The following is a 57,315-nucleotide window of genomic DNA, read 5'->3' as shown; positions in this document are numbered from 1 at the left end:
GAACATAGATAGAAGTTAGAATAAAAGTTATCAAAGAATTATCCTGGCGGCGATAGTGCGGTGGAACCACCTGACACCATACCGAACTCAGAAGTGAAACGCTGTAATGCCGATGGTAGTGTGGGGCATCCCCATGTGAGAGTAGGGCACCGCCAGGTTACTAAATACAAAGCTAAATTAAATAAAATAAAATAAAATAAAAACAGAAGAACCCCAGTTGAACTACTGGGGTTTTTGTTTATGGATTTTAACTAACAACTATTTATTTGAAGTAGATAAGATAGAATAAAGCAAAGCAGAATAGAGAATAAAATAAAAGATAAAAAAACCAGTCTAAAGGCTGGTTTTTCTATTTTTATAGCCATATTTTCGTTTGGCTATAAAAAACATACGCTATGCATATGGAGTCAAATAGCTTAAGCGATTAACAGGAAAAATCCTTGCTATATAATGAACAATTCTGACAACCAAAATTCAACATATAGGACGATTATAATAGTAAGTAAAGTTAATGACGACTGGAGTCTATAACTTACAAAATGGAATGATAAGTATCATATTGTTTTTATTCCGAAGTACATAAGAAAAGTAAGCAGGAGAAAACCAATTTATAGAAGGTGAAGATTAGATATAGGGCAAATATTCGAACGGTTATATGTCTATAAGAATATGAGATAATTGGAGCGTGTATAATGCCAGACATATATTCATATGTTTTTGCTCTCTTTAAGGGAAGGTAAGAAAATAATTAGATAGATTGTCAATTCTCACAAGCCCTTTTAAGGGCTTGTGAAGTATAGAGCTTTATAAGAGAGCCTAAAAATTGACGTTTTGTGCGAATTGTTATTGGCTACTGGAAAAGTATTATGATATATAGAAATAAAGAAAAGAGTAGATTAATACTTAATTTCTCAGCTATCTAACGCAAACTACTACTTTTTATTTTCCTCATTTTCTGGCTCTAAATCTAATTTTGCCATCAATAACTGATCACCATCTTCTTCTGGATTGCCCGTGACAAGTAATTTATCACCATAGAAAATCGAATTTGCACCAGCCATAAAACACATTGCTTGCATTTCTTCACTCATACCACTACGGCCTGCAGAAAGGCGAACATAACTTTTTGGCATGGTAATACGTGCAACAGCAATCGTTCGCACAAATTCTGTCCAATCTAATTCTTCCGCATCGGCTAACGGTGTACCTTCAACCTTAACGAGTTGATTAATCGGCACTGACTCAGGTTGCGGGTCAAGATTTGCAAGGCTCGCGATTAACCCTGCCCGTTCTTTGCGAGTTTCATTCATCCCCACAATGCCACCACAACACACTTTTAATCCAGCTTTGCGTACTTTTCCTAACGTGCTAAGGCGATCATCGAAACGACGAGTACCAATCACTTCTGCATAATGTTCTGGCGCTGTATCAAGATTATGATTGTAATAATCTAAACCAGCTTCTTTTAAATCTTCTGCCATACCGTCTTGCAATAAACCAAAAGTACCGCAAGTTTCTAAACCAAGCGATTTCACTGCTTTAATAATTTCTGTGACTTTCTCAATATCTTTTGGCTTAGGGCCTCGCCAAGCTGCGCCCATACAGAAACGCCCCGCTCCACGCGCTTTCGCAATTTTTGCTTTAGCAACAATCTCATCAACATCTAATAATTGCTGATTTTGTACGCCAGTATGATAACGGGCTGATTGAGGGCAATAACCACAATCTTCTGGACATCCCCCCGTTTTGATAGACATTAACGTGGATAACTGAATCGCTCGAGGATTAAAATGCTTGCGATGAACTTGCGCAGCACGGTAAACCAATTCCAAAAATGGCGTTTCAAATAACGCCTCAACTTTGCAAACAGACCAATATTCAACGCTTGGATGTGGTGTAATGGAGTTAATTTGTAGTTTTTCAGTTAACATATTTTTCCTTTGAAAGTGCGGTGAATAATCACCGCATTTTTGTATCTTATATTCATTCAGTGTATAGGCTAGTATCGATAGCTATTGAATAAATTCATCGGTTATAAAATCTATATAATTTTACGTCTCTTTTTGCAATTGACTTATCTGACCATTTTCCACCAACAATACTCGATCTATCGTATCAACTAATTCCGATGGTTGATGAGTAACAAGTAACAACGTCAGATGTTTCTCATCACAAAGTTTGGCAATTAAAGCAAGCATTTCTACACGAAGTTTCTGATCTAATGCGGAAAAAGGCTCATCTAATAACAAGATGGGTTTATCTCGCAACAAACAACGAGCCAATGCCACTCGCTGTTTTTGCCCCCCAGAAAGAGAATTCGGTAAACGTTGTAAATAATCGCCCAATCCTACAGAACAAGCGACCTGTTCAATTTTTTCCTGTTCAAGTGCTGTTAATTTTAAAGAGGGCTTTAAACCCAACGCAAGATTTTGCTGTACGGTTAAATGGGGAAATAAATTATTTTCTTGAAATAACATGGAAACCGGACGCTCGTAAGGTGCACTACGAGTATGATTTTTATCGCTTAACCAAATTTCTCCTTGATGAGGAAATTCAAATCCAGCGATTAAATTCAATAACGTACTTTTCCCTGCCCCACTTTCACCAATAATTGCGACACGTTCGCCAGCATTTACGCTCAAATTAAAGCACATCGGTAAGGTTTTATCGTTCAAAATCACATTATTTAGATAAATCATTGGCATCCCTATGTGTGTGAATAAAGGCAAACAATACTCCACAAAGCAATAATAAAATCCCTGCCGTTACAGCTGCATCTTGATTACGATAATTACCTAGCTGCTGATATAACAAGTGCGGTAGAGAAGTAAACTCTTGATTGCCGAACAACGCAATAGCCGTAAAATCCCCTAACGATAGCGCCAAGGCTAAAGCAAAAGCATAGCGCAATGGTGCACGTAAAGTTTGCCACTCAATCAGATAAAAACGTTGCCAGCCCAAAATTCCCAGACTATTACACAGATTTTCGTAATAACGCATATTGTTATGAAAAGGTGCGCTCAAAATATGTATAACAAAAGGCATTGCACTTAATGCATTGCAAAATACAACTATGGCAAACAAATCAACATTTGAAAAATCCCGCTCTTGTAATAATAAAAATAGCCCCATTGCGAGTACTAAAATCGGGATTGCCAAAATCACCATTCCAGCATTAATAATAAATTGAGCAATTTTCTGATAATGTAACCATTCTAAACGGCGTGATAAAAGCAGTAAGGCAATCGCCATCATTAATGCAATCAATGCAGATAATGGTGCAATAGAAAGAGAATAACCTAACGCACGCCAAAGTTGAGAATTATGCCAAACAGTGAGCAAACTTGGTGAACTCAATGCGCTGATAAGAATATTCAATACTGGCGAAAAAAGGAAAAATACAAAAAGAAGTAAGACAAAAACATGGAAAATTTTGACCGCACTTTTAGGTTTCTCAAACCAAGGATGGCTATTACTCAAGCCATTTTGATTAGAAGGTGAAAAACGCGATGTCAAGCTGAATAAAATTAAGCAAAATACAAATTGCAACATGGCAAAAAGTGCTGCTTTTGGCAGATCAAATTCAAATAAAATCGCTTGGTAGATTGCTGTTTCTAATGTTGTATATTGAGGCCCACCGCCTAGCGTAAGAACAACTGTAAAACTGGTGAAGCAAAGCATAAAAATCAAGCTAAATGTGGGCAAACATTGTTGACGAAAAACAGGCCATTCCACTAATTTAACAAATTGCCAACCTTGTAAATTGAGTTGCGCAGCAAGCTGACGTTGCTGATAAGGAATACTTTGCAAACTTTGTAAGAAAAGCTGCGCTGCGAGCGGGATATTGAAAAAAAGATGGGCAATTAAAATTCCCGAAAGTCCGTAAATATGTCCCTGCCACTGCATTCCAAAAAGGTTAGCAAACCAAGCTAACCAACCGCTTGAACCATAAATGCCGATCAAACCAAAAATTGCCACTAAAACAGGTAAGACGAAAGTTAGCGACATTAATTTTAATAGCCACTTTTTTCCTGAGAAGGTTTGATAAAACAATGCTCGAGCGAGAAGCAGACCAAAAAAAATAGATAAAACGGTAGAAAGTAAGGCTTGTCCAAAACTGAAAAGAATTAGATGCTGTAGGTAATCATCCGTGAACCAAGTTTTCCATTGTAACTCATCGCCCAATGCAAAGATCGAACTTAATGCGCTACCATAAAAAAGAGTAATAAAGCTAATAACAACAACGCCGCCCACATAATGACGAGGGCGGAGTTGTGGATAATGAAATAACGACAACATCAAACTATTTTGTTAATGTAGTTTGCCAAGTGCTAATCCAATTTTTTAAGTGTTCCGCATTCACCATTGGATTAATTGGAGTTTGAGTTTTTTGTTGAGCTTTAAGTGCATCAAAGTGCGGTTCAATTTCACCTTGAATGACTGGCAACATAATATTGGCTGTCACAATATGTTTTTGTGCCGTAGGTGAGATTAAAAATGCCATAAAATCATCCGCACATTGATTTGGATGGTTGGCGACTCGAGCCGCTAATTCCACTTGAGTGATATGCCCTTCCGAAAAATCTGTCGCTGCATAATTATCTTTTTTCTCAAAAAGTTGGTGATAAAGTGGTGATGTGCTGTAACTTAACACTAAATCCGCTTCGCCTTTTAAGAATGCACCGTAAGTATCTGACCAGCCTTTACCCACTGTTACCGTATGCTTATCCAACGATTTCCAAGCAGATTGAATTTTATCGGCAGGGTAAATGGCATTCATCCAAACCAATAAACCACGACCCACACTGCTGGTGCGAGGATCTTGATAAATTACACGGATATCTTGACGTTCAACCAATTCTTTCAAACTTTTCGGCGGGTTTTGTAATTTAGTTTTATCGTACACAAAAGCATAGTTACCGAAATCAAAAGGCAAAAATGTTTCATTCGTCCATTTTGTTGGTAAATCCAGTTGAGTTAAATCCACTTTATTTGGCGCGAAAATACCTGTTTTTTCAGCTTGTTCTAAAACAAAGTTATCTAAACCTAGCACAATATCTGCTTTGGTTTTCTTTCCTTCCAAACGAACTCGATTGAGTAACACACCACCACTTTCAAAAGGCGTAAAATTAATAGCGCATTGTGGGTGCGCTTTTTCAAAATCTTGTTTTACTTTTGGACCGGCTCCCCACTCAGAAGTGAAAGAATCATAGCTATATACGCTAACACTTTGCTGTGATTGGGCTAATGCCTCGGTAGAAAAAAGTGCGGTAGAAATTAAGGTTAATTTAAGAAGTTTCATTATTACATCCTTATTTATATCAAAAGGCAGCAATAATGACGGGAAGGAGATAAGGTTGTATTCCTAGTTTCCTACGTCAGTATTAACTGTTTCAGGTTCACGGGTATGATCTCAGCATATTGCACCCCGACTAGGCTTTTTAGTGTATTAAAATTTACTAAGATTGCCAACGGATTTTTAAAAAGAAATAAACTTTCTACATTTTCTGAAAAAATAAAAAAGCCCTGTAAAACAGGGCATTCATAAGCGGTTTTAAAATTAAAAGGTGATTCGATTGGGCTTTCAATGCCTAAATCTGTCTGAGCAATGACTTCAAAACCAAAATCAGCTAATACATCTACAATTTCTTTTACTTTGCCTTTATTGCCCGTGGCAAGTACAAATCTTTGCTTCGTAATTCTGTCCCTCATATCAAATATTGTCTTATTTTAATATCTCACCAAAAATTTTCGGAATAAATATTGACTTTAACCTTAGGTCAAGGTTTACGATTCGCGCTCATTCAGTTATCACATAGGAGAAAAACATGAAAAAACTTATGACTTTTATCACACTTAGCGCTGCTGCAGTTTCAATTTGTGCCCAAGCTAATGAACAACCGCATCAAGCACACATGAATATGCCAATGCCGACAGGTTCTGCAATGCAACAAGAATTAATGCAAGGTATGACTCAAATGCATCAGGACATGATGGCTGCTATGCAATATCAAGATCCTGATGTTGCTTTTGCAGCAGGTATGTTGCCACACCATATTGGCGCAGTAAAAATGGCGGAAGTTGAATTAAAATACGGAAAAGATCCAGAGATGCGTAAGCTTGCTGAGAATATTATTCACGCACAACAAGCGGAAATTGAACAAATGCAAAAATGGCTTAAAGTGCACAATAAAAAAGCCCTGTAAAACAGGGCATCTATAAGCGGTTTTAAAATTAAAAGGTGATTCGATCACGGTTTCTTTCAAGTGTTGCTTTACCAATCCCTTGCACTTCTAATAGTTGTTCAGCACTCGTGAAATTACCGTGTTTTTCACGATATTGCACTATCGCTTCTGCTTTTTTAGCACCGATTCCTGTTAAGGCTTTTTGAATTTCACTAACGGTTGCCGTATTGATATTCAATTTATCGCTCACAGTAGCCGGTGCAACTTGAGCCTCAGTTTGAGTTGCTACAACAGGTTGAACAGCCTGCTCCGCAGCTTTTTCCTCAGCAAAAGCTGAAGACGCACCCAAAGCCCCGCACAATACCACCGAAGTAAATAATGTTTTCATTAATTTCATAGAGGTTTCCTTTTATAATATGAACATGTTGATGAGCATATCAACACAGCCATTTTTTATGCTTTCAAGAAAACGCTCAAGATTCTTACCGCACTTTTGCGATTCAGATCGCAAAAATTCTTAATTTGAATGAAAAAACAAAGGGCTTATCATTTACGACAAGCCCTTAAGATTAGTTAACTTCTTTTATTCTCAGCTCTTTTGGAACCTCAAAGAACATATTTTCTTCTAAACCTTGTAGTTCTTCTATGGTATTCGCACCAAACTCTTTTAAGCGGGAAATAATCGATTGAACTAATTCTTCGGGTGCAGACGCGCCGGCTGTAATCCCAATGGTTTTCACATCATTAAACCAATCAGCTTGAATATCGGAAGGATCATCAAGAAGCTGTGATTTAACCCCCATACGAGAAGCCAATTCAGCTAAGCGATTTGAATTTGATGAATTTTTAGAACCAACTACCAATACCAAATCAGATAATTTTGCCAATTCTCGCACCGCTTCTTGACGATTGGTTGTCGCATAACAAATATCGTTTTTATGTGGACCTTGAATAGCGGGATATTTTTCCTTTAATGCAGCAATAGTTTCTGCTGTATCATCTAGCGATAAAGTTGTTTGCGTCATAAAGGTTAAATCATCATTTTCTTGCATCGGCAAACGTGCAATATCTTCTACTTTTTCAATCAGGAAAATCCCGCCATCTTCGTTGCTATACTGCCCCATTGTGCCTTCAACTTCAGGATGCCCTTTATGCCCAATCAGAATCGCTTTTGTTCCCTTTCGACTTGCACGAGCAACTTGCATATGCACTTTTGTTACCAAAGGACAGGTTGCATCAAATACTTTGAGATTACGATCTTTCGCTTCTTGTCGAACAGCTTGAGATACACCATGCGCAGAAAAAATCACGATCGCGCCATCAGGTACTTCGCCTAATTCTTCCACAAAGATCGCACCACGATCACGCAATCCGTTCACAACAAATCGGTTATGCACCACTTCGTGACGAACATAAATCGGAGCGCCATGAATTTCTAAGGCTAGTTCAACAATGCTAATGGCACGATCTACACCGGCACAAAATCCTCGTGGATTCGCTAAAATTATCTTCATTTCTGACCGCACTTTTCTGCTTGTTTATCTTGTACTTTTTTCTTTTCGCTCTTAAAAGCATCCAATGCCAACAAACCTGCGCCAATACAAATGGCGATATCGGCGATATTAAACACTGGATAATGGTAAATATCCCAATAGAAATCAAAGAAATCCACGACGAAACCATTGTAAGCGCGATCCACCATATTCGCTAACGCCCCTCCAATAATGAGTGCATAAGCAGAATTTTGGATTTTTTGTTGAGCATTATTTTTTGCTAAAAAATAAACCAACATGCCAGAAATAGCCAACGCTAACAAAATAAAGAAATATTGTTGCCAGCCACTATGATCCGCTAAGAAACTAAATGCCGCGCCATAATTGCGAACATAGGTAAGATTGAAAACAGGCAACACATTAACACTTTCATACAAATCAAATTTTTGCACCACAATATATTTAGTGAGCAAATCAATCACGAAAGCGACCGCACTTAACCATAAAAATGAAAGCCCTGATTTTTTGGACATAATATTTCCCTTTTAAAAAAATTTCGTCAATTCTAGCATAAGCCGATAAATGATAAAGCACGATCTCATTTACTGAACGGCTTCTGGTAATTTTGCTGGATCATCAGCTAACTCTTTAACATTCACCACTTTCTTCCAATCAAATACCTTAATTTCCTGTTTTTCAGGACGGAAAAAATCCACGTCTTGTAAATGTTTTTCCTTAATTCCCATCCAATCAGCAAAACCATAAACAAAATTAAATGCAGATTGTGGCGTTTTTATTTTTTCTACCTTTTGGCTATCACTCGAAAACATAACGAAAGGAATTTCATAATCTTGTTTATAAAGATTATTTGGATGCAATGATAAACCTTTAGAATCCTCATAATGAGCAAGCCCATGATCAGAAAAGTAAATCACCGAATAGGGCTCATTTTGTGCTACCAATTGTGAATTTAATTTTTCTAAAAACTGATCGGTATATTTAATCGATTCTAAATAACAAGACATAGATTGATTAATAAAATAATTTTTAACCTCGTATGGAAGACGCTCACAAAAGGCGGGATGTGAGCCCATTAAATGAATCACAATTAATTTTGGATTCGTAATATTTTCTTTTAAGGCTTTATCTAATACAGGTAACATTTCATCGTCATAAACTTTTTTAGAGTTATAACCTAACGGTTTCATAAAAATCGTTTCATCTGCACTTTGACCAATACGAGAGGCCATCGTATCAAATTCCCCAATTTTGCCTTGATTAGAAATCCAATAGGTTTTCACGCCCGCTTTTTTGGCTAAAGAAATAATATTATCTGTATAAACCGTTTCCCCTTTTTCTGCTCGATACAAGGTGCGTTGTAAAGACGGTTGCGTATTTGGTGCCGCAGAATAATAGTTTTCAAAAACTGTGCCTTTCACACTTTCTAAAAATGGCGTGGTTTTCAATGGAAAGCCATATAACGACATATAATCTTTTCGCATGCTTTCACCGATAATCAAAATATAATTTTTATACTTTGGCGTGAAAGATTGAATATCCCATTGAGAAGGCGCATTAACGGATTGATTTAGAAAATCTCGTTGTTCTAAATACAGATCATTCATACGATCAAATTCTGAGTAAAACAGAACAGGATAAAAACGGAATTTATACGCATAGTTCCAATCAGAAAATTGATTGTAAGAAAAAACTAATAATAGGCTGATAACAGCCGTATTTAGCCATTTAAATGCTTGTTGTTTAGCATGAAAACTTAATTTCATTAAAGCAACAAACAGAATGAGATAAGTAGCTTGAAATAAAAATATCCAAAAAGGAATGGTTGTATAGTATTCCAAAGTTTCATTAATATTCGTTTCATAAACAGAAGCGATAATACCCAAAGATGGAATACCATAGAAAAAACCTGCAGAGCAATAAAATAGCGCACTGAGGAATAATACGGTGATTAATATTCGCCCAATCCAAGGGGTGAAATAAAAAGAAATCGCCGTGATAATAAATAAAATTGCGTAATCTGAAACGGGAATATTCTCACTTAATACATTACCCAACCCCATATTGGTAAAAATGGAGAAAACAAGCAATAAGAGATAAAACCATATTGTTTTTGAGCGAATCATTTCTTTTCCTAACATCATCTCTACTTCCTTTTGTACAAAAGTAAAAAAGTGCGGTTAAAATCAACCGCACTTTTATGTTTTACAACGAATTTAATTATGCAAAATGGCGCACTTCACCATTACCCGCCACATTTTCTACACAACGTGGACAAAGTGTAGGATGTTCGGGATTTCCCCCAATTTTGTCAGAATAATGCCAGCAACGTGGACATTTTTCACCATTTGAACGGGCTACGCTTACCGCAATACCTTCTAACTCATCCGCAGCCACATCCACTGGTTTGTCTGCTAATGCTTTCACTTCAGCTTTTGAGGTGATTAACACGAAACGTAATTCATTGCCTAATTGTTCTAACAATGCACGATATTCGTCATTAGCATAAACGGTTACTTCTGCTTCTAAACCGCCGCCAATCACTTTATCGTTACGCGCAACTTCTAATACGCGGTTCACTTCAGAACGAACTTTAATCAGTTGTTGCCAGTAAGCATCATCTAATTTTTCATTCTCGCCTAAACCAAACAAGCCTTGATAGAATTCTTCAGTAAATACGAATTCTGCACGAGTACTTTCGGTTTGTGGCAAGTGTTGCCAAATTTCATCGGCAGTGAAAGATAAAATCGGTGCCATCCAACGAACTAATGCTTCCGCAATATGCCATAACGCAGTTTGACAACTACGACGAGCAAGGCTGTCTGCTTTGGTTGTATATTGACGGTCTTTGATAATATCTAAATAGAATGACCCCATTTCTACCGAACAGAAACGCATTAAACGTTGTACCACAGTGTGGAATTGATAGTTATCGTAGGCATCTTTGATTTCTTTTTGCGCATCTAATGCACAAGCTACCGCCCAACGATCTAGGCTAATCATGTCTTCTGGTTTGACTAAATCACGTTTTGGATCAAAACCATTTAAGTTCGCTAATAAGAAACGTGCGGTGTTACGAATACGACGATAGCTGTCCGCTGCACGTTTTAAGATTTCATCAGAAACCGTCATTTCACCCGTATAGTCGGTAGAAGCGACCCATAAACGTAAAATATCACCACCGAATTTATCCATTACTTCTTGTGGTGTCACGATGTTACCGATAGATTTTGACATCTTACGGCCTTGACCATCCACAGTGAAACCATGGGTTAATACTTGTTTGTATGGTGCTTTGCTGTCTGTTGCCGTAGAAAGCATTAAAGAAGACATAAACCAGCCACGGTGTTGGTCAGAACCTTCTAAATACATATCGATATCTTGACCGTTAAATTCCGGACGATTCGCCACAACAGAAGAATAGGTTGATCCTGAGTCAAACCATACATCAAGGGTATCAGGCACTTTGCGATAGGTTTCTGCGTCCGCACCTAATAATTCTTTTTCGTCTAAATCCCACCATGCTTGAATACCAGCTTTCTCTACACGTTTAGCCACTTCTTCAAGTAACTCTAAAGTACGCGGATGAAGTTCTTCAGTTTCTTTGTGCACGAATAAGGTCATCGGCACGCCCCAAGTACGTTGACGGGAAATACACCAGTCTGGACGGTTTTCAACCATTTTCTCGATACGTGCTTGACCCCAATCAGGAATCCAGCGAACTTGTTTGATTTCGCCTAATGCTTGTTGGCGTAAACCCTGTGTTTCCATACCGATAAACCATTGAGGAGTCGCACGGAAAATAATCGGGGTTTTGTGACGCCAGCAGTGTGGGTAGCTGTGTTTGATTTTCTCAACTTTTAATAAGTTGCCCACTTCTTGCAATTTTTCAACAACCAATGGATTGGCTTCAAATACACCTTTGCCTGCAAAGAATTCAGCCGTTGAAATAAATTTACCGTCATTCGATACAAGACCCGCCATTGGTAAATTATATTTTTGCCCTACAATAAAGTCGTCCAAACCATGATCTGGCGCGGTATGTACTAAACCCGTACCACCATCAGTGGTCACGTGATCACCTAAAATTACTGGTACAGTGAAATTATAGAACGGATGGTTAAAGCGTACTAACTCAAGCGCCTGACCTTTTACTGAACCTAAAATTTCAACTTGTTCTACGCCCACCGCTTTCGCTACGGACTCCACTAATTCAGCAGCTAAAATCACACGCTCATCGCCAAGTTGGACTAGGTTGTATTCTAATTCTGCATTTACCGCGATTGCACGGTTAGATGGCATTGTCCAAGGTGTGGTTGTCCAAATCACCGCAGATAATTTGCCATGGCCTTTACCTACTGCGTTAAATTTCTCTTCAATTTCAACCGCACTTACTGTTGGGAAACGAACATAGATAGACGGAGAAACTTTGTCTTCATATTCCACTTCTGCTTCTGCTAAAGAAGAGCCACAATCCAAACACCAGTGCACTGGTTTTGAACCTTTGTATAAATGGCCATTCGCAATCACTTTACCGAGTGTACGGATGATGTTTGCTTCGGTGTCGAAGTTCATCGTTAAATAAGGATTATTCCAATCGCCCAACACACCTAAACGGATAAAATCTTTTTTCTGACCTTCTACTTGTTCCGTGGCATATTCACGACATTTTTGACGGAATTCAGCCGCCGTAATTTTCTCGTTTGGTTTGCCTACTAAACCTTCTACTTTTAATTCAATTGGCAAACCATGACAGTCCCAGCCCGGGATATAAGGAGAATCAAAACCTAATGCTGTTTTGGATTTAATAATAATATCTTTTAGAATTTTGTTTACTGCGTGACCAATATGAATGTTACCATTCGCATAAGGAGGACCATCATGCAGAATAAAAGATTTTTTGCCTTTGCTCGCTTCACGAATTTTTTGGTAAAGATTTTTCTCGTACCAATTTTTCAACATATCAGGTTCGCGCTTAGCTAAATCACCGCGCATTGGAAAGCTGGTTTCCGGTAGGTTAAGAGTGTTTTTGTAATCGACTGTCATTTTATTTTCCAATTTTTACATTTTAAAATTAACTGTTAAAAAACGCTTTCGCTGTTTCTACGTCTTTCTCAATTTGCACTTTCAAATCGTCAAAAGACGGGAATTTAATCTCGTTTCTAATCTTGTGGCAGAATTCGACTTCCACCATTTGGCCATAAATATTCTGAGAAAAATCAAATAAATGAACTTCTAATAATTGCATTAATCCATTTATAGTTGGGCGTTTTCCAATGTTTGCTACGCCGTTAAAAATTTCACCAGATTTTAACCGCACTTTTACAGCATAAACACCTTTGATTGGATTTACTTGTCTATGCAAACGAATATTTGCCGTTGGAAATCCTATTGTTCTGCCTAACTTATTACCATGGATCACACGCCCGAAAATACGATAAGGTTTACCGAGTAAATTTTCTGCAAGTTGTAAGTTATCATTCGCTAACGCTTCGCGAATTGCCGTACTACTAATTCGCTGTTCATCTAGACAAAAGCTACGGTTATCTTCAACAATAAAACCGAAACGCTTACCCGCTGCTTGCAACATTGCAAAATTGCCTTGGCGTTTTGAACCGAACTTGAAATCATCGCCAATGCTTAAAAATTTCACATGTAAATGATTAACAAGCGTTTGTTCAATAAAAACATCAGCTGGTTGTTCGGCAAAAGTGCGGTCAAATTTCGCCACAATTACAACATCAACCTTAGCCTTTTCTAGATAATAAATTTTGTCACGCAAACGCATTAAACGCGCGGGCGCATTTTCTCTCATAAAATATTCGCGTGGCTGTGATTCAAATAACAATACCGCCATGGGTAAATTTAATTCGTCAGCTTTTTGACGCAAATGGCGAAGGACTGCTTGATGCCCTAAATGCACGCCATCAAAGTTGCCGATCGTTAGCGCACAACCTTGTAAAACACGATTTGCATTATGAAGCCCACGAATTAATTGCATGTGCTTATCCATAAAAATAAGAGAATTTCGGCATTATAGCGAGAAGTTAGTTTTTTGTCAGCAAATGGTGCTTTCGAACGCCTAATAAAATCAACGTTGCGCCATAAACTATTGCGGCTAATACAATCAACCAAACAAGCCAATAAACACGCATGAAGAAATCCATTTTCGCCCATTGGTTAATTTCAGGCACGTAATACCAAACTGCTGCCCCCATGGCGATGGCAGCCAATAAAACTTTGACAAAAAAGACCGCACTTTTACGTGAAAAATGATAGACATCGGCTTTGGCTAAGCCGCGATAGAGCAAATAGGCATTAAGGGTTGCCGACATTGCTGAAGCAATGGCTAATCCTACATAGCTGAAAGGAATCGCCAATAAGTTAAAGCCCATATTACTCACCATGGCAATAATGCCGATTCTTACTGGTGTTTTGGTATCTTGTCGGGCGTAATAGCCATTAGCGAGGATTTTAATCAACATAAAGCTAAGTAAACCCGCATTAAATGCCCATAAAGAATAAGAGGCGGCATGAACATCATTTAGCATGAAATTTCCACGCATAAAGAGCGTAAGTAACATCGGTTGAGCCAATACAGCAATACCAATGGCTGCGGGAACGCCAAGTAATAAAATCATTCGCACGCCCCAATCCATTGTATTACGAAAATCAACCGCACTTTTAGCTGAATCGCCTTCACGATTAACATGGTGGCGAGCAAGCGTTGGCAAAATTACGGTAGAAATCGCAATGCCAAATAAACCAAGAGGAAATTCCAGTAAGCGGTCGGAATAATACAACCAGCTAATAGAGCCAGTCATTAAGAAACTAGCGATAACCGTATCAAGTAGCAAGTTAATTTGACTTACAGAAACCCCGAACAAAGCTGGAATCATTAATTTACGAATTTTGGTTACGCCTTCATCCCGCCAAGCCCACTTGGGTTTCACTAGTAAACCGGCTTGTTTCATAAATGGAATTTGGAATAAAAACTGTAATAATCCGCCAAGAAAAATCCCGATAGCGAGTGCAAGATCTGGGTTATCCATTTGTGGTGCAAGGAAAAGTGCGGTGGCAATCATCGCTATATTTAATAACACTGGTGAAAAGGACATCACGCCGAATTTCCCAATCGTGTTAAGCACCGCACCAGAAAGTGCCACAAAAGTAACAAACCATAAATAAGGAAAAGTTATTTTAAGTAAAAGGGAAGCTTGTTCAAATTTATGCGCATCAGGGCCATCATTCATCCAATCGGTGAACCAGCCCATCCCAAATAAAGCGGCAACGACAGGTGAACCAATCATCGCGAGGATCGTAACAATACTAACCAATCCCCCAAGGGTACCAGAAACTTTTCCAATAAATTCTCGGGTTTTATTAATATCACCAGATTTTTGATATTCTGCGAGAACAGGGACAAAAGCCTGTGAAAAAGCCCCTTCAGCGAATAAACGACGAAGAAAATTTGGAATACGATTAGCAAATAAAAAAACGTCCGCCGCAGCACCTGCACCAATGAGATGCGCGATAACTACATCGCGCACAAGACCTAACACTCTTGATAATAAAGTCATAGAACTAACAACAATGCTAGATTTTAAAAGTCGTTTACTCAAAATATTCTTCTCTACCCTAAAATTTTTGCCTAATTGTATAGAAATTTTGTTTTTACGCTATATTCCGTGAAAAAAAACTGATAAAATCCGCCACACATCGTTTGTGTGAGCCCATATTGAAAGAGCTTGTAAAAATAACGATACTTACTTTCGGTTGTGTCTCACCGAAATCAACACAAATTTTTCATTGACAAAAGTATAAAAAATCGGCATATTGACGCCCTTTATTTTGTCTATCAATCAACAGAAATTTTAGGAGTTTGACCTTGGCTAATATCAAGTCAGCAAAAAAACGCGCGGTTCAATCTGAAAAACGCCGCCAACACAACGCAAGCCAACGCTCTATGATGCGTACTTACATCAAAAAAGTATATGCTCAAGTAGCAGCAGGTGAAAAAGCAGCAGCTGAAGCAGCATTCGTTGAAATGCAAAAAGTTGTTGACCGTATGGCTTCTAAAGGCTTAATCCACGCTAACAAAGCAGCAAACCACAAATCTAAATTAGCTGCACAAATCAAAAAATTAGCGTAATTTTTAGCTAGAAAAAAATGAAAAATAAAACCGCACTTTAAAGTGCGGTTTTTCTTTATCTTGATATCATATTACTTATCGCCTGATAGATCTTTCTTGCATCATTTCCTGAAAGTGAATGCCCTTTTTCATCAGAGATAACCATTGAACTTTGTTTGCCATGATCCGAGATTTGCATATTGTAAATACCGTTATCTATTTTGGGGGATTCGATACCTAAGCGTAGCCAGTCTTCTTTATTTAAAGAGGAATATTTCAATTCGCGATATCCTCTGCCAGAGGTTTCAGATTTAATCGCAAAACCCACTTTAGGTAAGGCATAGCCTAATTTTTCCCATGCTTGGTTAAATGTCGTATTCATTGCTAAAGCGATTTGACCATTTAGATCTTGAATAATGTGTGATGAAATAGCCCCGACAGAAGCGTTAGACAAATCTTGCTGTTGTTTTGTATAAGCTGATGTTAATGCATATATGAGACGATTCAGACGATCAGAGGTATAACGCTGTTTTTCAGACACACTTGGTGTGAAGATGATACCATCACGACGTGTTTGTAACACCGATACGGCAAGTGCACTAGAACGGCGATCGGTAACATGCTCTATTTGATATTTAATTTCGACATTTTTATCTCCAATACGATCAGTTGGTGACCAATCCGTCGTTAAAACACTATCCTGAACAGTGGATGAAATATTTTCTTCTTTCAGTAGACGTTCAACTTGCTTTAAATTATAGATGCTTGTTTGTTCTTCTGGATATACTATAAGGGCTCGTTCACCGTCAAATTGTGTTAATGAATTTTGAATAATTGCTAATGGTGTTGATGGTGGACGGATATCGATATTTTCCCCTTTTTTGAAGGCAATATTAGGTAATGCATAAGTGTTGTCTGCAACAGGTAAGTTAACGCCTCCTGTTGCTAATGGAGAGAAACCTGGAATACTGGCTTCTGATTTTTGGAATGTATCATTAGCGGTTTTTAGCTTTTCTGGATCAGATGAACAACCACTTAGCACAACAATTGCAGCCAAACCTAATATTATTTTTTTCATGTTTAGAATCCTATAAAATAAACGAAAAATCAATAATACTTTTGCGATAATAAAAATATGGGGACAATGTTCTGCCCCTTATTTTATTTATAATAATCCCGCAAATTTTAATGCTTCTTCTACTTTGGGTTGAACGTTTTCGCTTAATATGGTTAGCGGTAAACGTAAGTGAGGAGATTTAATTAAACCTAAACGATAAGCTGCCCATTTAACTGGTATTGGATTGGATTCAATAAATAAATCATTGTGTAAGCGTATCAGGCGAGCATTAATTTCTTCGGCTTTAGTAAAATCACCTGAAAGTGCATAACGACACATATCAGCCATATCTTTTGAGGCAAGATTATTAGTAACGGAAATAACCCCTTCAGCACCTAATTTCATTGCTTCTAAACTAGTTGCATCGTCGCCACTTAAAACAATGAAATCTTGACCAGCAAGTGCTTTAATTTTTGTTACACGACTTACATCGCCTGTTGCTTCTTTAATACCTACAATATTTTTAATCTGGGCTAAACGAGCAACTGTTTCAGGTTTCATGTCACTACCAGTACGTCCTGGTACATTGTAAAGAATTTGTGGCAGATCGGTACATTCAGCAATGGCTTTAAAATGTTGGTACATACCTTCTTGAGTCGGCTTATTATAGTAAGGAACGACAGATAAACAACCAGCGACACCACTATCGCGTAATAATTTTGTCATCGTTATTGCTTCACTAGTAGCGTTTGCGCCAGCCCCCGCAATAATTGGAATACGTCCTTTCGCAAATTCTACTGTCTTCTCAATAACCTTTACATTTTCTTCAATACTTAATGTGGCAGATTCACCGGTTGTTCCTACAGAAACAAGCGCATTAGATCCGGCATCAATATGATGCTCAACTAATTTTTCTAAACAAGCAAAATCAATTTCGCCATAGTTATTCATTGGTGTGACAAGAGCCACAATACTGCCAGAAAATAAAGGATTTTGAGCTGACATAGAACCTCCGTTTATCTTTTCGATTTTATTATTTGGTATAGCTCTCTATAGTCGCTAAAATGGCTTGAATTTGCAAATCTTTTTTTTCAAAGGAGTCTTTTATGAATAGATTGATTGCGGGAAACCAAGCACCGGCTTTTACATTATTGAATCAACAAGAAAGTCCTATTTCTTTAAGTGATTTTAGGGGGAAAAAAGTGCTTGTCTATTTTTATCCTAAAGCACTTACCCCAGGGTGTACGAGTCAAGCATGTGGATTACGTGATAGCAAGTCTGAGTTAGATGAATTAGGGCTTGTTATATTGGGGATTAGCCCAGATATGCCGAAAAAATTGGCGCAATTTATTGAGAAAAAAGCACTTAATTTTACGCTACTTTCAGATCCTGATCATCAAGTCGCAGAAATGTTTGGCGTATGGGGGGAGAAGAAATTTATGGGAAAAACCTATGACGGTATTCATAGAGTCAGTTTTTTAATTGATGAAAATGGAAAAATTATGCATGTATTTGATAAATTTAAAACTACAGTTCATCACCAAGTTATCGTAGATTATCTTAAAAATCTTTAAACCTTTTTCAAAACTTACCGCGCTTTATGTAAAGTGCGGTAAAAAAGCATTATTTTTTAGTTCCATATTTACGTCTAATCCTAGCTTTGCTAAAATTCTCTACAATTGAAATTCATTCTCAATTATATTTCCAATAAAATTCTCAAATAATAAGGACAGAAAAATGTTACAGCTTTTTGATTTTTTACAACAATACAGTGATTTTATCATTATTGGTTTACTGCTACTGATGAGTGTGACGATGTTAGCAATGGTAACCGAGCGTTATATTTTTTTACGTAAAGTTAATGTTGCACATTACTCAACTATTCATGAGTTAGATATTGATTTGAATCGTAACATGACCACGATTTCAACAATTGGAGCTAATGCGCCTTATGTTGGATTACTAGGAACGGTTATCGGAATTTTGCTTACTTTTTATCAAATTGGCCACGGTGGTGGTGATATTGATGCAGGCATTATTATGATGCATCTTTCACTTGCGTTAAAAGCAACAGCATTAGGGATTCTCGTCGCAATTCCTTCTATGGTATTTTATAACGGTTTAGGACGTAAGGTAGAAGTTAATCGTTTGAAATGGAAAGTGTTAAACGAACCAAAAGATAAGGAATAGTCTGTGAAAAAATTTGATGAAATCAACATTATCCCTTTTATCGATATTATGTTGGTGTTACTTGCTGTCGTCTTGATTACAGCATCATTTATTTCTCAAGGTAAAATTCAAGTAAATGTGCCAAAGGCGAGTACTGCTGTGGCATTCAAATCTGATGATCTCGCTAAATTATTAACGGTTACAGCGGATAAACAACTCTATTTTAATGATAAACCTATTTCGCAAGAGGCTCTTGAGGCTGAGGTTGCACGCTGGAATAAGGATCAGAAAGTCACCTTGAAGATTGATGCAGAAGCATCTTTTCAGGATTTTGTAACAATCACAGATATGCTTGCTAAAAATGATATTAAAAATGTTGCGATTGTTTCAATGAAAGACAAAGGGCAGGGAAAAAGTGGCCGGGCTCCCGTCTCTACTCAATCTATTTCTACCGCACCTTAAGGAATCATTATGCAGCAAACAAAACGTTCGCTCTTAGGTTTGCTAGTTTCTTTATTGGTACATGGCATTATTGTTGGTTTACTTTTATGGACTTGGAATAAACCAAGTGATAGCGCCAATAATGCTGCAGGAGACATTGCAACGAGCATTTCTATGGAAATGGTGCAGGGAATGGTTATGGAAGAGCCTGCACCTGAGCCTCAAAATATGCAGAAAGAACCTGAGCCGGAGAAGAAAGAGGTTGTGGAAGATCCCACAGTGAAGCCTGAGCCTAAAAAAATTAAAGAGCCAGAAAAAGAAAAGCCTAAGCCTAAGGAAAAGCCTAAAGAAAAACCAAAGGATAAACCTAAGAAAGAGCTTAAACCTCAAGATAAGCCTATTAATAAAGATTTACCAAAGGGTGATAAAAATATTGATTCTACTGCGAATGCTAATGCAAAAGCGACAACAACGAGTACAGCTAATAGCAATGCTCAAGTAGCTGGTTCAGGGACTGATTCGAGTGAAATAGCCGCTTATCGTTCAGCAATTCGCCGTGAAATTGAACGTCATAAACGTTATCCAACTAGGGCAAAAATGATGCGTAAACAGGGTAAAGTCAGCGTATCCTTTAATGTTTCGGGTGACGGTTCATTAACTGGTGCACATATAACTCAGTCATCCGGTGATGAAAGTTTAGATAATGCGGCGCTTGATGCGGTGAATAGTGCGAGCCCTGTTGGTGCAAGACCTGCTGGATTTCCTTCGGGATTAAATGTGCCGATTAGTTTTACGCTTCAGTAATAAAAATAAAGGTATATAGGACAAAATAAAAGTGCGGTTAAAATCAATGAAACTTAACCGCACTTTTATTCTGACTAGAAAATAGTTAGATTGTTCTATTACCTAATGTGCCATCATCAATTGCTGCTTTGGGTGTACCGATGACTTCAGCGATTTTATCTCCATTTTTAAAAAAAACAAATCCGCCATTTTCCATTTTTGTCCAGGTTTCATCTTTGGTAAGTGGAAAGGTTGTAATGATGTTTACCTTATCGCCCTCTTTCGCATAATCGCTAAAATCAATGACGCCGTCGTCATCAATACGATGTGCTTTTCCAAAAGGCGCTTTTCGCATTAAATAATGCAGGTTAGTGGAGCAGTGAGCAATCATCCATTCACCATTGGATAAAATAAAGTTGAACGTACCGTGTTGAGCTAGCTCTTTTGTCACTTTTTGAATTGCCTCAAAAACTTCCATTTCGCTAGGTTTTTGGCGGTAGGTATTTTTGAGATATTCTGCTAAATAACAAAAAGCAGCCTCAGAATCAGTAGAACCAATAGGTTGTAAAAAGTAGTTACTCATATCAGGTAAATTTTTTAAATTACCATTATGCGCAAATACCCAGTTCTCCCCCCAGATTTCACGAATGAAAGGATGGGTGTTTTCGATATTAACATCACCTTGAGTTGCTTTACGAATATGAGCAATAACGTTTAGTGATTTAATCTTGTATTGTTTGACGCAATCTGCAATAGGCGAGTTACTTGCAGGATGATTATCACGAAAAACACGTACGCCACGCCCTTCAAAAAAAGCGATACCAAAGCCATCAGAATGGCAATCTGTTAACCCTGCACGACGACGAAATCCCTCAAAAGAAAAGACGATATCCGTTGGTGTGTTGCAGTTCATTCCGAGTAATTGACACATAGTTTAGATATATAACCCCATAATATGTATTGATTTAACACCATTATAGGGGGGATTTCAAGAGAAGTGCGGTGAATTTTTATAATAAAACGTTACATTTTATTACTTATATAACTTATGGTACATTTGTCGTAATTCTGACATTTCATATAGCTTTGTTTTAGCCGCATCAAGTTTGCCTTCTTTAGCTAAATTAGAGGCCTCTGTGGCTACATCAATCACTTTTTGAATACCTTGTTGATAACCAGGAAATTGAGATTGATCTCCGTTCCATTTTGTCGGCATGGTTACTTTTGAGTGTTCGGCAGCATTAATAAATGCGCTTATGTTATTTTGGAATTCTTCTGATGAAGAGGCTTTTGATGCTAATACTAAACGTTGGGACATAATCATCATTTCGTCACGAAGATTAATAGGATTTGTTGCAAAAGTGGAAGAGGCAAATACAGCAAGGCCCATAAACGCAAAAAATTTTTTCATTTGTATACCCTTAAAAAATAAAAGATAGCAAAAAGCCGCTAAATTTCTTTAGCGGCTTTTTAGAATTTGGCTCCTCCTGCGGGACTCGAACCTGCGACATATGGATTAACAGTCCACCGTTCTACCGACTGAACTAAGGAGGAAATGGTGCCTCGAGGCGGAATCGAACCACCGACACGGGGATTTTCAATCCCCTGCTCTACCGACTGAGCTATCGAGGCGTTATCATTATCGGCTGCTGCCTGACAACGGAGCGTATTAAACTATTTTTTCGAGAGCCGGTCAATAACTAAATTTAAAAAAAATGAAAAAACTGTTTTGTTTGGATAGTTAATCATCAAAGTGTTTATTAAAACAACTAAAATTTATAATTTGCTTATTTATTTTACAATCATCTTTTTATAAAAAAATGCTCGTTGAAATGGTTCAACGAGCATTTAGTTATGATTAAAGGGCTGTATTATCGTCTTACGCGGAATTTTTTCTGTGCTTGATCTACTTTTAATAGGTAATTTCGTGCTTGAGCAGATGGATGAGCGGTTGTCAGAATGCGGAAAACTTGTTCCGGATACATTTGATTGATTTTATAAATCGCTTCATCTTTATCATTATCAAATACACGTAACACCGCACCTGCACCACTATTATAAGCAGAAATCATAGCAAAGCGTTTTGATGTTGGATTGGTAATTCCATCTAAATATTGGTTTTGAAGAAGCCATAAATAAGAGACGCCCGAATCAATATTATTTGCTGGATCGTATAAATAACGCTCTGATGGCTGCCCACTTTTCCCTTTCATAGCAAATACATCACGGCCCGCAGTGCGTGGAACAACTTGCATTAAACCAATAGCATTTGCATAGCTAATTGCATAAGGGTTAAAGCTTGATTCTGTTTGCATAATACCTAAGATCAGACTTTCATCAATGCCATAACGTTCAGATGCTTTACGAACTAATGGTAAATATTTCTGAGCGCGGACTTCCACGTGGTTTGCAATCATAGGAATTGCAACAAATTGCACGGTATGACCATTTTGTAGGCGGCGTGTTTGTAATTTATTTTGGATCAAATAAGTTGCAAAATTACTTGCAATAAATTGGTTTGCAATTTGCTGGCCTTGGTGGTCTACCACCTGTCCTAAAAGAAACGGACGAGAGCTAATGGGAACGTCACCTGAGGCAAATAAATCAATCCCTTTTGCATCTGCTCCCATTAATAACGTATGAACAATTGCATTATGTAAGCGATTAAGGTCTTGTTGTGTTTCAATGACAATATTACCTTCATCGAAACTTACGTGGCTACGTGTATAAAAAGAATCGGTATATTTTACGTAATCTTTACGGCTGGCAACTAATAATTCATTTACACCCCAAATACGATCAATATTATGTGAGAATTGTCCAGTAAGAATGTCTAAACCTTGTGTATCTTTTGCAAAGGCTTCATCGTAATTAATACTGCGGTTCGGAGAGTCGCTACAAGCATATAAAAAAGGCAGTAATGCTAATAATAAATACTTTTTCATTGTGTTACAGGCAATTAATTTGATGGTGGAACATAACCTTCAATATGCACATCTTTTCCTTCAAACAAAAAATTGATCATTTCTTGTTCTAATAATTTACGATGCTCGGTATTCATCATATTGAGTTTTTTTTCATTAACCAGCATTGTTTGTTTTTTAATCCATTCTCCCCAAGCCTGTTTGCTGATTGAATCAAAAATACGTTTTCCGAGTTCACCAGGATAGAGCTGGAAATCTAAACCTTCTGCTTCTTTTTTAAGATATTCACAAAATACTGTTCTTGCCATAATGATTCCTTACAAATTGAATTAAAAGATTTTTTACCGGTTGAGCAAGCCCGATCTGTTCAGGATTTTGCGGATCATACCAATATTTGACCGTACTGGATAGATTTGATTGATATTCTTTTGGATTTTCCGAGATTTTATGCCAATCATCATTTTCTTGTTCAATATGTAAATTATCATTAACTTCTGCGTAAATTGGGTGAATATCTAAATGAAAATGACTAAAAGTATGTCGAAAACTTGGCCAGGCTTGATAATGGGAAATACCTTCTTGTATGAGGTGGTTCAATAACGTTGATTTATCCTCAAATTGAGGAAAGCAAAATAATCCTCCCCATAACCCCGAATTTTCTCTTTGTTCTAACCAAACTTTTCCTTTGTTTGATAATATTAAAAAATAGGTTTCTTTTTCTGGTATGGTTTTTTTAGGTTTTTTATTTGGAAATTGCCCCCAATTTTCATGTTTATTCGTCAAACAATCCTTATTTAAAGGGCAAAGTTCACATTTTGGTTTTGTTCGTGTGCATACCATTGCACCAATATCCATCATCGCTTGGTTAAAGTCAGCAACGCGTGTTACAGGCGTGACTTGTTCAGTTAAATGCCACAGGTAATTTTCCACTTTTTTTTCACCCGTCCAGCCTTCAACTTCAAAATAGCGGGCAAGTACACGTTTTACATTACCATCTAAAATGGGGTAAGGTTGATTTAAAACGGAAGATAAAATAGCACCCGCTGTGGAACGCCCTATGCCAGGCAATGCCCATACTTGTTCAAAATTAGTTGGAAAATTCCCATTAAATTCATCCCGCACTTTTTGGGCTGCTTTATGTAAGTTACGTGCGCGCGCATAATAGCCTAAGCCTGTCCATAAATGTAAGACTTCGTCTTGTGATGCATTAGCAAGTGAGGTAATAGAGGGAAATTTTTTTATAAATTGTTTAAAATAAGGTATAACAGTGGCTACTTGTGTTTGCTGTAGCATTACTTCAGAAAGCCATACGCCATAGAGCGTTTTATCTTGTTGCCAAGGCAAATTCTTACGCCCGAATTTGTCGTACCAAGCCAAAACAGATTTAGCAAAAGAAGTATGTATTGAAGATTGTGCTTGCATAAGGAAAAGTTTTGTTAAGGATGTTTTTGATTCTACACTAAAATGGGGCTTGTTTATCTATGTTTTTTCAGTATAATTCACAGCCTATTTGGTGCCAGATATGGCGTATTATTCACTCACGCGGTGTAGGGAGAAAGTTCTTATAGCGGCGTGGCTTCATTTTGAGGTTTTCTATGAAACAAGGTATTCACCCAGAATATAAAGAAATCACGGCAACCTGCTCTTGCGGTAACGTGATCAAAACTCGTTCAACTTTAGGCAAAGATATCAATCTTGATGTGTGCGGTAACTGCCACCCATTCTACACAGGTAAACAACGTGTTGTAGATACTGGCGGTCGTGTTGAACGCTTTAACAGCCGTTTCAAAATCCCAAGCACAAAATAATTTGAACTTGCTTCGAAACCCTGCCAAATGGTGGGGTTTTGTTTTATCTAGAGAACGTATAAAATAGTTAAATCTAAATTGAATAAGAAATACCTATGCATACCAATTATGTTATAAGCCTTTCATCTGCTTCTCAACGTCGTGAACATATCATCAAAGAATTTGGTAAACATCATATTCCTTTTGAGTTCTATGACGCTATAACCCCATCAGAGTGCCTTAATCAACTCATTCAAACTTATTTGCCAAATCTTGCTCATGCTAAACTTTCAGAAGGGGAGAAAGCATGTTTTATGAGCCATTATATGCTATGGAAAAAATGCATAGATGAAAACCTTCCTTATATATATATTTTTGAAGATGATGTATTGCTAGGTGAAGATGCTTATTCATTTTTAGCTGAAGATGAATGGTTAAAGGAACGATTTACTTCAGATGATAGCTTTATTTTGAGATTTGAAACTTTTTTGAAACCAGCCAAATGTGAAAATGTAAAGATCTCATCATTTAAGAGTAGGTTAATTTTAAAATTAGTCGAAGAGCAGTATGGATTAGCTGCATACGTTATATCCAAAAATGCAGTTATCAGTTTGTTTAGGCAAATGTCCAGGCTTACATCGGATGATATTGATGCGATTGATATTTTGGCATTTAGAGATTTTCTGAATTTAGATAATGTATATAGTTACCAAATTATACCAGCTATAAGTATTCAAGAATTACAATGGAAAAAGAGTAAAAGTGTTTTATATAGTCAGTTAGAAGATGAACGTTATAAAATATTAAAAGATAATAAAGTTAAAAATTCAAAGAAAACATTAATAGAACATCTCTTTCGATTAATAACCAAACCTAAGAGACTCTTATATAAGAGAAAGAGAAAAAAATATATAGTACCATTTAGATAGATTATGTTTAGTAATATTAAATTAGTTAATAAAAGATTAGATTTGATTATTAATCATGATAATAATCATAATAATATAGTATTCTCATCAGATTTTAAGTATTCTAAATATATCGGTGTGTCAATATTATCAATTTTAGAGAATAACATTCATGAGAAGTATAATTTTCATATATTTGTTAATGATATTGATATATTAGATTTAAACAGAATAAGATTATTGCCATATAAAAATATAAATATTTTCTTTTACTGGTTAGACGATAGTATTGTTGAGGGGTTACAAACAACTCAACATTTTTCAAAAGGTATGTATTATAGGCTGCTTATCCCTTATATTTTACATAGGAAAGTAGATACTTTTTTGTATTTAGATACAGATGTTATATGTGTTGGAGATATATCTGAAATATTTTCTACCAATTTATCTAAAAAGGTTGTAGCAGCTGTAGCTGATACAATAGAAGAATATCATTTATATAGGCTATATGAATTAGGATTTAAAAAAGAATCAACATATTTTAATTCTGGAGTAATGTATATAAATACTAGTGAATGGGTTAATAATAAAATCACAGAGAAGTTTCTTAGTTTAATTGGTATGAGTTCTTATGTTTATCCAGATCAGGATGTACTGAACCTGATATTAAATAATAGTTCTGTTGTATTTTTATCAGAAAAGTTTAACTACCAAAAATGGTTAAAACTATCTAGGGAAGATTTTTATGAAGAATGTAAATTAGTTTCTTTAGTCCATTTTATTGGACCTCATAAACCTTGGTCGATATCTGGCTACAATAGAATCTATAATTATTATAAAAGTAGATCATTTTGGAAAAAGCAAGAATTTGAAAATATTGATACAACATTAGGGTTAAAAAAAGCATCTAAATGCTTTTGGAAGGATGGTAATAAATTTATTTCAGTATGGTATCATGTCAGATATTTAATAAGAAAGTTAAAGAGACTAAAATGAAAAAATTGCCTATCTATATTATTAACCTAGAAAAATCTACTGATCGTAAAGCTTATATGCAGGCTCAGTTTGATCAATTATTTTTGGATAACACAGAACAGGCTATTCATTTCTTTAAGGCAATTAATGGAAAAGAAAATCCGAATCACCCCTTATTTCAACGTTATAACGAGAAGAAGAGACTGAATGTGAAAGGGTATCCACTCACACGCAATCAACTAGGGTGCTATGCTAGCCATTATTCAATGTGGGAAAAATGTATTGAGTTAGATAGTCCAATTATTGTGTTGGAAGATGACGCTAAGTTTAAAGATAATTTTCTAGACCTGCTTGATTTTATTAATAGTGAGAAAAATACCTTTGAGTTTTTCTGGCTACAGCCTGATCGTTTAAAAAATAAAAGAAAATTAGTGGCGGATTTTGGGCATTTCTCTGTTTATCAATTTAGTAAAGGTTTTATTGGGGCGACAGGTTATTATTTAACACCTAAAGCGGCTAAGAAATTTTTAGCGCAAAGCCAAGAATGGTATTTAACTGTAGATGTGACAATGGATCGTTTTTTTGAAAATAAAGTCCCACCTTATGCAATTGTACCGTTTTGCTTAGAGGCTGATTATGAAATTGAATCAACTATCTTTGAAAAGCAGAAGAAAGTCAAGACATTAAAAACAGTGATTGCAAGAGAGTTATTTAATATTAGTACCAGTATTAAAAGGAATATTTATAATTTGTTGCATCCATAAATGACAAAGTGCGGTAAAATTTTTACCGCACTTTTTTGTTATATTATTCTTGAAAATTGCTGACGTTTTGCTGCTTCACGTGAGTAAGTATCAAAACACAAACAGATGTTACGAATTAATAGCCTTCCTTTTGGCGAAACTTGGAGACCCGTATGAGTGAGTTTGATGAGCTCATCATCGATTAATGGTTTTAATAGTGCTAAATCTTCGGCAAAGTGAGTGGCAAACGGAACGTTATATTGCGCCTCGATCGGTGAGAAATCGAGTTTAAAGTTACAAATTAATTGTTTAATAACATCACGACGTAAGCAGTCTTCTTGTGTTAATGCTAAACCTTTATGTAGAGCATTGCCTTGTTCTTCAATGAGGGCATAATAGCGCTTTAAGTCTTTTTCATTCTGTGCGTAGGTATCACCCAATAAGCTAATAGAAGACACACCAAGCCCTAATAAATCACATTCTTCTTGCGTTGTGTAGCCTTGAAAGTTTCGGTGCAATACGCCTTGGTCCTGCGCAATGGCAAGTTCATCATGGGGTTTAGCAAAGTGATCCATACCAATAAATTTATAACCTGCATTACCTAGTGTTTCGATCGTTTTTTGCAAAATGGTTAGTTTTGTTTCTGGCGCGGGCAGTTGATATTCTTTAATTTTTGCTTGCCCAGGTACGCGACTTGGTAAATGTGCATAATTAAACACACTTAATCGATCTGGATTGAGTGCAATTACTTTTTCAAGGGTGAACATAAAACTTTCTACAGTCTGTAATGGCAAACCATAGATTAAATCAAGGTTAGTTGATTGAAAGCCTAATTCTCTAGCGTGATCTAACAATGCATGAATAAAATCTTCATCTTGTTCACGGTTTACTGCTTTTTGCACATCTTTATTAAAGTCTTGTACACCCATGCTCATGCGGTTAAAACCAAGGTGACGTAAATGATCAAGCATAGAAAGTTCAATTCTACGAGGATCGATTTCAATTGAAATTTCAGCTGTCTCAGATACTGTAAAATGTTTTTTTAGCATTGCCATTAAACGAGCTGATTGGGTTTCACTCAGATAGGTGGGTGTACCGCCACCCCAGTGAATTTGGGTAACGAGACGATGTTTAAATAATGCTGAGCGTGCACTAATTTCTTTTTCAAGGTAATCTAAATAAATATCAGCCTTATGTTGATGGCGAGTGATCACTTTATTACAGGCACAGAAATAGCAGAGCTGGTGGCAAAAAGGAATGTGAACGTATAAAGAGAGCGGACGATTTGGATAGCGTTTTACGGCGGCTTCAAAATCTTGCTCAGTATAATTTTCATTAAATTCTAGGGCTGTAGGATAGGAGGTATAACGCGGGCCTGATTGATTGTATTTTTGAATAAGTGCGCTATCCCAAATAATTTCTGACATTAAATCACTCCAATCTGTTTAATATCGTCTAAAAACTGACGTAATTCTTCTTTAATTTCGTGTTCAAATTTGGCTTCGGCTCTTTCACGTGCTAAATCTAAACGCATTCTTTCTTTTTTTTCTAATTGTTTACGAGTATCATGAGTTGGCATGTTACGTACGATTTCGTGTAATTGCGCCATACTGGGGTATGGAGTAAGCGTTTTACCAAAGGGCATTAATAACATGGTAAGGCGAATTACACCCTCTGAGTGATTACATTCGCCAGACTGCATTGCTCGAGCAATGATTTCAATACTTTCCTTTAAGCGGGCTTCCCTTATCGCTTTGGATTTAGCTATCATAATGTTTTGTTGTTTTAGCTGTTTTAGTAAACGAATTGTATATCCACTTAACCCTAGAACAACAATAAGTGCAACAATACTTAAAATAATGATCCAAATCATAGATTATCTAAATTGATTAATATCAATACGTTCAAAAGTGCGGTATAAATCATCTTCGTTTTCGTCTTCCTCTTCGATGCCTAGTTCTTCCATTAATTCGGCAATTCTTTCGAGACATTCATCCACAAATTGTTGATCTGCTTTGGTAATTGCTTTACCTTCATCTAAGGCATCTAATAATTCATTCAGAATCTCATTATTTTCAAGCTTTTCAAGCTCTTGCATTGGATCTAACTTTTTCACCTGTTTTACGACAGGAATCGTTTGTCCTTTTTCTGGCTTATTAACAAATTCCACAATTAATGGTACTTTTTTCTTGCTACCAATTTTAGGATCTTTAATTTCTTGTTGGATTTTGTTCGTTTTATCTTCTATTGCGCTATGACGAGAACCTGATGCTAAACCTTTATGTTTTCGTTTTTTCTTATCTTCACGTGCTTTGGCATCTAATTCATAACGTGTGAGTTTTTTTCCAGGACGAGAGTTGGAGATTTCGGGTTTCTTATCCGCTTTACGGATTGGCATAACATCAGTGATGCGACGTGTTTTTTTCTTACGAGCCATTCATAGTTCCTTTTTATAAAATTTTGTGGATTGTATCATTTTCATGTCTAAATTTATAGGCAAATAAAAAACGGAAGCACGTCACTTCCGTTTTTCTTTATCAGTAAAAACTGATTACAATTATAACAATCCACCTTGTCCTAATGCGGGATCAGTATCACGAGCTTTTAATGCATCTTCTACTGTTAATCCTAATGCTTTTGCAACACCAGCGCCGTATGCAGGATCACACCAGTGACAATTACGGATATGACGGTATTTGATGAAGTCAGGCGCATCCCCCATTGCCGCTGCAGTATTATTAAATAATGCTTGTTTTTGTTCAGCATTCATTAAGTTAAATAATGCACGAGGTTGGCTGAAGTAGTCATTATCATCTTGGCGATAATCCCAGAATGCAGCATCACCATTGATACGAAGAGGTGGTTCTGCAAAATCAGGTTGTTGTTGCCATTGGTTGAAGCTGTTTGGTTCATAGTGTGGTAAGCTTCCGTAGTTACCATCAACACGACCTTGACCATCGCGTTGGTTGCTATGAACTGGGCAACGTGGACGGTTTACTGGAATTTGACGGTAGTTCACACCTAAACGGTAACGTTGTGCATCCGCATAGTTAAATAAACGAGCTTGTAACATTCTGTCAGGACTTGCACCGATACCTGGAACTAAGTTGCTTGGTGCAAAAGCAGATTGCTCTACATCAGCAAAGAAGTTTTCTGGGTTACGATTAAGTTCAAATTCACCTACTTCAATTAATGGATAATCTTTTTTCGGCCATACTTTTGTTAAGTCAAATGGGTGGTAAGGCACTTTTTCAGCATCAGCTTCAGGCATGATCTGTACAAATAGTTTCCATTTAGGGAAGTCACCGCGTTCAATTGCTTCATATAAATCACGTTGGTGGCTTTCACGATCATTGGCGATGATTGCAGCAGCTTCTGCATCGGTTAAATTTTTGATACCTTGTTGAGTATGGAAGTGGAATTTAACCCAGAAGCGTTCACCAGCTTCATTCCAGAAACTATAAGTATGTGAACCATAACCATGCATATGACGATAGCTTGCTGGAATACCACGCTCGCTCATTACAATGGTAACTTGATGTAACGCTTCCGGCAATAATGTCCAGAAATCCCAGTTGTTCGTTGCTGAACGCATATTAGTGCGAGGATCGCGTTTTACCGCTTTGTTTAAGTCTGGGAATTTACGAGGATCACGTAAGAAGAATACCGGAGTGTTGTTACCCACTAAGTCCCAGTTACCTTCTTCAGTATAGAATTTTAATGCAAAACCACGAATATCACGTTCAGCATCTGCTGCACCTCGTTCTCCCGCAACAGTGGTAAAGCGCGCGAACATTTCTGTTTTTTTGCCAACTTCACTGAAAATTTTTGCACGAGTATATTTAGTAATATCGTGTGTGACAGTAAAGGTACCAAAAGCACCAGAACCTTTTGCGTGCATACGGCGCTCAGGAATTACTTCACGAACAAAATCTGCTAGTTTTTCATTTAACCATAAATCTTGTGCAAGTAATGGGCCGCGAGGTCCTGCTGTTAAGCTGTTTTGGTTATCGGCAACAGGGGCACCGTTACCCATGGTAAGATTAGAGCCACTTAAATGTGAAAAAGGGCATTGAGAACTCATAGAATACTCCTTGTAAAGTAAATAATCGTTTGGTTGAAATAAATTTCTTGGGTATCATACAAAAAGGTTTTGACGATTGAAATCTATTGAATCAATTCAAAAAAACTATTTTAAACTTTATCTATATTGAGTTCCTTTTGATAAAGTTTCATAATGAAGCATTTCGATCTTTCATAGCGTTTAAAGATTAGCTTTAAATTTTTTTAATGAGTTAATTTTGAGCGCGATTCCTAATTTAGGATTAATTTATGGCTGAAATTAAACAATCTGATATTCCTAATCAGGCAAAACGTAAAAAAAGTCTCGGTATTTTTATCGTTATTTTACTTATTTTAAGTATCACTTGTACTTTGTATTGGTTTTTCTTCTTGAAGGATTTTGAAGAAACAGAAGATGCTTATGTGGGTGGAAATCAAGTAATGGTGTCATCACAAGTTGCGGGCAATGTAGCGAAGATTAATGCGGACAATATGGATAAAGTCCATGCAGGTGATATTCTAGTTGAATTGGATGATACGAATGCAAAACTTAGTTTCGAACAGGCCAAAAGCAATCTCGCCAATGCTGTGCGTCAGGTAGAACAGCTCGGTTTTACTGTGCAGCAATTGCAATCGGCTGTACACGCTAATGAAATTTCTTTAGCTCAAGCACAAGGCAATTTGGCGCGCCGAGTTCAACTTGAAAAAATGGGCGCGATTGATAAAGAATCTTTCCAACACGCAAAAGAAGCCGTCGAGCTTTCTAAAGCAAATTTAAATTCCTCTAGAAATCAATTAGCTGCTAATCAGGCTTTATTGAGTAAGGTTCCATTACGTCAACAACCGCAAATACAGAACGCAATGAGTTCACTGAAACAGGCTTGGTTGAATTTACAACGTACAAAAATTAGAAGCCCAATTGATGGCTATGTGGCTCGTCGTAATGCTCAGGTTGGGCAAGCCGTTTCAGTCGGTGGCGCATTAATGGCAGTGGTATCTAATGAACAAATGTGGTTAGAAGCTAACTTCAAAGAAACCCAATTAACGAATATGCGCATTGGCCAGCCGGTGAAAATTCATTTTGATTTATACGGTAAAAATAAAGAATTTGATGGCGTGATAAATGGCATTGAAATGGGGACTGGCAATGCGTTTTCTCTTTTGCCTTCACAAAATGCTACGGGTAACTGGATTAAAGTGGTGCAACGTGTACCTGTGCGAATTAAATTAGATCCACAACAATTTGTTGAAACGCCATTACGAATTGGTCTTTCTGCAACGGCTAAAGTAAGAATTGCAGATTCATCTGGTCCAATGCTACGAGAAAAATCAGAACCGAAAACTTTATTTGCTACTGATACACTTAAATATGATGAAAGTGCGGTAGAAGATTTGATTGAATCTATCATTCAGCAAAACAGCCATTAAGGCGGCGTTATGGACAATTCCGCAAAAAAATTTCCGCCTATTCAAGGTGGCGCCCTAATTTTATTGACGCTGGCTTTATCTCTCGCCACCTTTATGCAGGTATTAGATTCTACCATTGCAAATGTGGCGATTCCGACTATTGCGGGCGATCTTGGTGCATCTTTTAGTCAAGGTACGTGGGTAATTACTTCTTTTGGTGTGGCAAATGCGATTTCTATTCCAATAACGGGTTGGTTAGCAAAACGTTTTGGCGAAGTGCGGTTATTTTTAGTTTCAACTTTTTTATTCGTTGTATCTTCTTGGCTCTGTGGGATTGCAGATAGTCTTGAGGCATTAATTATTTTTCGTGTCATTCAAGGTGCTGTCGCAGGCCCGGTGATCCCTCTTTCGCAAAGTTTATTATTAAATAATTATCCACCAGAAAAACGAGGAATGGCATTGGCATTTTGGTCAATGACTATTGTTGTTGCGCCTATTTTTGGCCCAATTTTAGGCGGATGGATTAGTGATAATATCCATTGGGGGTGGATCTTCTTTATCAATGTTCCGATTGGTTTATTAGTTGTGCTAATCAGCTGGAAGATTTTAGGTAGCCGAGAAAGTGAAATTGTTCATCAACCTATTGATAAAGTCGGTTTAGTTTTACTTGTCTTAGGCGTGGGATGTTTGCAATTAATGCTTGATCAGGGCCGTGAGCAAGATTGGTTTAATTCTAATGAAATCATTATATTAGCCGTTGTTGCTGTCGTTTGTCTGATTGCCTTGGTTATTTGGGAATTGACAGATGACAATCCTGTGGTGGATATTTCGCTTTTCCATTCTCGTAATTTTAGCGTAGGGTGTTTATGTACCAGTTTAGCCTTTTTGATTTATCTAGGTTCTGTGGTATTAATTCCGCTCTTGCTACAACAAGTCTTCCATTACACCGCGACGTGGGCAGGCCTTGCGGCTTCCCCAGTTGGATTATTCCCAATTTTGCTTTCACCGATTATTGGGCGTTTCGGTTATAAGATCGATATGCGAATTTTAGTGACGATAAGTTTTATTGTATATGCAATAACATTTTATTGGCGAGCGGTGACTTTCGAGCCATCAATGACATTTGCTGATGTGGCTTTACCACAATTAGTGCAAGGTTTGGCTGTGGCCTGTTTCTTTATGCCACTTACCACTATAACGCTGTCTGGCTTGCCTGCGCATAGAATGGCTTCTGCATCTAGCTTATTTAACTTCTTGAGAACTTTAGCGGGTTCTGTTGGGACATCTTTAACCACATTTATGTGGTATAACCGTGAAGCTGTTCACCATACTCAATTAACAGAATACATTAATCCTTATAACCCAATTTCCCAAAGTTTTTACTATCAAATGAATCAATTTGGTTTAAGTGATAGCCAGACTTCAGCTTACCTCGCTCAACAAATAACATCGCAAGGATTTATTATTGGTGCAAATGAAATATTTTGGCTATCAGCTATGGGATTCTTAGGATTGTTTATTGTGATTTGGTTTGCAAAACCACCTTTTGGTGGTCGTCATTAGTATCATATTATTCAAAATTTGAATGATTTAACCTCAAAATGTATCAATGTAAACGTTGTTGACATTAAAACAGGATTAGGAGTAGATTAGGTCAAATAATAATCATAAATATAAAGGATTATTTTTATGCCTGCTAAGCCTCTGTACTACGCCCATTCTGCACAAGACGAACTCAGCAATCTTTTACCTTACGAACATTGGCAAACCTTACAAAGCCATTCGGTAAATGTTGGCGAAATGGCGTCGGAGTTTGCTCAGGTATTTGGTGCGCAGGAAATTGCCTGCCAGACGGGACAGCTGCATGATTTGGGGAAATATTCAGAAGCCTTTAATCACCGATTACATGGTGGCCCCTCAGTCGATCACGCTACTGCCGGCGCAAAAATTGCAGTCGAACGCTGGGGAAATGTGATCGGCAAACTAATGGCGTTTTGCATCGCGGGGCATCATGCCGGGTTGGCAAATGGAAACGGTGAAGGCGATAACCGCCGCACGTTAAAGGATCGTTTGGCGTTGCAATTTGGTGCAGATATTCCCGCCCTCGATAACCTGTGGCAACAAGAAATCAAGCTCCCTCAAAACCTGTCCGCCCCGCCACTCAAAGCCAACGCGCATCATCCTTTTTTCTCCTACGCCTTCTTCACCCGAATGCTCTATTCCTGCTTGGTGGATGCCGATTATCTTGATACCGAAGCCTTTTATTCAAACCTAGAAAACAAAGCCGCCAAGCGCGGCGGCTATCCCGATTTAAACGCCTTACAACATAATTTCAATCAATTTATCAACGATTTCAGACGGCGTATCGCACAAGCTCCAGCGCAAACTGAAGCCGAAAAACGCAACGCCTCCTTAAACCGCCTGCGCAGCGAAATTCTTGATTACGCCGTAGAACAAGCGGCACAACCGCAAGGATTGTTCACGCTCACCGTACCGACCGGCGGCAAAACCTTCACTTCCATGGCGTTTGTGCTGGAACACGCCAAACGGCACGGTATGCAGCGCGTGATTTACGTCATCCCGTTCACCAACATCATCGAACAAAATGCCGCCGAATTCCGCAAAGCCTTTGGCGAATTAGGCGAACAAGCCGTGTTGGAACACCACAGCACCTTTGACGACGGCAAACTGCAAAATAAGGCCACCAAAGACAAATTGTGCCTTGCCCGAACTTACTACCCAAGCAGCCCTGATGCGCTTGACTGCCGACAGCTTTTCGATTTCTCAACACCTCAAGCTATTTATATGACTTGTTCGTTAAATTTTGCACGTTTTAAATTTGGAGAATAGATGTGAATTTCGACTATATAGCCCATGTCCGCAAAGCAGACGGGCAGCCTCAATGTTTACAAACGCATCTAACGGAAACTGCCGAGATCGCCAAATTATTGGCAGCTAAGCTGGATTTAGATCAGGCGGGCGAGTTGCTCGGCCTCATGCATGATTTCGGTAAATATTCCCGAAAATTCCAAAATATATCCACGATGAAACGGGTTTGTTTAATCCCGATTTGGATGATGAGGAAAGTACGCCTAACGGCAGTAAAGTGGATCATTCCACCGCTGGTGCGCAATGGGTTTACCGAGAATTGAGAAAGTTTGGTGCAGCACAGGGCATCGGCGAATTTTTCGGACAAATGCCGGGTTTATGCATTGCCTCACACACGGCGAAGGCTTAATTGACTGTTGTTTCCTGTTTAGTTGTCTGATTGATGCCGACCGTATCAACAGTTCGGATTTTGAACGGGAGGCGCCAAAAGAAATCCGTCGCTTGACGGAAAACCTGATTGGCAAACGGCGATTGATCAATTGGAAACCAAATTAGCAGGTTTTGAAAACCGTTATCCCATTGATGGAATCCGCCGTCGGATTTCAGGCGACTGCCTAAAAAGAGCGGTCGATTTTCAAGGTATTTATACACTGACTGTGCTGACCGGCGGCGGCAAAACATTGGCTAGCCTGCGCTACGCTCTACACCATGCGCAAAAGCATAATCTTGATCGCATTATCTACATCATTCCCTACACTTCCATCATCGACCAAAATGCCCAAGCCGTACGCGAAATTCTCGGCGAAAATTGGGTGCTGGAACATCATTCCAATTTAGAACCTGAAAAACAAAGCTGGCAGGATAAACTGCTGTCTGAAAACTGGGATAAACCTATTGTCTTTACCACCATGGTGCAGTTCTTGGATGCTTGGCTCGGTGGCTGTACACGCGGTGCACGCCATATTCACCCGATGACAAATAGTGTCTTGATTTTCGATGAAATCCAAACCCTGCCGATAAAATGCGTGCATTTGTTTTGCAACGTATTGAACTGGTTGACGACATTTGGCAAAAGCACGGTAGTTTTATGCACGGCAACGCAGCCTCTTCTCGGTGAATTGGGTGTACAGAATTTCCCTGAAGGCAAGAGGGGAACCATTATCGCTCGTGGTTTATTAAAGCTGCCTGAAAAACTGCAACTGCATTTTTATCGTATTTTGTGAAAAATTATCAACAAAATTGGTTGCATATTGATTGTTCAGCGACTTATCGTAAATCGGGTAGTGATTTATGGGCTGTTGGGGCAACAGGGATTGGTGTGCAAACTTTAGCAAATTTAATGTTATCAAAATCATTGAAGTAAGGAGATATGATGACAGAAAGAATTTTTTGCTCCTTTAGTCGATTATATGATGTCTTCACCGATAGTGGTGTCCGTTCTTGAAAAAGAAAATGCAGTGAAAGATTACCGCACTTTGATTGGTACAACGAATCCAGAAACTGCACCAGAAGGTACAATTCGTAAAGATTTTGCATTAAGTCAGCGTGAGAATTCGGTTCATGGTTCGGATAGTGTGGAAAGTGCAAATCGTGAAATTGCCTATTTCTTTACTGATTCTGAAATTTTTGAGCGTTGATGCTTAACTTATAAAAAGTGATATATATTAAAGGCTAATGCAATTTTGAATTTAAATTGATTTAGTCTCACTAGGCGCCATTTATATAAATTTTATCGGATTCAGGATTCAGTATCTTGAATCTATAAATGTATAAATGGCGTTTTAGCATTATTAGAACGTTAGTTTTAATTATAGTTATAAGCACTTCCCGTATTAAATTAAGAGGTAGATTCCGATATACTGAATATAAACTGTAATTGTTATGAAGCTTTCTCATATGAAATACCTTTCTTTCTCATTTCTTTTACTTGCTACTTCACCTGTGGTTTTAGCAGACAATTTGACTCAATCATTTCAACAAACTAAACAGCAATTCAATGAATTTCAATCTTTGAATCAAAATCGTTGGATTCAACAACATTCTTTTCAATCTGCTACTCAACAATCAAAAAATGATTCTCTTTCAAAAGCTTGTTTAAATTATCAAGGCATTCAATTTAAGGGCGTGACACTTGTTAAGGCAGACCACTTATTACCAAAGAAAGAAGAGTGCATAAATGAGGAAAGACTTAATCAACTTAGTCAGCAGCTTACACAGGAATATATTGATAAGGGATATATTCATAATCCATTCCAATTTGAAGATGATCACTCAGGTTTCTTAACTTTGCATGTTTTTGAAGGAAAAACTGCAGCATTAGAAAGTGATGATAAGCAACTTAATTTAAATCAATTGTTACCAAATGTTTTGGGTAAACCACTTAAAGTGCAAGATCTTGATCAAGCACTTGACCAAGCGAATCGTATACCTGGAAACAATGTGACCGTTGATGTTTTACCCGCTAAAAATGGTGAAATAAAATTAGCTTTTAATAATCAGGTAACTTCTCGTATTTCAGGCTCTATGGGTATAGATGATCGAGCATCAAAAAATTATGGACGTTGGCAAGCACGTGCTGCTGTGAACATTGGAAATCCGTTTGGTTTATCCGATACGTTATATTTAAGTGGAGCACATACTTTAAAATCCCATTATCAATTTAACCGCTCTTTGTTACTTCATTATTCTTTACCATACGGATATTGGACATTTAGTAGTTTTGCATCCTCCTCACAATTTAAATCACCTTTAATACTGGAAAACTTTTCTTTACAGCAAAATGGTCGTACTGTTCAAGCTGGAATTTCAGCTGAATATGTTTTCCATCGAGGAGCAAACCATATATCCACATTTTCTACCCAATTTGAAAAACTCAATAGTAAGAACCGTCTTGAAGACGTAGTGTTGGCATTACAAAGTCCAAAACTTTCTAGTATTTCTGTCGGTATCAATCATCTTCAATTATTTGAAAATGGAAACTTAGTTGTCGATATTCGTTATGAACAAGGAAAAAATAAAGCAGAGGAGCAACCTGAATCTCAATTTAAACGTTGGAACTTGGATCTGAAATTTAATCGTTATCAAGCATTAGGTAGCGAAACTTTCCGTCACTCTCATCAGCTCACTGGGCAGTATGGTTCGCATTATTTACCATCGGTAAAACAAGAGGATTTAACAGGGTATAATCGTGTTCGTGGTCTAAATGATGTAAATCTATCAGCTGAAAAAAATCTTGTATCACATAACGATATTGCTTGGATCAAGCAAACGAAAATAGGAACATTTTCGCCTTATTTGGGGTTCGATTTAGGCGTACAGAAATCTGTTGATGAAGATCAACGTGAAAAAGCACTTGCTTATGCGATAGGATTAAATTGGTCTCGTAAAGCATTTCAAGCAAATCTTGAATGGGCAACTGGACGATTATTTGGTAAATCAGATGGCGTAAAGCAAGAACGTTTTATTTCAACGAATTTTGTCTATTTGTTCTGATGTAATCAATAAAAAATCTTAATCCTGTGATACAGATCACGTTTTCTAGATTTTAAATACTGGTCGAACTTCTCTGATTTTGTTTTAATACAAACACTTCTCATAACTAGCAAGAGGCACTGTAGCCATACATGAGTGTCTCTTGAATTCTTTTTCATTTTAGAGGTAATAATATGTCTAAATCTTACTCATTAAGTAAAATTTCTCTCGCCATTACATTAAGTATTGCAGGGCAGTCAGCTTTCGCTGATATTAATGTTGCAGACAGTAACACTCAAGTTAGTAAAAAACAAAATATTGAAATCATCAATATTGCCAATCCAAGTAATTCAGGGCTTTCTCATAACCGATATAATAAATTTAACGTAGAGCAAGCGGGCGCTGTTTTAAACAATGCGCGTCAAAATGGAAAATCCCAACTTGCTGGAGATCTTAATGCTAACCCAAATCTCAAAACTCAATCTGCAAAAGTTATCCTTAATGAAGTGATTAGTCGTAATCCTTCTAAAATTGCCGGTAAACAAGAAGTTTTTGGGGATAAGGCTGATTATGTACTAGCTAACCCAAATGGTATTAGCGTTGAAGGTGGTGGTTTTATAAATACACCTAGAGCTTCTTTAGTCGTTGGTAAACCTCAAGTATCGACTGGAAATTTAAATGGTTATGATGTTACTGGTGATAAGGGATTGAATACCAATGGCAAAATTACAACAAGTGGTGATATTGATTTAATTGCACCGCAAGTAAATGTTGCAGGTCAAATCACAACAAGTGAAGGGGTAAATGTGATTGCGGGTAAAAATAAAATTACTCGAGAAGATAACGGTACACTAAAAATCACTACAACAGAAAAAACAGGGCAAGTATTAGATGGGCGAGTGGTTGGTAGTATTCAAGCTGGCAGAATTCGTATTCATTCCGCTGATGATCGAGCCACAATTACAGCTCAAGCAACAGAGCTAAGCGCAAAAGAAATTAGTATTACCGCCGGTAAAGCCAATATAAATGGAAAAGTAAGTCGTGGAGATGGTTATAGTTCAGGTAAATCTGGCAAAGTAGGAACCGTTAATGTTCGTGAAGAACGCAGTGGTACCTCTGAAAATTATCAAGCGACACATATTAAAGCAGATAAACTCAATATTAATGTTATTAATCAATTGAATATTAATGGTGCTGATATTCAAGCTAAAACTAGCCAAATCAATGGTGGTGGCGTTCATTTAGGTTCAGAAAAAACAGTTGTTGCGAATAAATCCAGCAAGTTTCAAAGTAAAGGTGGTTGGTATCGTAATGAATTGGATAGCAACAGAATAGAAACTACTCACCGTACGACTATCTCAAGCGACAATATCAATATAGTTGCTACAAAAGGTAAAGTGACAACTGAAGGCGCAAAACTTTCAGCAAAAACAACCGCACTTTATGGGGAGCAAGGTATAACTTTACGTGGAGCAAGTGCTACTCAGTCTCAAGCAGCTTATGCTGATTTTAAAAATGAAACGGCTCGTTTAAAAACGGGCACGAGCAATCAAGATAGTCATATTCAACGTTATACAGCAACTGAAATTTCAACACAAGATGACCTTGTTTTAGGTGGCAAAGGCGATGTTAATCTTATCGGCGTGGTTGCGAAGGTTGATGGAGCATTATTAGCTAAAAATGAAGGAAATTTAGCTTTTAATGCAGAAAAAACAACGGAACATTACAGCTTAAATGACCATATGCGTTTCTGGGGAGGCTTGGCAGGTTCTAAAACTGTGGGGACAGGGAGAAACGCTGAGATTATTCATGGCTCAGATCTCACAGTAAGAGGTGATGCTGTATTAGATGCGAAAAGAGGCGTCCATATTACTGGTAGCCGAGTGGTGACTGGTGGTAATGGTATTGTAAAAGGAAATGCAGGTTCCTTAACTATTGATAGTGCTCACGCAAATAAAACTTCGAGTGATTATGCTCGTCAGGGGACGATTTTTGATATAACTAAAGCTCGTAAAAGCAGCTATGAACATACTTCCACTGCACATGGTTCAACACTTAAATCAGAGTCAAACCTACAGCTTTCCACTAATAAAAATGTCAGTATTATAGGCTCAAATGTTCAATCTGTTGGTTTATTAGATATTGCTGCGAAAAGTGGTATCGAGATTAAAGGTGCGACTAATCATATTGAAAAATTTTCAAATGAAGCAGGCTTCAGTCTTTTTGGTGGATTTGATAGTTTAAAAACTACATTCCAGCATGGACATTTAACAGCGAACTTAAATATAGATAACAGTAAAGGTAAACCAAGTGTTGATTCTGATGCTGAAATCAGTATTGATAAAAAGCCTGATGCTGTAAAAGCAGAAGGCAAATTCCATGTAGGTTTGCATGCGTATAACAATAGTCAAAATAGCCAAGCTACGACGCATACTGCCTCAACATTAAAAGGTGGGGACGTCTCTTTAACTGGAAAAAAAGTGGTGATTTCTGGTAGTGAAGTTGCCGCAGCAAAAGGTAATTTAGCTATTCAAGCTGATCACATCACTACGAAAGCAGATTCCAACGAATCCATCCAAAATAGTGTAAAAAACGAGGTGAATATCGGTTTAAGTGGTACTGTAACAGAAAGTAAAGTTAGTGCTACTTTAGGTTCAAGCGTGAATCATTCACTTAATTCATCTGTAGATAATAAAGCGCAAGTGAGTAAGCTTTCCGCTGTAAATAATGTTCAACTTAATGCAAATCGTATTGAGCACCAAGGTACACAAATACAGGCTAATGGAAATATTCAAGAAAATGCCAAACAGATTGTTCATTCTACCGCACAGGATAGCCATAATGGTTTCGGCAATAATGTGAATGTAGGAGTAACAGTTTCAGCCAGCATTGATAATAAAAAAGCATTTAGCGTTCAAGCAGATCTTTCTGCAAAAGGTGGGCGTGAAACATCCTCAAGTGTTACTCATCATGCTTCAGCATTGCAAGCGGGTAAAAATGTGGATGTAACGGCAAATCATATTCAAGATAATGCAACGAAATATAATGTTGGTGAAACGGCTCAATTTAACTCACAAAATCATCAACTTGTTGCTGTCGCTAATCAAGCTTCAACAGACAAAATGAATGCTGGAGCAAGTGTTGGTGTTTCGGCTAATACGACTGATTTTCAACGTTTTAATGTATCCGCTAATGTTGGCGCAAATTACAATCAATCAAGTAATCATGAAAGCAATTCAGTACAAGGTTCTGTTAATGCTAAAAATATAAACATCAACACAGGTAAATTAAATAGCCAAGCAAATATTCATGGAAAAGAAAACGTGAATATTAATGCTCAAACTGCACAATTTAATCAAGCAACAAACAGTAAGAACCAATCTGGTGGTGGTTTTGATGCTAAGTTAGGCGTCGGAGCTATGGTTGTACCGTCGGCGGGGGCAGCAGTACCATCTATTGATGTAAGTGTGTCTGCAAATGGTAACCAAGGTAATCAAAGCCAAGCAGTAACAGGCTCTATTTCTGGTAAAAACGTGAATGTCCAAACCCAAGGCGTGCTAAGTTTGCAAGGAACGAATGTACAGGCTACAGAAAATGCCAATTTATCTGGTAAGCGAGTAAATATCACCGCAGGCAATAATCATAATCAAAATACGGCAGCAACTGTTGGGTTAGGTGTAAATATTGGTGCTGATGTATCTAATGTTGGCTTTAATGCGAATGTTGGTGTGAATGTTGGTAATAGCCAAACCCATACTGGCGTTTCAGTAAATGGCAAGAATGTGAATATTACCGCACAGAATGGGGTGAATTTACAAGGTGTAAATTCTCAATCTCAAAACCTTAACTTAAATGCAGGTAAAGGTAATTTATCACTTACAGCAGCAAAAGATAATGTGAACAAAACCGATGTATCCGTAGGATTAAAATTAGGTGGAGGTGTTAGTGAGCAAAAATGGATGCCATCATCTGGTAGTGGAAATTTATCAGTAAATGTTATTCGTAATGAAACTCATACGGAAACCGCTATGAATACCAATACAGCGACAATTAATGCTGGTGGTAACGCTAAATTTGTGGGTGGTTCAGTTAATGCAAATCATGTAAACGGTACAATTTCTGGGGATTCTCATACTGAACAACTAGCAAATAAGGTGAATGAAGTGAGTGTCAATCTTTCTGCTAATGGCAGTGGAAAACTCACTGTTCCAACAGCAGATAAATGGGCTGAAACAGCTAAAAAAGATTGGGATAATGGGACTATTGCTGGTGTGAAAGCAGAAGCAAAAGTTGAAGTTAATGCGAAAAAACAACAAACTGCAACTAATGCTGGGGTGAATGCTAAGCATAATCAGGTTGTAGTAAAAGGTGTCAAAACCCGCACTGAAATGAAAAATGCTCATAGCCGTCAACTTCATTTTAAAGTAGATGCTACAACACAAATTAAACAACGTGTCGAAAGCAAACTTCCAGAGAGTGTGAAACCAATAGTCAAACCTATACGAGGTCTCCACTTACAATTGGTAAAAAATAATAAGCCAAGTGTTAAAGTGCGGGTAAAACACTAGAAATTTTCATCTAAGGTATCTCCTTTATATAATAAAAGCACCTAAACAATAGTTTAGGTGCTTTTAAGTTATTTATACGATTTTAATTTTACTAATTTAAAACATTAACCTGCTCTAAAAATTCGTCTTCTGTTAATACTCTAATATTTAGTTCTTGTGCTTTTGCGAGCTTAGAGCCAGCTGCGTCACCTGCGATGACAAAGTCCGTTTTACTGGAAACAGAACCGCTTACTTTGGCGCCTAGCTGTTGTAGTAATGATTTTGCTTCGTTGCGACCCATTTGAGTGAGGGTGCCAGTGAGGACGACGGTTTTATCTTTGAAGAAGTTTTCACTGGCTTCTTTTACTTCCACGGTTTCCCAATGTACGCCTTGTGCGATTAAATCCTCAACAACGGAAACATTGTGCTCTTCACGCCAGAATACAAAAATCCTGTTTGCTACAACTTCACCTACATCAGGTACTTGTTGAAGTTGCTCAAGATCAGCGGCTTTAAGCGCATCTAAAGTTTTGAAGTGATTAGCAAGATTCAATGCAGTGGCTTCACCTACTTCACGTATGCCTAAAGCAAAAATAAAGCGAGCAAGGGTCGTGCTTTTGGCTTTTTCAAGACTATTGAGAGCGTTTTCTGCAGATTTTGCGCCCATTCTTTCTAAGCGTGTGAGCGTAGTTAAATCAAGTTTAAATAAGTCCGCAGGTGTATGAATCAGTTCTCTATCGACTAATTGTTCTATTAATTTTCCGCCTATACCATCAATATCCATTGCTTTACGAGAGACGAAATGTTTTAAAGCCTCTTTGCGTTGTGCCGCACAGAATAATCCCCCCGTACAGCGAGCCACCGCTTCGCCTTCAATACGAATAATTTGAGAGTCGCACACAGGACAGTTTGTTGGGAAAATGATTGGTTTAGCATTATCAGGGCGGCGTTCATGTAATACACCGATGATTTGTGGAATTACATCGCCTGCTCGACGAATGACAACAGTATCGCCAATAGCAATATTTAAGCGTTCAATTTCATCACCATTGTGTAAGGTGGCATTGCTTACTGTAACGCCTGCAACAAAGACCGGTTCCAATTTAGCAACTGGTGTGATTGCACCCGTTCGGCCAACTTGGAATTCAACATCATTCAGCACAGTTAATTCTTCTTGGGCTGGGAATTTATAAGCAATTGCCCAACGAGGTGCTTTAGAAATAAATCCTAGCTCATTTTGTAAGGCTATATCATTGATTTTTAAGACTGTCCCATCAATGTCATAACCTAGCGAGCTTCGTTTATTTTGAATATCTCGGTAAAAATCTAAAACTTCATTTGTGCCATTACATAAACGAATTTCTGGATTCACTGGAATACCGATGGATTTTAGCCATTGCAAACGAGCATAATGAGTATTTGGCAGTTCAACGCCTTCAGCAATCCCAATACCATAAGCATTTAATACCAATGGGCGTTTACTTGTAATATTAGGATCAAGTTGACGCAAAGATCCTGCTGCCGCATTACGAGGGTTAGCAAAAGTTTTTTCACCATGTTCTAGTGCATATTCATTTAAACGCTCAAATCCCGCGTGTGGCATAAAAACTTCGCCTCGCACTTCTAAACGTGCTGGAGGATTGTCCGTTAGAAGTTGTAATGGAATATTACGAATAGTACGGATATTGGCTGTAATATCTTCGCCTGTAGTGCCATCACCACGAGTGGCTGCTTGGGTGAGCACGCCATTTACATACAAAATACTCACTGCCAAACCATCAAGTTTAGGTTCGCAACAGAAGGTAAGCGGTTTAGGTAATACGATTAAACGATCTTCAATGCGTTTTACAAAGGCATTGAATTCTTCATCGGAAAAAGCATTATCCAAAGAGAGCATGGGAATTTCATGACGAATTTGGCTAAACCCAGAAAGTGGTTTTGCGCCAACACGTTGAGTTGGGGAGTCTGAAGTAAGAAATTCAGGATGTTCTAGTTCTAACGCTTTTAGCTGATGAAAGAGACGATCATATTCGCTATCAGGCACGGTTGGATTATCTAGAACGTGATATTCGTATTCATATTGGCGCAAGGTTTTGCGTAGATTGTCTATTTGAGTTTGAATATTTGTCATAAAATTCTCGGGGAAAAATGACCGCACTTTTTGTTTGTTTAGAGTGAAAATAGACAGGCATAAAGCCTGTCTCAATAAAGATAAAAGTGCGGTAAATTTAAGGTATGAATTTACACGCGAGCAAGATATGTTTGCTCTGCATTTTCATCAAAGATTTCTTGTTCTTCAGTAAGCACGATGGCTTGTAAATCTTCGGCTAATGTATGCGCAGCGCGGATCATCATTCGTAAATTAGCGAGATTATTACCAGGTGATGGCAGTTGTATAAAGAATACAATTCCCATCGTGCTAAAATCTACTAAGTTGTAAGCATCAAATGTTCCTGGCTGTTCTAAATTTGCCACACTAAAGAGAACTGGACTTGCCACACTTAAATCTAAGTGGCGGTGATACATTTCATCCACACCCAAGATAAACCCTAGGTTTTCAAGTGCTTGTACTAATTTCGCACCATTGAATTGGTCGCTAGATTTGGGAATAAGATAAAGTTGAATATAGCCAGTTTTTTGTTTCGGTTTAGCTGTTGTTTCTGCTTTTGGTTCATTAAAAGATACGTTGTAGTCCACTTGACGTTCTTCGTGAGCTAATTCCGCAAGTTGCGCTCTTAATTCTGGTGATGATGAATTAATTCCATCGAAACCAGCATTTTGGCTTTGTTCTTCAATTTGTTCTAATGTCATATTCGCAACGCTATTTGATGTCGGCATATCATATTGTGGTTGAGTCGGCTTTAACGGCTCAGAACGATGATTTCCCATATCATAAACAGGTTGAACATTTGGAATCGAAATCTTAATGTCATCGACGCTTTTTTCGCTTTGTCTATAATCAACAGGTTCTTGAGTTACTGCAGCATTAGGTATGACTTGATGACGAATTGGTGCATTTGCTTGCGCTGTAGTTGCATGAGACAAATTAGCATTTGTTGGTATCGTTTCTTCTTGCGTATGGGATCTTTGCACATGAGAAGTGCGGTCAAATTTATTGGCTTTATCAAAATATTTTGATTTCTCACGACGATTTGACCATAATCCGTGCACGATTAAGGCAACAAGTGCCAAAATGCCCACAATAATCAAAATTGTATTTAAATCCATCTTTATTCCTTACGCGTGCTAGTCCAGCGAGAATACTATTAATGGCGCTAATCCTACCATATTTCAGTAGGTGAAAAAATACTTCAATGCGTGGAATTTTAAGGGAAAAGAGCGGTCTGTTTTAGGCGTATTTTTATTGAAAGGAAAGAAAAATGTTGAATCCTAATGAATTAAAATCTGGCTTCCATTATTTTGTAATGGGCTGGCATTACATCACACAAAAAGGCTTGCGTCGGTTTGTTATTATTCCAATTTTGCTCAATACCGTTTTGCTCTGTGGTTTGTTTTGGCTTTTTATTAGCCAAATCACGAGTGCTATTGATTGGGTGATGAATTTTATTCCAGACTGGCTGAGTTTTCTCAGTGTAATTTTGTTAACCCTGTCCATTTTAACAATTTTATTGCTCTTTTATTTTACCTTCACCACACTTTCCGGCTTTATCGCAGCCCCATTTAATGGCTTGTTAGCGGAAAAAGTAGAAAAAATGCTGACAGGTGAAAATATTAATGATGATAGTCTTGTGGATGTAATGAGAGATGTGCCTCGTATGCTTGCTCGAGAATGGCAAAAATTACGTTATAGCCTACCAAAAATTATCGCCTTGTTTTTACTGAGTTTTATTCCTTTGGTTGGGCAAACCATCGTGCCTGTACTTACTTTCTTGTTCACTTGTTGGATGATGGCAATTCAATATTGTGATTATCCTTTTGATAATCACAAAGTTTCTTTTGATATCATGAAAAATGCGCTTGGCAATCAACGAACTCAAAGTTTAACTTTTGGTGGATTAGTAACTTGTTGCACGTTTGTGCCTGTAATTAATTTATTAATTATGCCTGTTGCAGTATGTGGTGCGACCGTAATGTGGGTGGAAAATTATCGTAATGGCTTACGCTTTAATATGAATAGACCTTCCTCCGCTCAAACAGGGCTTGATGTTCATTCAGAAAATACAGGGATTGTTAAATAGCTTGCGGTTATAAAATAGATCAAATAACTATTTTTTTAATCAAAAGTGCGGTGCTATAAATAAACCAACATTAACGAAGTCCAACGAAAGGGAAATATTATGACAATTTATGCAGACAATTCTTATTCTATCGGAAATACGCCACTTGTGCGTTTAAAACACTTTGGTCACAATGGCAATGTGGTGGTGAAAATTGAGGGGCGTAACCCAAGCTACAGCGTAAAATGCCGCATTGGAGCGAATATGGTGTGGCAAGCAGAAAAAGATGGCACGCTCACAAAAGGGAAAGAAATTGTAGATGCAACGAGCGGTAACACAGGTATCGCTTTGGCCTATGTTGCAGCCGCTAGAGGTTATAAAATCACGCTCACCATGCCGGAAACAATGAGCCTAGAAAGAAAACGTTTATTGCGTGGATTGGGTGTGAATTTAGTGCTTACCGAAGGCGCAAAAGGAATGAAAGGCGCGATTGCGAAAGCAGAAGAAATTGTTGCTTCTGATCCAAGCCGCTATGTCATGCTTAAACAATTTGAAAATCCAGCCAACCCACAAATTCATCGAGAAACAACAGGCCCTGAAATTTGGAAAGATACGGATGGTAAAGTCGATGTTATTGTTGCTGGAGTAGGAACAGGCGGAACGATTACGGGTATTTCTCGCGCGATTAAATTAGATTTTGGTAAACAAATCACTTCTGTTGCGGTTGAGCCAGTGGAATCTCCCGTCATTACTCAAACTTTAGCGGGCGAAGAAGCAAAACCAGGTCCACATAAAATTCAAGGAATCGGTGCTGGTTTTATTCCAAAAAATTTAGATTTATCTCTTATTGATCGTGTAGAAACTGTTGATAGTGATACCGCACTTGCCACAGCTCGTCGCTTAATGTCAGAAGAAGGCATTCTTGCAGGTATTTCATCTGGAGCTGCTGTCGCTGCTGCAGATCGCATTGCTAAATTACCAGAATTTAAAGATAAATTAGTTGTGGCTATTTTACCTTCTGCATCAGAACGTTATTTAAGTACCGCATTATTTGAGGGCATTGAGGGATAGGTTATATTACAGGTAAAGTGCGGTAAAATTTTGCTGCACTTTTAATGTTCTTCTTATAACTAAAAAGTCTAACTCATTACATAATCGTCTTGTTTTTCCATTAGTTAGACTTTTATAATCAAGCTAATTCAAACACTATATAAGGAATACAATTATGAAAAAACTATTTTTTACAACCGCACTTTTGGCTGCGGGTTTAACATTTTCCACACTTTCAAACGCAGGTGAAATTTCAGAACGCGTTGAGAAAACAAAGACATTGCTCGTAGGGACAGAAGGGACTTATGCGCCATTTACTTTCCATGATAAAAGTGGAAAATTAACAGGCTTTGATGTAGAGGTTATTCGTAAAGTGGCTGAAAAGCTCGGTTTGAAAGTAGAATTTAAAGAAACACAATGGGATGCAATGTATGCGGGGTTAAATGCAAAACGTTTTGATGTGATTGCAAACCAAACTAACCCAAGCCCAGAGCGTTTAAAAAAATACAGTTTCACAACGCCTTATAATTATTCTGGTGGGGTGATTGTAACAAAATCATCGGATAACAGTATTAAATCATTTGAAGATTTGAAAGGTCGTAAGTCTGCGCAATCTGCAACAAGTAACTGGGGTAAAGATGCAAAAGCTGCAGGCGCGCAGATTCTTGTAGTGGATGGTTTAGCACAGAGCTTAGAGCTTATTAAACAAGGCCGTGCAGAAGCAACAATTAATGATAAATTGGCTGTATTAGATTATTTTAAACAACACCCAAATGCTGGTTTAAAAATTGCTTATGATCGTGGGGATAAAATTCCGACTGCCTTTGCTTTTTTACAAGGTGAAGATGCATTGATTACAAAATTTAATCAAGCACTTGAAGCACTTCGCGAAGATGGTACGTTAAAACAGATTTCAATTGAATGGTTTGGTGATGATATTACTCAATAATTGGTTGGCGAGTCTTCCATTTATGAGTGCAGAACGAGCTGATTATGTAATCAGCTCGTTTTGGCCTATGTTGGAAGCAGCAATTTTATACACATTGCCATTGGCAGTCATTTCCTTCTTCTGCGGTTTGCTTATTGCAGTGATTGTTGCAGTTATTCGTACTTTGCCTAGTCCTAATTTACTCGTAAAATTGTTACAGGTTTTATGTCGAGTGTATATCTCTATAATCCGAGGTACACCGATGTTAGTACAAATTTTTATTATTTTTTATGGATTACCTGAAGTCGGTATTACTTTAGAGCCCTTCCCAACAGCGATTATTGCATTTTCTATTAATATTGGTGCTTATGCAGCAGAGACAGTTCGAGCTTCAATTATTGCTATACCTAAAGGGCAGTGGGAAGCCTCTTATGCGATAGGTATGAATTATCGACAAGCATTTATTCGTACAATTATGCCACAGGCTTTACGTATTTCAGTACCTTCGCTTTCTAATACTTTTATTAGTACAGTTAAAGACACTTCACTAGCTTCTCTTGTTTTAGTGACAGAATTATTCCGTGTCGCACAGAATATTACGGCAGCAAACTATGAATTTATTTTAATTTATAGTGAGGCAGCTTTGATTTATTGGATTTTCTGTTTTGTTTTATCTTTCTTACAAGATCGTCTTGAAATTCGCTTATCTCGCCATTTATAAGGAATGTTTATGTTAAAAGTAACCAATATTCAAAAAAACTTTAATGGCAATCATGTATTAAAAGGCATTGATTTTGAGATAAATAAAGGTGAAGTTGTCGCTATTTTAGGTCCCTCAGGCTCAGGAAAAACGACATTTTTGCGTTGCCTAAATTTGTTAGAGCGCCCAGAGCAAGGTAAGTTAGTTTTTACTGATGGTGATTTGAAAATTGATTTTAGTCGAAAAATTACGAAATCGGATGAATTAAGTTTACGCCGTCGTTCATCAATGGTATTTCAACAATATAATTTATTTCCTCATCGTACAGCACTTGAGAATGTAATGGAAGGGATGCTGGTGGTTCAAAAACAACCGAAAGAGCAGGCTCGAAAAAAAGCATTAATGTTGTTAGAGAAGGTTGGGTTAAGAGCTAAAGCAGATTTATTTCCATCACAACTTTCTGGTGGGCAGCAACAACGAGTTGGTATTGCTCGTGCCTTGGCGGTACAACCAGATTTAATTTTATTAGATGAACCTACATCTGCGTTGGATCCTGAATTAGTAGGCGAGGTATTGCAAACCCTTAAAATGCTTGCACAGGAAGGATGGACTATGATTATTGTTACTCATGAAATGCAGTTTGCGAAAGATGTTGCAGATCGTGTGATTTTGATGGCGGATGGGCATATTGTAGAACAAAATACATCAGATAAATTCTTTACTTGCCCAAAACAAGAACGCACTCGACAATTCTTAATGCAAGCTAAAATGCCTTTAGACTTAGATTACTGTATTTAACTTTCTTATTACTTTGAAAAGAGAGTGACTACTCGTTTTTATTGGATAAAATTTGGTGTACAAATAACGTTTAGAATAATCTGATAGAATGTTTTACATAAAAAAAATAATTGTGTAAAAATACCGACCTGAAAACCTAAAAGGAGTAAAAATGACTTTAATTGAACGTCTTAAGCAAGAGTTTATTACTGACTGGAAGCCTTTTGAAGTAATATGGCTTGCGCTTTTCATCATTGCGCAGATTTGGGCTTATGTACAAGCGCCAGATTCTTGGTTAGCAATGATTTCTGGTATTTCCGGTATTTTGTGTGTGGTATTAGTAAGTAAAGGTAAAATTAGTAATTATTTCTTTGGATTAATTTTTGCTTACACTTATTTTTATGTTGCTTGGGGATCAAATTTCTTAGGCGAAATGAATACCGTACTCTATGTATATTTGCCATCTCAATTTATTGGTTACTTCATGTGGAAAGCTAATATGCAAAATAGTGATGGTGGAGAAAGTGTGATTGCCAAAGCTTTAACTGTTAAAGGATGGATGACATTAATTGTTGTGACTACGGTTGGGACTTTGCTTTTTGTTCAAGCATTACAAGCGGCTGGCGGTAGTTCAACAGGTTTAGATGGTCTAACTACCATTATTACGGTTGCTGCACAGATTTTAATGATTTTGCGTTATCGTGAACAGTGGTTGTTATGGATTGCTTTAAATATCCTTTCTATTTTCTTATGGGCAGAAACACCAGCCATGTACTTAATGTACTCAGCCTACTTACTTAACTCGTTGTACGGTTATTATAACTGGACGAAATTGGTTAAACGTAGCTAAACATACTTAAGCAAACTTAGAAACAGAAAAGAGCGGTATTTTACCGCTCTTTTTTCTTTGCTTTGAAGATTAACGCATGGTCACGAATTCTTCTGAACCCGTTGGGTGAATAGCCACTGTGTTATCAAAATCAGCTTTTGTTGCGCCCATTTTGATTGCTACGGCAAATCCTTGAATCATTTCATCTACACCGAAACCAATACCATGTAAACCCACAACTTTTTCATCTTTACCCACACAAACCAATTTCATTTTGCACGGTTGGCGATGTTGAGTGACCGCAGTGTACATTGCTGTGAAAGAGGATTTATATACTTTAACATTTTCAGCACCATATTGTTCAATAGCTTGAGGTTCAGTTAAACCTACAGTGCCGATTGGTGGATGGCTGAATACAACGGTTGGAACCAAATTGTAATCTAAATGTTCAGTCGGTTTATTATTGAATAAACGCTCAGAAAGGCGACGACCCGCTGCAACTGCAACCGGTGTTAATTCAATGCCGTTTTCGATAATATCGCCTACCGCATAAATGCCTTTCACATTGGTATTTTGATATTTATCTACTTTGACATAACCGCGTTCATTAGTTTCTACGCCAGCATTTTCTAAGCCAATTTTATCTGTCGCTGGAACACGACCTGCAGCCCAAATAACACAGTCCACAGTAACATCAGATTGACCATCACATTTTACTGTAAGAGAGCTATCTGCATTTTTAACAATTTCAGATGGCGTGGAATTGCTATGTAATTGAATTCCATCTTGCGCAAGCACTTCCACTAATGTTTCTACGATTAATGGATCTTGATTACGCATTGGCGCATGGCGACGCACTAGTAAATGCGTATCCACGCCTAGGCTGTTTAATACACCAGAAAGTTCAACGGCAATATAGCCAGCACCGATAACCGCAGCGCGTTTTGGTAATTCGGTTAATGCGAAGAAACCATCTGAATCAATGCCGTATTCTTGTCCTTTAATGTTTGGACGATATGGGCGGCCACCTGTTGCGATTAAAATATGATCTGCGGTTACTTGCTCTTTTGTACCATCAGTAAGTGTTACTTCAATAGTATGCGCATCGATAAATTTTCCGAAACCGTTAATTACATCAATGTTATTTTTCGCTAATACATTGTTATAAGATGTATGAATACGACCAATATAGGCTTGGCGACTTTCAATCAGTTTTGAAAAATCAAATTTTTTCACTTCAACATCAAAACCATAATCTGGCGCATAATTGTTAATTGCTTCTGCAATATGTGCACCATAAAACATTACTTTTTTAGGTACGCAACCTACATTCACACAAGTGCCGCCAAGATGTTTGGCTTCAATGATTGCGCATTTTTTTCCATAGCTTGCAGCACGATTTAGAGAAGCAATACCGCCACTGCCACCGCCAATAGCGATGTAATCATAATGTTTAGTCATAGTTTGATCCTTTTTTGAACTCAAAAATTTTCTGTATTTTGCCTAATTTTTATGAAGAATGCTATAAATTGATGTAATTGGTCTTTTTAAACGTCTATCAATCTTAATTTTAAAAGAAAATAAGGCTGAAAATATCAGCCTTATTAAAGAGAGAGCTTAATCTGGCGTATAATAAAGTTTACCAATTTCAATTTTTTGACGCCCGGTCTCTTCTCGCCATTTATTACTATCACGTAAAGAATACACACAACCGCAATATTCCTGTTGATAAAACCGCTCACGCTTACTAATTTCAATCATGCGTTGCGAGCCACCTTCTTTTCGCCAGTTATAATCCCAATAAATAACATCATCATATTTTTCCGCAGCGCGATGCCCACAGCCATTGATTTGATTCATATCCTTCCAGCGAGAAATACCCAGGCAACTAGTAAATACAGGGAAACCATGTTCATGAGCATATTCAGCAGCTTTTTCAAAACGCATATCAAAACACATAGTACAACGAATTCCCCTCTCAGGCTCCCATTCCATTCCTTTGGCACGATCAAACCAATTTTGACGATCGTAATCTGCATCAATAAATGGAATGCCAAATTTTTGGGCAAAACGAATATTTTCTTCTTTACGAATTAAATATTCTTTGAGTGGATGAATGTTTGGATTGTAAAAATAAATCGTAAATTCAATGCCAGATGCAAGGATTGCTTCCATCACCTCACCAGAGCAAGGCGCACAGCATGAATGTAAAAGGAGTTTATTATGTCCATCTGGCAACTCAAGTTTTTCACGAATAAAAGGTGCGTTAGGATCTTTGCGTACCTTTTGTTTACGAGTTTTACCTTGAAAATTAACCGCACTTTGCTCAGGTTTAGATTGAAGTTCTGTATTCATAAAGTTTAATTAAAATTAATTGGTATCAAGTATATAAACTAAATTAAGGACTAATAATTTCTATCAACTGACAAATACGCTAAAGAAATTAACGCCTTCTTATAATCACTGTCTGGCAACATTGCAATTGCATCTACAGCTTTTTGAGCTTCTTCTTTTGCACGATTCATCGCGTAATCTAAAGACTTATGCTCAGCCATAATCGCTAATACTTCATCAATAGCTTCACGTTTACCGCCTTGCTCAATCGCTTCACGAATTAAAGCCGCCTGTTGAGCATTACCATGACGCATAGCGTGTAGCAGAGGAAGAGTCGGTTTGCCTTCAGCTAAATCATCGCCTACATTTTTACCTAGCGCTTGCGCATTTGCACTATAATCCAATACATCATCCACAAGTTGAAATGCAGTGCCAAGATAACGCCCATAGTCTTGTAAAGCCTTTTCTTGAGCTTCTGTTCCCCCTGCGACAATTGCAGCAGCCTGACCAGCCACTTCAAACAAACGCGCAGTTTTGCTATAAATTACACGCATATAATTAGCTTCGCTCGTTTCAGGATCATTAACATTCATTAACTGCTGAACTTCACCTTCCGCTAAAACGTTAGTCGCATCGGCCATAATTCCCAAAATCTTCAATGACTCTAATTGTGCAACTAATTGAAATGCACGCGTATAAATAAAGTCACCTACCAGTACACTTGCAGCATTCCCAAATTCTGAATTCGCCGTAGCGCGCCCACGACGCATATCGGACTCATCCACCACATCATCATGTAATAAAGAGGCAGTATGAATAAATTCAACAAAAGTAGCACAAGTAATCGCCTTAGCACCATCGAAACCTAAAGATCGAGCTGTAAGAACGGCGATCAATGGACGGATCCGCTTACCACCACCTTGAACAATATAAAAACCTAACTGTCCTATTAATGGAACATCTGAATTAAGCTGAGCAAGAATATTTTGATTAACTTTTTTCATATCGGGAGCTGCAAGTTTCTGGATCTCGTCTATGCTCATAAGATCTTGTTTCTTCATTTTTTCATCAATTATTAGTCAAAAGTGCGGTGCATTTTACCCGAATTTTCAGACTTTCTGAAATCAATCCGCAAATGAAGGGAATTTTTTTATTTTATTGTAAATAAATTCTTGCCATAGGTAGGATTTTTCCGTAGAATTTGCGACCTATTTATATGAATTTTTAAGTGTGGACTGCTAAAGAGCAGGGAAACACAATTAAGCGGAGTATTTATGTACGCAGTTTTCCAAAGTGGCGGTAAACAACACCGTGTGAGCGAAGGTCAAGTTGTTCGTTTAGAAAAACTTGAACTTGCAACTGGCGCAACAGTTGAGTTCGATTCTGTGTTGATGGTCGTTAATGGTGAAGATGTTAAAATCGGTGCACCAGTAGTTGCTGGCGCAAAAGTAGTGGCTGAAGTAGTTGCACAAGGTCGTGGCGAGAAAGTTAAAATCGTTAAATTCCGTCGTCGCAAACACAGCCGTAAACAACAAGGTCATCGTCAGTGGTTCACAGAAGTGAAAATCACTGGGATTCAAGCATAATTTCAGAGGAGATCAAGTAGATGGCAACTAAAAAAGCTGGTGGTTCAACTCGTAACGGTCGCGATTCTGAAGCTAAACGCCTTGGTGTTAAACGTTTCGGTGGCGAATCTGTATTAGCAGGTAGCATCATTGTTCGTCAACGTGGTACTAAGTTCCACGCGGGTAGTAACGTAGGTATGGGTAAAGACCACACCTTATTCGCAACTGCAGATGGCAAAGTTAAATTTGAAGTAAAAGGTGAGAAAAGCCGTAAATACGTAAGTATTGTTACTGAATAATTTAAAATCTATTCGATTGAAACGCCCTACAATTTTGTGGGGCGTTTTGTCTTTTTTAATTTCACATAAGCGAGCAAGCAATGAAACAACAACCTTTATTAGGCTTTACTTTCGCGCTTATTACCGCTATGGCTTGGGGATCCTTACCTATCGCTCTCAAACAAGCTTTATCTGTAATGAATGCGCAAACTATCGTATGGTATCGTTTTATTGTAGCGGCGATCTCATTATTAGCCCTACTTGCTTATAAAAAGAAATTACCTGAACTAATGAAAGTCGGCCAATATGCTTGGCTTGCTATTATTGGGGTAATTGGTCTTACTGGTAATTTTCTATTATTTAGTAGTTCGCTGAATTATATTGAACCTTCAGTTGCACAAATTTTTATTCATTTATCCTCTTTTGGAATGCTCATCTGTGGTGTACTGATCTTCAAAGAAAAATTGGGGCTGCACCAAAAGATCGGGCTTTTCTTATTGTTAATTGGTTTAGGCTTATTCTTTAATGATCGTTTTGATGTATTTGCCGGACTAAATCAGTATTCAACAGGTGTCATCTTAAGCGTAGCAGGATCCCTTATTTGGGTCGCTTATGGAATGGCGCAAAAATTAATGTTGCGTAAGTTTAATTCACAACAAATCTTGCTAATGATGTATTTAGGTTGTGCCATAGCCTTTATGCCGATGGCTGAATTCTCGCAAGTACAAGAACTCACACCTTTAGCT

52 protein-coding genes, 2 tRNA genes, 1 rRNA gene, 3 pseudogenes and 1 riboswitch (1 of these 59 cut by a window edge) are annotated in these 57,315 nt (G+C 37.6%); of the genes and pseudogenes, 29 read left to right on the top strand and 29 right to left on the bottom strand.

What is annotated here, in order from left to right; genetic code table 11:
• Positions 1-42 precede the first annotated feature (42 nt).
• A 5S ribosomal RNA gene (gene rrf / locus LIX50_RS05855) occupies positions 43-158 on the top strand.
• A 774-nt stretch (positions 159-932) separates the two neighbouring features.
• Here rrf and bioB read toward each other — a convergent pair.
• The 4 genes from bioB to thiB form a co-directional block, all read right to left on the bottom strand.
• The gene (gene bioB, locus LIX50_RS05845) at positions 933-1,931 is read right to left on the bottom strand and encodes a biotin synthase BioB (RefSeq protein WP_048952691.1); all 999 of its coding nucleotides are present in this window, start codon (positions 1,929-1,931) and stop codon (positions 933-935) included.
• Positions 1,932-2,051: 120 nt separating this feature from the next.
• Positions 2,052-2,699, bottom strand: a complete 648-nt coding sequence (gene thiQ / locus LIX50_RS05840) for a thiamine ABC transporter ATP-binding protein (protein ID WP_048952692.1) — start codon at positions 2,697-2,699, stop codon at positions 2,052-2,054.
• A complete protein-coding gene (thiP, locus tag LIX50_RS05835) occupies positions 2,683-4,299 on the bottom strand; it encodes a thiamine/thiamine pyrophosphate ABC transporter permease (RefSeq protein ID WP_048952693.1) in 1,617 nt (538 codons plus the stop codon). Before thiP ends, thiQ begins: the two co-directional genes overlap by 17 nt.
• 4 nt (positions 4,300-4,303) lie before the next feature.
• Complete coding sequence (gene thiB, locus LIX50_RS05830; protein WP_048952694.1) at positions 4,304-5,302, bottom strand: thiamine ABC transporter substrate binding subunit; 999 nt, start codon at positions 5,300-5,302, stop codon at positions 4,304-4,306.
• Between the two features lie 51 nt (positions 5,303-5,353).
• Positions 5,354-5,441, bottom strand: a riboswitch (TPP riboswitch).
• 387 nt (positions 5,442-5,828) lie between these two features.
• On the opposite strand from thiB, the gene LIX50_RS05825 reads away from it, so the two are divergent.
• Positions 5,829-6,206 (top strand): DUF305 domain-containing protein, encoded by a 378-nt coding sequence (locus tag LIX50_RS05825; protein WP_048952695.1) that lies wholly within the window; start codon positions 5,829-5,831, stop codon positions 6,204-6,206.
• Between the two features lie 28 nt (positions 6,207-6,234).
• Here LIX50_RS05825 and LIX50_RS05820 read toward each other — a convergent pair whose 3' ends face one another.
• The 7 genes from LIX50_RS05820 to murJ form a co-directional block, all read right to left on the bottom strand.
• Positions 6,235-6,582 carry a ComEA family DNA-binding protein gene (locus LIX50_RS05820; RefSeq protein WP_048952696.1) on the bottom strand — a complete coding sequence of 116 codons (348 nt, stop codon included), beginning with the start codon at positions 6,580-6,582 and terminating at the stop codon, positions 6,235-6,237.
• A gap of 172 nt (positions 6,583-6,754) precedes the next feature.
• Positions 6,755-7,699, bottom strand: a complete 945-nt coding sequence (gene ispH / locus LIX50_RS05815; protein ID WP_048952697.1) for a 4-hydroxy-3-methylbut-2-enyl diphosphate reductase — start codon at positions 7,697-7,699, stop codon at positions 6,755-6,757.
• Positions 7,696-8,211 carry a signal peptidase II gene (lspA, locus tag LIX50_RS05810; RefSeq protein ID WP_048952698.1) on the bottom strand — a complete coding sequence of 172 codons (516 nt, stop codon included), beginning with the start codon at positions 8,209-8,211 and terminating at the stop codon, positions 7,696-7,698. Before lspA ends, ispH begins: the two co-directional genes overlap by 4 nt.
• A gap of 69 nt (positions 8,212-8,280) precedes the next feature.
• On the bottom strand, positions 8,281-9,840 hold the full coding sequence (locus LIX50_RS05805; RefSeq protein ID WP_048952699.1) for a phosphoethanolamine transferase: 1,560 nt from the start codon (positions 9,838-9,840) through the stop codon (positions 8,281-8,283).
• Positions 9,841-9,916: 76 nt separating this feature from the next.
• On the bottom strand, positions 9,917-12,742 hold the full coding sequence (gene ileS / locus LIX50_RS05800; protein WP_226385910.1) for an isoleucine--tRNA ligase: 2,826 nt from the start codon (positions 12,740-12,742) through the stop codon (positions 9,917-9,919).
• Between the two features lie 28 nt (positions 12,743-12,770).
• Positions 12,771-13,697, bottom strand: coding sequence for a bifunctional riboflavin kinase/FAD synthetase (ribF, locus tag LIX50_RS05795; RefSeq protein ID WP_048952701.1), 927 nt, complete (start codon positions 13,695-13,697; stop codon positions 12,771-12,773).
• 46 nt (positions 13,698-13,743) lie between these two features.
• Entirely contained in the window at positions 13,744-15,318 is a 1,575-nt protein-coding gene (murJ, locus tag LIX50_RS05790) for a murein biosynthesis integral membrane protein MurJ (RefSeq protein ID WP_048952702.1), read from the bottom strand.
• 266 nt (positions 15,319-15,584) lie between these two features.
• Between murJ and rpsT the strand changes: the two genes are divergently transcribed.
• Positions 15,585-15,848: a 30S ribosomal protein S20 gene (gene rpsT / locus LIX50_RS05785; RefSeq protein WP_005548279.1), complete on the top strand. Its 264-nt coding sequence runs from the start codon at positions 15,585-15,587 to the stop codon at positions 15,846-15,848.
• A gap of 55 nt (positions 15,849-15,903) precedes the next feature.
• Here the strand turns inward: rpsT and bamC are convergent, their stop codons facing one another.
• Entirely contained in the window at positions 15,904-16,905 is a 1,002-nt protein-coding gene (gene bamC, locus LIX50_RS05780) for an outer membrane protein assembly factor BamC (RefSeq protein ID WP_048952703.1), read from the bottom strand.
• 87 nt (positions 16,906-16,992) lie between these two features.
• On the bottom strand, positions 16,993-17,889 hold the full coding sequence (dapA, locus tag LIX50_RS05775; protein WP_048952704.1) for a 4-hydroxy-tetrahydrodipicolinate synthase: 897 nt from the start codon (positions 17,887-17,889) through the stop codon (positions 16,993-16,995).
• A gap of 101 nt (positions 17,890-17,990) precedes the next feature.
• On the opposite strand from dapA, the gene bcp reads away from it, so the two are divergent.
• The 4 genes from bcp to LIX50_RS05755 all read left to right on the top strand — a co-directional run bounded on the left by bcp (position 17,991) and on the right by LIX50_RS05755 (position 20,298).
• Positions 17,991-18,458 carry a thioredoxin-dependent thiol peroxidase gene (bcp, locus tag LIX50_RS05770; RefSeq protein WP_048952705.1) on the top strand — a complete coding sequence of 156 codons (468 nt, stop codon included), beginning with the start codon at positions 17,991-17,993 and terminating at the stop codon, positions 18,456-18,458.
• A 163-nt stretch (positions 18,459-18,621) separates the two neighbouring features.
• On the top strand, positions 18,622-19,074 hold the full coding sequence (gene exbB / locus LIX50_RS05765) for a TonB-system energizer ExbB (protein WP_048952706.1): 453 nt from the start codon (positions 18,622-18,624) through the stop codon (positions 19,072-19,074).
• Positions 19,075-19,077: 3 nt separating this feature from the next.
• A complete protein-coding gene (exbD, locus tag LIX50_RS05760) occupies positions 19,078-19,515 on the top strand; it encodes a TonB system transport protein ExbD (protein WP_065265468.1) in 438 nt (145 codons plus the stop codon).
• A 9-nt stretch (positions 19,516-19,524) separates the two neighbouring features.
• Positions 19,525-20,298, top strand: a complete 774-nt coding sequence (locus LIX50_RS05755) for a TonB family protein (protein WP_048952708.1) — start codon at positions 19,525-19,527, stop codon at positions 20,296-20,298.
• An 85-nt stretch (positions 20,299-20,383) separates the two neighbouring features.
• Here the strand turns inward: LIX50_RS05755 and LIX50_RS05750 are convergent, their stop codons facing one another.
• The 7 genes from LIX50_RS05750 to mutY form a co-directional block, all read right to left on the bottom strand.
• Positions 20,384-21,208 carry a class II glutamine amidotransferase gene (locus tag LIX50_RS05750; RefSeq protein WP_048952709.1) on the bottom strand — a complete coding sequence of 275 codons (825 nt, stop codon included), beginning with the start codon at positions 21,206-21,208 and terminating at the stop codon, positions 20,384-20,386.
• A 102-nt stretch (positions 21,209-21,310) separates the two neighbouring features.
• Entirely contained in the window at positions 21,311-21,688 is a 378-nt protein-coding gene (locus LIX50_RS05745; protein WP_048952710.1) for a cytochrome b562, read from the bottom strand.
• Positions 21,689-21,755: 67 nt separating this feature from the next.
• Positions 21,756-21,831: transfer RNA gene (locus LIX50_RS05740), tRNA-Asn, on the bottom strand.
• Positions 21,832-21,833: 2 nt separating this feature from the next.
• Positions 21,834-21,909 (bottom strand) — tRNA-Phe (locus LIX50_RS05735).
• A 239-nt stretch (positions 21,910-22,148) separates the two neighbouring features.
• Entirely contained in the window at positions 22,149-23,222 is a 1,074-nt protein-coding gene (gene mltC, locus LIX50_RS05730) for a membrane-bound lytic murein transglycosylase MltC (protein WP_048952711.1), read from the bottom strand.
• A 14-nt stretch (positions 23,223-23,236) separates the two neighbouring features.
• A complete protein-coding gene (locus LIX50_RS05725) occupies positions 23,237-23,509 on the bottom strand; it encodes an oxidative damage protection protein (protein ID WP_048952712.1) in 273 nt (90 codons plus the stop codon).
• Positions 23,487-24,623 carry an A/G-specific adenine glycosylase gene (mutY, locus tag LIX50_RS05720; protein ID WP_048952713.1) on the bottom strand — a complete coding sequence of 379 codons (1,137 nt, stop codon included), beginning with the start codon at positions 24,621-24,623 and terminating at the stop codon, positions 23,487-23,489. Before mutY ends, LIX50_RS05725 begins: the two co-directional genes overlap by 23 nt.
• 173 nt (positions 24,624-24,796) lie before the next feature.
• On the opposite strand from mutY, the gene rpmE reads away from it, so the two are divergent.
• The 4 genes from rpmE (at position 24,797) to LIX50_RS05700 (ending at position 27,635) form a co-directional block, all read left to right on the top strand.
• A complete protein-coding gene (gene rpmE / locus LIX50_RS05715) occupies positions 24,797-25,009 on the top strand; it encodes a 50S ribosomal protein L31 (RefSeq protein WP_005625828.1) in 213 nt (70 codons plus the stop codon).
• Between the two features lie 95 nt (positions 25,010-25,104).
• Positions 25,105-25,917 carry a glycosyltransferase family 25 protein gene (locus LIX50_RS05710; RefSeq protein ID WP_048952714.1) on the top strand — a complete coding sequence of 271 codons (813 nt, stop codon included), beginning with the start codon at positions 25,105-25,107 and terminating at the stop codon, positions 25,915-25,917.
• Positions 25,918-25,920: 3 nt separating this feature from the next.
• Positions 25,921-26,892: a glycosyltransferase family 8 protein gene (locus LIX50_RS05705; protein WP_048952715.1), complete on the top strand. Its 972-nt coding sequence runs from the start codon at positions 25,921-25,923 to the stop codon at positions 26,890-26,892.
• Positions 26,889-27,635, top strand: a complete 747-nt coding sequence (locus tag LIX50_RS05700) for a glycosyltransferase family 25 protein (RefSeq protein ID WP_226385909.1) — start codon at positions 26,889-26,891, stop codon at positions 27,633-27,635. The genes LIX50_RS05705 and LIX50_RS05700 overlap by 4 nt, the downstream gene beginning before the upstream one ends.
• A gap of 38 nt (positions 27,636-27,673) precedes the next feature.
• On the opposite strand, the gene hemN is transcribed toward LIX50_RS05700, so the two are convergent.
• From hemN to LIX50_RS05680, 4 genes are all read right to left on the bottom strand, one after another.
• The gene (gene hemN / locus LIX50_RS05695) at positions 27,674-29,041 is read right to left on the bottom strand and encodes an oxygen-independent coproporphyrinogen III oxidase (RefSeq protein ID WP_048952717.1); all 1,368 of its coding nucleotides are present in this window, start codon (positions 29,039-29,041) and stop codon (positions 27,674-27,676) included.
• Positions 29,041-29,487 (bottom strand): DUF2489 domain-containing protein, encoded by a 447-nt coding sequence (locus LIX50_RS05690; RefSeq protein WP_048952718.1) that lies wholly within the window; start codon positions 29,485-29,487, stop codon positions 29,041-29,043. The genes hemN and LIX50_RS05690 overlap by 1 nt, the downstream gene beginning before the upstream one ends.
• A gap of 3 nt (positions 29,488-29,490) precedes the next feature.
• Positions 29,491-30,051, bottom strand: a complete 561-nt coding sequence (gene yihI / locus LIX50_RS05685) for a Der GTPase-activating protein YihI (RefSeq protein ID WP_048952719.1) — start codon at positions 30,049-30,051, stop codon at positions 29,491-29,493.
• Between the two features lie 120 nt (positions 30,052-30,171).
• On the bottom strand, positions 30,172-31,698 hold the full coding sequence (locus tag LIX50_RS05680; RefSeq protein WP_048952720.1) for a catalase: 1,527 nt from the start codon (positions 31,696-31,698) through the stop codon (positions 30,172-30,174).
• Positions 31,699-31,946: 248 nt separating this feature from the next.
• On the opposite strand from LIX50_RS05680, the gene LIX50_RS05675 reads away from it, so the two are divergent.
• The 9 genes and pseudogenes from LIX50_RS05675 (at position 31,947) to LIX50_RS05640 (ending at position 43,951) form a co-directional block, all read left to right on the top strand.
• The gene (locus LIX50_RS05675; RefSeq protein ID WP_048952721.1) at positions 31,947-33,104 is read left to right on the top strand and encodes an EmrA/EmrK family multidrug efflux transporter periplasmic adaptor subunit; all 1,158 of its coding nucleotides are present in this window, start codon (positions 31,947-31,949) and stop codon (positions 33,102-33,104) included.
• A 9-nt stretch (positions 33,105-33,113) separates the two neighbouring features.
• Positions 33,114-34,646: a DHA2 family efflux MFS transporter permease subunit gene (locus tag LIX50_RS05670; RefSeq protein ID WP_048952722.1), complete on the top strand. Its 1,533-nt coding sequence runs from the start codon at positions 33,114-33,116 to the stop codon at positions 34,644-34,646.
• A gap of 126 nt (positions 34,647-34,772) precedes the next feature.
• Positions 34,773-35,810: pseudogene (locus LIX50_RS05665) on the top strand (CRISPR-associated endonuclease Cas3''); the annotation flags it as partial.
• A gap of 328 nt (positions 35,811-36,138) precedes the next feature.
• Positions 36,139-36,321 carry a hypothetical protein gene (locus LIX50_RS09545; RefSeq protein WP_318971868.1) on the top strand — a complete coding sequence of 61 codons (183 nt, stop codon included), beginning with the start codon at positions 36,139-36,141 and terminating at the stop codon, positions 36,319-36,321.
• 247 nt (positions 36,322-36,568) lie between these two features.
• Complete coding sequence (locus tag LIX50_RS09540; RefSeq protein WP_342585999.1) at positions 36,569-37,135, top strand: CRISPR-associated helicase/endonuclease Cas3; 567 nt, start codon at positions 36,569-36,571, stop codon at positions 37,133-37,135.
• Positions 37,105-37,275, top strand: a pseudogene (locus LIX50_RS05655) (aminopeptidase PepB); the annotation flags it as partial. The gene LIX50_RS09540 and the pseudogene LIX50_RS05655, both read left to right, overlap by 31 nt.
• A gap of 16 nt (positions 37,276-37,291) precedes the next feature.
• Positions 37,292-37,549: pseudogene (locus tag LIX50_RS05650) on the top strand (nucleoside-diphosphate kinase); the annotation flags it as partial.
• Between the two features lie 259 nt (positions 37,550-37,808).
• Positions 37,809-39,404 (top strand): ShlB/FhaC/HecB family hemolysin secretion/activation protein, encoded by a 1,596-nt coding sequence (locus LIX50_RS05645; protein ID WP_048952724.1) that lies wholly within the window; start codon positions 37,809-37,811, stop codon positions 39,402-39,404.
• A 173-nt stretch (positions 39,405-39,577) separates the two neighbouring features.
• Positions 39,578-43,951, top strand: coding sequence for a hemagglutinin repeat-containing protein (locus LIX50_RS05640; protein ID WP_048952725.1), 4,374 nt, complete (start codon positions 39,578-39,580; stop codon positions 43,949-43,951).
• Between the two features lie 91 nt (positions 43,952-44,042).
• Here the strand turns inward: LIX50_RS05640 and ligA are convergent, their stop codons facing one another.
• Positions 44,043-46,061, bottom strand: coding sequence for an NAD-dependent DNA ligase LigA (gene ligA, locus LIX50_RS05635; protein WP_048952726.1), 2,019 nt, complete (start codon positions 46,059-46,061; stop codon positions 44,043-44,045).
• 110 nt (positions 46,062-46,171) lie between these two features.
• Positions 46,172-47,158 carry a cell division protein ZipA gene (gene zipA, locus LIX50_RS05630; RefSeq protein WP_048952727.1) on the bottom strand — a complete coding sequence of 329 codons (987 nt, stop codon included), beginning with the start codon at positions 47,156-47,158 and terminating at the stop codon, positions 46,172-46,174.
• Between the two features lie 152 nt (positions 47,159-47,310).
• Between zipA and cysZ the strand changes: the two genes are divergently transcribed.
• From cysZ to pnuC, 6 genes are all read left to right on the top strand, one after another.
• Complete coding sequence (cysZ, locus tag LIX50_RS05625) at positions 47,311-48,129, top strand: sulfate transporter CysZ (RefSeq protein ID WP_048952728.1); 819 nt, start codon at positions 47,311-47,313, stop codon at positions 48,127-48,129.
• 99 nt (positions 48,130-48,228) lie between these two features.
• On the top strand, positions 48,229-49,179 hold the full coding sequence (gene cysK, locus LIX50_RS05620) for a cysteine synthase A (protein ID WP_048952729.1): 951 nt from the start codon (positions 48,229-48,231) through the stop codon (positions 49,177-49,179).
• 154 nt (positions 49,180-49,333) lie between these two features.
• Positions 49,334-50,107, top strand: a complete 774-nt coding sequence (locus tag LIX50_RS05615; RefSeq protein WP_048952730.1) for an amino acid ABC transporter substrate-binding protein — start codon at positions 49,334-49,336, stop codon at positions 50,105-50,107.
• The gene (locus LIX50_RS05610; RefSeq protein WP_048952731.1) at positions 50,091-50,807 is read left to right on the top strand and encodes an amino acid ABC transporter permease; all 717 of its coding nucleotides are present in this window, start codon (positions 50,091-50,093) and stop codon (positions 50,805-50,807) included. Before LIX50_RS05615 ends, LIX50_RS05610 begins: the two co-directional genes overlap by 17 nt.
• A 9-nt stretch (positions 50,808-50,816) precedes the next feature.
• On the top strand, positions 50,817-51,584 hold the full coding sequence (locus LIX50_RS05605; protein ID WP_048952732.1) for an amino acid ABC transporter ATP-binding protein: 768 nt from the start codon (positions 50,817-50,819) through the stop codon (positions 51,582-51,584).
• Between the two features lie 151 nt (positions 51,585-51,735).
• On the top strand, positions 51,736-52,413 hold the full coding sequence (gene pnuC / locus LIX50_RS05600) for a nicotinamide riboside transporter PnuC (RefSeq protein WP_048952733.1): 678 nt from the start codon (positions 51,736-51,738) through the stop codon (positions 52,411-52,413).
• Positions 52,414-52,482: 69 nt separating this feature from the next.
• On the opposite strand, the gene gorA is transcribed toward pnuC, so the two are convergent.
• From gorA to ispB, 3 genes are all read right to left on the bottom strand, one after another.
• A complete protein-coding gene (gene gorA, locus LIX50_RS05595) occupies positions 52,483-53,853 on the bottom strand; it encodes a glutathione-disulfide reductase (protein ID WP_048952734.1) in 1,371 nt (456 codons plus the stop codon).
• Positions 53,854-54,009: 156 nt separating this feature from the next.
• Positions 54,010-54,747, bottom strand: coding sequence for an epoxyqueuosine reductase QueH (locus LIX50_RS05590; RefSeq protein WP_048952735.1), 738 nt, complete (start codon positions 54,745-54,747; stop codon positions 54,010-54,012).
• A 50-nt stretch (positions 54,748-54,797) separates the two neighbouring features.
• On the bottom strand, positions 54,798-55,787 hold the full coding sequence (gene ispB / locus LIX50_RS05585) for an octaprenyl diphosphate synthase (protein ID WP_048952736.1): 990 nt from the start codon (positions 55,785-55,787) through the stop codon (positions 54,798-54,800).
• 213 nt (positions 55,788-56,000) lie between these two features.
• Between ispB and rplU the strand changes: the two genes are divergently transcribed.
• The 3 genes from rplU to LIX50_RS05570 all read left to right on the top strand — a co-directional run.
• Positions 56,001-56,312, top strand: a complete 312-nt coding sequence (gene rplU, locus LIX50_RS05580) for a 50S ribosomal protein L21 (protein WP_005626416.1) — start codon at positions 56,001-56,003, stop codon at positions 56,310-56,312.
• Positions 56,313-56,332: 20 nt separating this feature from the next.
• Complete coding sequence (rpmA, locus tag LIX50_RS05575) at positions 56,333-56,590, top strand: 50S ribosomal protein L27 (RefSeq protein WP_005626413.1); 258 nt, start codon at positions 56,333-56,335, stop codon at positions 56,588-56,590.
• An 80-nt stretch (positions 56,591-56,670) separates the two neighbouring features.
• Positions 56,671-57,315, top strand: the 5' portion of a protein-coding gene (locus tag LIX50_RS05570; RefSeq protein ID WP_048952737.1) for a DMT family transporter. It continues 276 nt past the right edge of the window; the window shows 645 of its 921 coding nt (coding positions 1-645); the start codon lies at positions 56,671-56,673; its stop codon lies beyond the right edge, outside the window.

The organism is Haemophilus sp. Marseille-P9675 (genome assembly GCF_916862695.1).
Classification (GTDB): domain Bacteria; phylum Pseudomonadota; class Gammaproteobacteria; order Enterobacterales; family Pasteurellaceae; genus Haemophilus; species Haemophilus haemolyticus_K.
Note: the sequence above shows the minus strand (reverse complement) of the source record. Positions and strands in the feature narration are given on the sequence as shown.

Coding starts and splice junctions, on each gene's coding strand:
- ispH (WP_048952697.1), bottom strand. CDS start 7,699: ATGAAGATAATTTTAGCGAATCCACGAGGATTTTGTGCCGGTGTAGAT.
- LIX50_RS05690 (WP_048952718.1), bottom strand. CDS start 29,487: ATGATTTGGATCATTATTTTAAGTATTGTTGCACTTATTGTTGTTCTA.
- ligA (WP_048952726.1), bottom strand. CDS start 46,061: ATGACAAATATTCAAACTCAAATAGACAATCTACGCAAAACCTTGCGC.
- mutY (WP_048952713.1), bottom strand. CDS start 24,623: ATGCAAGCACAATCTTCAATACATACTTCTTTTGCTAAATCTGTTTTG.
- lspA (WP_048952698.1), bottom strand. CDS start 8,211: ATGTCCAAAAAATCAGGGCTTTCATTTTTATGGTTAAGTGCGGTCGCT.
- bamC (WP_048952703.1), bottom strand. CDS start 16,905: ATGAAAAAAATAATATTAGGTTTGGCTGCAATTGTTGTGCTAAGTGGT.
- gorA (WP_048952734.1), bottom strand. CDS start 53,853: ATGACTAAACATTATGATTACATCGCTATTGGCGGTGGCAGTGGCGGT.
- rplU (WP_005626416.1), top strand. CDS start 56,001: ATGTACGCAGTTTTCCAAAGTGGCGGTAAACAACACCGTGTGAGCGAA.
- LIX50_RS05745 (WP_048952710.1), bottom strand. CDS start 21,688: ATGAAAAAATTTTTTGCGTTTATGGGCCTTGCTGTATTTGCCTCTTCC.
- cysK (WP_048952729.1), top strand. CDS start 48,229: ATGACAATTTATGCAGACAATTCTTATTCTATCGGAAATACGCCACTT.
- pnuC (WP_048952733.1), top strand. CDS start 51,736: ATGACTTTAATTGAACGTCTTAAGCAAGAGTTTATTACTGACTGGAAG.
- yihI (WP_048952719.1), bottom strand. CDS start 30,051: ATGGCTCGTAAGAAAAAAACACGTCGCATCACTGATGTTATGCCAATC.
- thiP (WP_048952693.1), bottom strand. CDS start 4,299: ATGTTGTCGTTATTTCATTATCCACAACTCCGCCCTCGTCATTATGTG.
- thiB (WP_048952694.1), bottom strand. CDS start 5,302: ATGAAACTTCTTAAATTAACCTTAATTTCTACCGCACTTTTTTCTACC.
- LIX50_RS05825 (WP_048952695.1), top strand. CDS start 5,829: ATGAAAAAACTTATGACTTTTATCACACTTAGCGCTGCTGCAGTTTCA.
- hemN (WP_048952717.1), bottom strand. CDS start 29,041: ATGTCAGAAATTATTTGGGATAGCGCACTTATTCAAAAATACAATCAA.
- rpmA (WP_005626413.1), top strand. CDS start 56,333: ATGGCAACTAAAAAAGCTGGTGGTTCAACTCGTAACGGTCGCGATTCT.
- ribF (WP_048952701.1), bottom strand. CDS start 13,697: ATGCAATTAATTCGTGGGCTTCATAATGCAAATCGTGTTTTACAAGGT.
- LIX50_RS05610 (WP_048952731.1), top strand. CDS start 50,091: ATGATATTACTCAATAATTGGTTGGCGAGTCTTCCATTTATGAGTGCA.
- LIX50_RS05750 (WP_048952709.1), bottom strand. CDS start 21,208: ATGTGTCAATTACTCGGAATGAACTGCAACACACCAACGGATATCGTC.
- exbB (WP_048952706.1), top strand. CDS start 18,622: ATGTTACAGCTTTTTGATTTTTTACAACAATACAGTGATTTTATCATT.
- LIX50_RS05820 (WP_048952696.1), bottom strand. CDS start 6,582: ATGAAATTAATGAAAACATTATTTACTTCGGTGGTATTGTGCGGGGCT.
- ileS (WP_226385910.1), bottom strand. CDS start 12,742: ATGACAGTCGATTACAAAAACACTCTTAACCTACCGGAAACCAGCTTT.
- LIX50_RS05670 (WP_048952722.1), top strand. CDS start 33,114: ATGGACAATTCCGCAAAAAAATTTCCGCCTATTCAAGGTGGCGCCCTA.
- LIX50_RS05725 (WP_048952712.1), bottom strand. CDS start 23,509: ATGGCAAGAACAGTATTTTGTGAATATCTTAAAAAAGAAGCAGAAGGT.
- rpmE (WP_005625828.1), top strand. CDS start 24,797: ATGAAACAAGGTATTCACCCAGAATATAAAGAAATCACGGCAACCTGC.
- LIX50_RS05700 (WP_226385909.1), top strand. CDS start 26,889: ATGAAAAAATTGCCTATCTATATTATTAACCTAGAAAAATCTACTGAT.
- bcp (WP_048952705.1), top strand. CDS start 17,991: ATGAATAGATTGATTGCGGGAAACCAAGCACCGGCTTTTACATTATTG.
- LIX50_RS05705 (WP_048952715.1), top strand. CDS start 25,921: ATGTTTAGTAATATTAAATTAGTTAATAAAAGATTAGATTTGATTATT.
- LIX50_RS05590 (WP_048952735.1), bottom strand. CDS start 54,747: ATGAATACAGAACTTCAATCTAAACCTGAGCAAAGTGCGGTTAATTTT.
- LIX50_RS05675 (WP_048952721.1), top strand. CDS start 31,947: ATGGCTGAAATTAAACAATCTGATATTCCTAATCAGGCAAAACGTAAA.
- LIX50_RS05605 (WP_048952732.1), top strand. CDS start 50,817: ATGTTAAAAGTAACCAATATTCAAAAAAACTTTAATGGCAATCATGTA.
- LIX50_RS05805 (WP_048952699.1), bottom strand. CDS start 9,840: ATGATGTTAGGAAAAGAAATGATTCGCTCAAAAACAATATGGTTTTAT.
- LIX50_RS05615 (WP_048952730.1), top strand. CDS start 49,334: ATGAAAAAACTATTTTTTACAACCGCACTTTTGGCTGCGGGTTTAACA.
- ispB (WP_048952736.1), bottom strand. CDS start 55,787: ATGAAGAAACAAGATCTTATGAGCATAGACGAGATCCAGAAACTTGCA.
- LIX50_RS05710 (WP_048952714.1), top strand. CDS start 25,105: ATGCATACCAATTATGTTATAAGCCTTTCATCTGCTTCTCAACGTCGT.
- bioB (WP_048952691.1), bottom strand. CDS start 1,931: ATGTTAACTGAAAAACTACAAATTAACTCCATTACACCACATCCAAGC.
- zipA (WP_048952727.1), bottom strand. CDS start 47,158: ATGGATTTAAATACAATTTTGATTATTGTGGGCATTTTGGCACTTGTT.
- cysZ (WP_048952728.1), top strand. CDS start 47,311: ATGTTGAATCCTAATGAATTAAAATCTGGCTTCCATTATTTTGTAATG.
- LIX50_RS05755 (WP_048952708.1), top strand. CDS start 19,525: ATGCAGCAAACAAAACGTTCGCTCTTAGGTTTGCTAGTTTCTTTATTG.
- LIX50_RS05680 (WP_048952720.1), bottom strand. CDS start 31,698: ATGAGTTCTCAATGCCCTTTTTCACATTTAAGTGGCTCTAATCTTACC.
- mltC (WP_048952711.1), bottom strand. CDS start 23,222: ATGAAAAAGTATTTATTATTAGCATTACTGCCTTTTTTATATGCTTGT.
- LIX50_RS05645 (WP_048952724.1), top strand. CDS start 37,809: ATGAAATACCTTTCTTTCTCATTTCTTTTACTTGCTACTTCACCTGTG.
- dapA (WP_048952704.1), bottom strand. CDS start 17,889: ATGTCAGCTCAAAATCCTTTATTTTCTGGCAGTATTGTGGCTCTTGTC.
- thiQ (WP_048952692.1), bottom strand. CDS start 2,699: ATGATTTATCTAAATAATGTGATTTTGAACGATAAAACCTTACCGATG.
- LIX50_RS05640 (WP_048952725.1), top strand. CDS start 39,578: ATGTCTAAATCTTACTCATTAAGTAAAATTTCTCTCGCCATTACATTA.